Origin of the sequence: Bradyrhizobium sp. 2TAF36, from assembly GCF_052114925.1 — a bacterium.
GTDB classification, from domain to species: Bacteria; Pseudomonadota; Alphaproteobacteria; order Rhizobiales; family Xanthobacteraceae; genus Bradyrhizobium; species Bradyrhizobium barranii.
This window is the reverse complement of the sequence record NZ_JBFRFR010000020.1, coordinates 1-57,671: the sequence shown is the minus strand read 5'-3', so window position 1 is coordinate 57,671 and position 57,671 is coordinate 1. Positions and strand designations below refer to the sequence as shown.

49 protein-coding genes, 1 tRNA gene and 4 pseudogenes are annotated in these 57,671 nt (G+C 59.2%); 28 read left to right on the top strand and 26 right to left on the bottom strand.

What is annotated here, in order from left to right; genetic code table 11:
- Nucleotides 1-399: 399 nt before the first annotated feature.
- The 4 genes from AB4Z51_RS13525 to AB4Z51_RS13510 all read right to left on the bottom strand — a co-directional run bounded on the left by AB4Z51_RS13525 (nt 400) and on the right by AB4Z51_RS13510 (nt 4,374).
- Nucleotides 400-651: an exodeoxyribonuclease VII small subunit gene (locus AB4Z51_RS13525; protein WP_008132970.1), complete on the bottom strand. Its 252-nt coding sequence runs from the start codon at nt 649-651 to the stop codon at nt 400-402.
- A 68-nt stretch (nt 652-719) separates the two neighbouring features.
- Entirely contained in the window at nt 720-1,649 is a 930-nt protein-coding gene (locus tag AB4Z51_RS13520; RefSeq protein ID WP_085401274.1) for a histone deacetylase family protein, read from the bottom strand.
- A gap of 135 nt (nt 1,650-1,784) precedes the next feature.
- A complete protein-coding gene (locus tag AB4Z51_RS13515) occupies nt 1,785-3,440 on the bottom strand; it encodes a bifunctional metallophosphatase/5'-nucleotidase (protein ID WP_085401273.1) in 1,656 nt (551 codons plus the stop codon).
- Between the two features lie 178 nt (nt 3,441-3,618).
- Nucleotides 3,619-4,374, bottom strand: coding sequence for an enoyl-CoA hydratase-related protein (locus tag AB4Z51_RS13510; RefSeq protein ID WP_028148179.1), 756 nt, complete (start codon nt 4,372-4,374; stop codon nt 3,619-3,621).
- A gap of 302 nt (nt 4,375-4,676) precedes the next feature.
- Here AB4Z51_RS13510 and AB4Z51_RS13505 point away from each other — a divergent pair, with 302 nt between their 5' ends.
- Nucleotides 4,677-5,912 carry an MFS transporter gene (locus AB4Z51_RS13505; RefSeq protein WP_085401272.1) on the top strand — a complete coding sequence of 412 codons (1,236 nt, stop codon included), beginning with the start codon at nt 4,677-4,679 and terminating at the stop codon, nt 5,910-5,912.
- A gap of 6 nt (nt 5,913-5,918) precedes the next feature.
- Here the strand turns inward: AB4Z51_RS13505 and AB4Z51_RS13500 are convergent, their stop codons facing one another.
- A complete protein-coding gene (locus tag AB4Z51_RS13500; protein ID WP_085401271.1) occupies nt 5,919-7,697 on the bottom strand; it encodes an acyl-CoA dehydrogenase in 1,779 nt (592 codons plus the stop codon).
- A 269-nt stretch (nt 7,698-7,966) separates the two neighbouring features.
- Here AB4Z51_RS13500 and AB4Z51_RS13495 point away from each other — a divergent pair.
- Nucleotides 7,967-8,041, top strand: a tRNA-Gln gene (locus tag AB4Z51_RS13495).
- 7 nt (nt 8,042-8,048) lie between these two features.
- Here AB4Z51_RS13495 and AB4Z51_RS13490 read toward each other — a convergent pair.
- Nucleotides 8,049-9,326, bottom strand: a complete 1,278-nt coding sequence (locus AB4Z51_RS13490) for a hypothetical protein (protein ID WP_441497562.1) — start codon at nt 9,324-9,326, stop codon at nt 8,049-8,051.
- A gap of 761 nt (nt 9,327-10,087) precedes the next feature.
- Here AB4Z51_RS13490 and AB4Z51_RS13485 point away from each other — a divergent pair.
- Together AB4Z51_RS13485 and AB4Z51_RS13480 are read left to right on the top strand one after the other, a co-directional pair.
- Nucleotides 10,088-10,555, top strand: a complete 468-nt coding sequence (locus tag AB4Z51_RS13485; RefSeq protein ID WP_441497561.1) for a hypothetical protein — start codon at nt 10,088-10,090, stop codon at nt 10,553-10,555.
- Nucleotides 10,552-12,555 (top strand): hypothetical protein, encoded by a 2,004-nt coding sequence (locus AB4Z51_RS13480; RefSeq protein WP_441497560.1) that lies wholly within the window; start codon nt 10,552-10,554, stop codon nt 12,553-12,555. The genes AB4Z51_RS13485 and AB4Z51_RS13480 overlap by 4 nt, the downstream gene beginning before the upstream one ends.
- Nucleotides 12,556-12,569: 14 nt before the next feature.
- Here AB4Z51_RS13480 and AB4Z51_RS13475 read toward each other — a convergent pair whose 3' ends face one another.
- Nucleotides 12,570-12,953, bottom strand: coding sequence for a DUF6804 family protein (locus tag AB4Z51_RS13475; protein WP_441497559.1), 384 nt, complete (start codon nt 12,951-12,953; stop codon nt 12,570-12,572).
- A 263-nt stretch (nt 12,954-13,216) separates the two neighbouring features.
- Nucleotides 13,217-14,107 (bottom strand): AbiTii domain-containing protein, encoded by an 891-nt coding sequence (locus AB4Z51_RS13470; RefSeq protein ID WP_441497558.1) that lies wholly within the window; start codon nt 14,105-14,107, stop codon nt 13,217-13,219.
- A 284-nt stretch (nt 14,108-14,391) separates the two neighbouring features.
- Between AB4Z51_RS13470 and AB4Z51_RS13465 the strand changes: the two genes are divergently transcribed.
- A complete protein-coding gene (locus AB4Z51_RS13465) occupies nt 14,392-14,931 on the top strand; it encodes a terminase small subunit (protein ID WP_441497557.1) in 540 nt (179 codons plus the stop codon).
- A gap of 357 nt (nt 14,932-15,288) precedes the next feature.
- Here AB4Z51_RS13465 and AB4Z51_RS13460 read toward each other — a convergent pair whose 3' ends face one another.
- The 4 genes from AB4Z51_RS13460 to AB4Z51_RS13445 form a co-directional block, all read right to left on the bottom strand.
- Nucleotides 15,289-17,010, bottom strand: coding sequence for a TIR domain-containing protein (locus AB4Z51_RS13460; protein ID WP_441497556.1), 1,722 nt, complete (start codon nt 17,008-17,010; stop codon nt 15,289-15,291).
- Nucleotides 17,011-17,357: 347 nt separating this feature from the next.
- On the bottom strand, nt 17,358-17,939 hold the full coding sequence (locus tag AB4Z51_RS13455) for a hypothetical protein (protein WP_441497555.1): 582 nt from the start codon (nt 17,937-17,939) through the stop codon (nt 17,358-17,360).
- Nucleotides 17,940-17,978: 39 nt separating this feature from the next.
- Entirely contained in the window at nt 17,979-18,494 is a 516-nt protein-coding gene (locus AB4Z51_RS13450) for a hypothetical protein (RefSeq protein ID WP_441497554.1), read from the bottom strand.
- A gap of 83 nt (nt 18,495-18,577) precedes the next feature.
- Entirely contained in the window at nt 18,578-19,366 is a 789-nt protein-coding gene (locus AB4Z51_RS13445; protein ID WP_441497553.1) for a hypothetical protein, read from the bottom strand.
- 135 nt (nt 19,367-19,501) lie between these two features.
- On the opposite strand from AB4Z51_RS13445, the gene AB4Z51_RS13440 reads away from it, so the two are divergent.
- From AB4Z51_RS13440 to AB4Z51_RS13425, 4 genes are all read left to right on the top strand, one after another.
- Nucleotides 19,502-20,200 (top strand): recombinase family protein, encoded by a 699-nt coding sequence (locus AB4Z51_RS13440; protein WP_441497552.1) that lies wholly within the window; start codon nt 19,502-19,504, stop codon nt 20,198-20,200.
- 302 nt (nt 20,201-20,502) lie between these two features.
- Nucleotides 20,503-20,835 (top strand): TraR/DksA C4-type zinc finger protein, encoded by a 333-nt coding sequence (locus AB4Z51_RS13435; RefSeq protein WP_441497551.1) that lies wholly within the window; start codon nt 20,503-20,505, stop codon nt 20,833-20,835.
- Nucleotides 20,836-20,945: 110 nt separating this feature from the next.
- On the top strand, nt 20,946-21,734 hold the full coding sequence (locus AB4Z51_RS13430; RefSeq protein WP_441497550.1) for a hypothetical protein: 789 nt from the start codon (nt 20,946-20,948) through the stop codon (nt 21,732-21,734).
- Nucleotides 21,735-21,776: 42 nt separating this feature from the next.
- Entirely contained in the window at nt 21,777-23,075 is a 1,299-nt protein-coding gene (locus tag AB4Z51_RS13425) for an AlbA family DNA-binding domain-containing protein (RefSeq protein WP_441497549.1), read from the top strand.
- Between the two features lie 104 nt (nt 23,076-23,179).
- Here the strand turns inward: AB4Z51_RS13425 and AB4Z51_RS13420 are convergent, their stop codons facing one another.
- The 6 genes from AB4Z51_RS13420 to AB4Z51_RS13395 all read right to left on the bottom strand — a co-directional run bounded on the left by AB4Z51_RS13420 (nt 23,180) and on the right by AB4Z51_RS13395 (nt 25,672).
- A complete protein-coding gene (locus AB4Z51_RS13420) occupies nt 23,180-23,644 on the bottom strand; it encodes a hypothetical protein (RefSeq protein WP_441497548.1) in 465 nt (154 codons plus the stop codon).
- A 19-nt stretch (nt 23,645-23,663) separates the two neighbouring features.
- Nucleotides 23,664-23,828 (bottom strand): hypothetical protein, encoded by a 165-nt coding sequence (locus tag AB4Z51_RS13415; protein WP_441497547.1) that lies wholly within the window; start codon nt 23,826-23,828, stop codon nt 23,664-23,666.
- Between the two features lie 160 nt (nt 23,829-23,988).
- A complete protein-coding gene (locus tag AB4Z51_RS13410) occupies nt 23,989-24,270 on the bottom strand; it encodes a hypothetical protein (RefSeq protein ID WP_441497546.1) in 282 nt (93 codons plus the stop codon).
- Nucleotides 24,271-24,642: 372 nt separating this feature from the next.
- The gene (locus tag AB4Z51_RS13405) at nt 24,643-24,981 is read right to left on the bottom strand and encodes a hypothetical protein (RefSeq protein WP_441497545.1); all 339 of its coding nucleotides are present in this window, start codon (nt 24,979-24,981) and stop codon (nt 24,643-24,645) included.
- Between the two features lie 54 nt (nt 24,982-25,035).
- On the bottom strand, nt 25,036-25,347 hold the full coding sequence (locus AB4Z51_RS13400; protein WP_441497544.1) for a hypothetical protein: 312 nt from the start codon (nt 25,345-25,347) through the stop codon (nt 25,036-25,038).
- Nucleotides 25,348-25,396: 49 nt separating this feature from the next.
- Nucleotides 25,397-25,672, bottom strand: coding sequence for a hypothetical protein (locus tag AB4Z51_RS13395; protein ID WP_441497543.1), 276 nt, complete (start codon nt 25,670-25,672; stop codon nt 25,397-25,399).
- A gap of 879 nt (nt 25,673-26,551) precedes the next feature.
- On the opposite strand from AB4Z51_RS13395, the gene AB4Z51_RS13390 reads away from it, so the two are divergent.
- From AB4Z51_RS13390 to AB4Z51_RS13370, 5 genes and pseudogenes are all read left to right on the top strand, one after another.
- Nucleotides 26,552-29,521 (top strand): TrlF family AAA-like ATPase, encoded by a 2,970-nt coding sequence (locus tag AB4Z51_RS13390; protein WP_441497542.1) that lies wholly within the window; start codon nt 26,552-26,554, stop codon nt 29,519-29,521.
- A gap of 417 nt (nt 29,522-29,938) precedes the next feature.
- Nucleotides 29,939-30,097, top strand: a complete 159-nt coding sequence (locus tag AB4Z51_RS13385; RefSeq protein ID WP_441497541.1) for a hypothetical protein — start codon at nt 29,939-29,941, stop codon at nt 30,095-30,097.
- A gap of 11 nt (nt 30,098-30,108) precedes the next feature.
- A complete protein-coding gene (locus AB4Z51_RS13380; protein ID WP_441497540.1) occupies nt 30,109-31,131 on the top strand; it encodes a DNA modification methylase in 1,023 nt (340 codons plus the stop codon).
- A complete protein-coding gene (locus AB4Z51_RS13375) occupies nt 31,128-31,634 on the top strand; it encodes a phage terminase small subunit P27 family (RefSeq protein WP_441497539.1) in 507 nt (168 codons plus the stop codon). The genes AB4Z51_RS13380 and AB4Z51_RS13375 overlap by 4 nt, the downstream gene beginning before the upstream one ends.
- Nucleotides 31,635-32,270: 636 nt before the next feature.
- A pseudogene (locus AB4Z51_RS13370) lies at nt 32,271-32,462 on the top strand (IS5/IS1182 family transposase); the annotation flags it as partial.
- A 492-nt stretch (nt 32,463-32,954) separates the two neighbouring features.
- On the opposite strand, the gene AB4Z51_RS13365 reads toward AB4Z51_RS13370, so the two are convergent.
- The 4 genes from AB4Z51_RS13365 to AB4Z51_RS13350 all read right to left on the bottom strand — a co-directional run bounded on the left by AB4Z51_RS13365 (nt 32,955) and on the right by AB4Z51_RS13350 (nt 38,562).
- The gene (locus AB4Z51_RS13365; protein WP_441497538.1) at nt 32,955-33,389 is read right to left on the bottom strand and encodes a cupin domain-containing protein; all 435 of its coding nucleotides are present in this window, start codon (nt 33,387-33,389) and stop codon (nt 32,955-32,957) included.
- A gap of 85 nt (nt 33,390-33,474) precedes the next feature.
- Nucleotides 33,475-34,491, bottom strand: coding sequence for an LLM class flavin-dependent oxidoreductase (locus AB4Z51_RS13360; protein WP_441497537.1), 1,017 nt, complete (start codon nt 34,489-34,491; stop codon nt 33,475-33,477).
- A 96-nt stretch (nt 34,492-34,587) separates the two neighbouring features.
- Nucleotides 34,588-36,201, bottom strand: a complete 1,614-nt coding sequence (locus tag AB4Z51_RS13355; protein ID WP_441497536.1) for an AMP-binding protein — start codon at nt 36,199-36,201, stop codon at nt 34,588-34,590.
- Nucleotides 36,202-37,137: 936 nt separating this feature from the next.
- Entirely contained in the window at nt 37,138-38,562 is a 1,425-nt protein-coding gene (locus AB4Z51_RS13350) for an aminotransferase-like domain-containing protein (protein WP_441497535.1), read from the bottom strand.
- A gap of 324 nt (nt 38,563-38,886) precedes the next feature.
- On the opposite strand from AB4Z51_RS13350, the gene AB4Z51_RS13345 reads away from it, so the two are divergent.
- From AB4Z51_RS13345 to AB4Z51_RS13335, 3 genes are all read left to right on the top strand, one after another.
- Nucleotides 38,887-39,684 carry an alpha/beta fold hydrolase gene (locus tag AB4Z51_RS13345; protein ID WP_441497534.1) on the top strand — a complete coding sequence of 266 codons (798 nt, stop codon included), beginning with the start codon at nt 38,887-38,889 and terminating at the stop codon, nt 39,682-39,684.
- 108 nt (nt 39,685-39,792) lie between these two features.
- The gene (locus AB4Z51_RS13340; RefSeq protein ID WP_441497533.1) at nt 39,793-40,779 is read left to right on the top strand and encodes an MBL fold metallo-hydrolase; all 987 of its coding nucleotides are present in this window, start codon (nt 39,793-39,795) and stop codon (nt 40,777-40,779) included.
- Nucleotides 40,780-40,858: 79 nt separating this feature from the next.
- Entirely contained in the window at nt 40,859-41,296 is a 438-nt protein-coding gene (locus tag AB4Z51_RS13335; protein WP_439035929.1) for a DsrE family protein, read from the top strand.
- A 95-nt stretch (nt 41,297-41,391) separates the two neighbouring features.
- On the opposite strand, the pseudogene AB4Z51_RS13330 reads toward AB4Z51_RS13335, so the two are convergent.
- Nucleotides 41,392-42,403, bottom strand: a pseudogene (locus tag AB4Z51_RS13330) (IS630 family transposase).
- A gap of 169 nt (nt 42,404-42,572) precedes the next feature.
- Here AB4Z51_RS13330 and AB4Z51_RS13325 point away from each other — a divergent pair.
- A pseudogene (locus tag AB4Z51_RS13325) lies at nt 42,573-42,860 on the top strand (alpha/beta hydrolase); the annotation flags it as partial.
- Nucleotides 42,861-43,312: 452 nt separating this feature from the next.
- Here AB4Z51_RS13325 and AB4Z51_RS13320 read toward each other — a convergent pair.
- The 3 genes from AB4Z51_RS13320 to AB4Z51_RS13310 all read right to left on the bottom strand — a co-directional run bounded on the left by AB4Z51_RS13320 (nt 43,313) and on the right by AB4Z51_RS13310 (nt 47,173).
- Entirely contained in the window at nt 43,313-44,824 is a 1,512-nt protein-coding gene (locus AB4Z51_RS13320) for a GMC family oxidoreductase (RefSeq protein ID WP_441497532.1), read from the bottom strand.
- A 42-nt stretch (nt 44,825-44,866) separates the two neighbouring features.
- Entirely contained in the window at nt 44,867-45,805 is a 939-nt protein-coding gene (locus tag AB4Z51_RS13315) for an alpha/beta hydrolase fold domain-containing protein (protein ID WP_441497531.1), read from the bottom strand.
- Nucleotides 45,806-46,252: 447 nt separating this feature from the next.
- Complete coding sequence (locus AB4Z51_RS13310) at nt 46,253-47,173, bottom strand: LysR substrate-binding domain-containing protein (protein ID WP_439035932.1); 921 nt, start codon at nt 47,171-47,173, stop codon at nt 46,253-46,255.
- A gap of 143 nt (nt 47,174-47,316) precedes the next feature.
- Here AB4Z51_RS13310 and AB4Z51_RS13305 point away from each other — a divergent pair, with 143 nt between their 5' ends.
- From AB4Z51_RS13305 to AB4Z51_RS13260, 10 genes and pseudogenes are all read left to right on the top strand, one after another.
- The gene (locus AB4Z51_RS13305) at nt 47,317-47,934 is read left to right on the top strand and encodes an isochorismatase family protein (RefSeq protein ID WP_439035933.1); all 618 of its coding nucleotides are present in this window, start codon (nt 47,317-47,319) and stop codon (nt 47,932-47,934) included.
- A 142-nt stretch (nt 47,935-48,076) separates the two neighbouring features.
- Nucleotides 48,077-48,592, top strand: coding sequence for a hypothetical protein (locus tag AB4Z51_RS13300; RefSeq protein ID WP_441497530.1), 516 nt, complete (start codon nt 48,077-48,079; stop codon nt 48,590-48,592).
- A gap of 91 nt (nt 48,593-48,683) precedes the next feature.
- On the top strand, nt 48,684-49,088 hold the full coding sequence (locus tag AB4Z51_RS13295; protein ID WP_441497529.1) for a DUF302 domain-containing protein: 405 nt from the start codon (nt 48,684-48,686) through the stop codon (nt 49,086-49,088).
- A gap of 310 nt (nt 49,089-49,398) precedes the next feature.
- Nucleotides 49,399-50,355, top strand: a complete 957-nt coding sequence (locus AB4Z51_RS13290) for a helix-turn-helix transcriptional regulator (RefSeq protein ID WP_441497528.1) — start codon at nt 49,399-49,401, stop codon at nt 50,353-50,355.
- Nucleotides 50,356-50,462: 107 nt separating this feature from the next.
- On the top strand, nt 50,463-51,818 hold the full coding sequence (locus AB4Z51_RS13285) for an FAD-binding oxidoreductase (protein ID WP_441497527.1): 1,356 nt from the start codon (nt 50,463-50,465) through the stop codon (nt 51,816-51,818).
- 147 nt (nt 51,819-51,965) lie between these two features.
- A complete protein-coding gene (locus AB4Z51_RS13280; protein ID WP_441497526.1) occupies nt 51,966-53,204 on the top strand; it encodes a cytochrome P450 in 1,239 nt (412 codons plus the stop codon).
- 104 nt (nt 53,205-53,308) lie between these two features.
- The gene (locus AB4Z51_RS13275; protein WP_441497525.1) at nt 53,309-53,827 is read left to right on the top strand and encodes an LLM class flavin-dependent oxidoreductase; all 519 of its coding nucleotides are present in this window, start codon (nt 53,309-53,311) and stop codon (nt 53,825-53,827) included.
- Between the two features lie 169 nt (nt 53,828-53,996).
- Nucleotides 53,997-56,552: an ATP-binding protein gene (locus AB4Z51_RS13270; RefSeq protein WP_441497524.1), complete on the top strand. Its 2,556-nt coding sequence runs from the start codon at nt 53,997-53,999 to the stop codon at nt 56,550-56,552.
- A gap of 230 nt (nt 56,553-56,782) precedes the next feature.
- A pseudogene (locus AB4Z51_RS13265) lies at nt 56,783-56,916 on the top strand (IS3 family transposase); the annotation flags it as partial.
- Nucleotides 56,917-57,469: 553 nt separating this feature from the next.
- A partial coding sequence (locus AB4Z51_RS13260; RefSeq protein ID WP_441497523.1) for a hypothetical protein occupies nt 57,470-57,671 on the top strand: 202 nt, incomplete at its 3' end.

Below are 57,671 nucleotides of genomic sequence, written 5' to 3'. Positions count from 1 at the left end.
CCGTCCCAGCCAATTTCATTAGCAGTTTGAAGCGCTTGTCGTCGGTAATTTGTGCCCACGCAAGGCTTGCAAAAAGCCACACTCCGCGCAGCTTTACACCAAAGCTTGGGCCAAAGCCAACCCGCAGGGTCGTTTAGGGGTATGCACCTGCAACCCGCGGGCCAGCTTGGTTAATCTTGGCGCCGGCGGATGGGTTCCAGTCTTGCCCGGTTCCTCGCCTGCATTTTGGGCGAGAGGAAGGCCGTTTTGGCCAGATTCGCGAGCCCGAGAGGCCCTGGCCGGGGGAACTCTTCGATGTCAGTGCCTGGCCGCCGAGGGCTGTAAGCCCAAACAGCGGCGTGCGATCATGAAAAACTGCAGATGGCCGATGCTTGAGGCGGGCGGCTTGAAACGGGGACCTTACTGCACGTCGAGCGGTGCGGTGCCGGTGGCCTGGCCGCTGGCATCGGTGGTGATCTTGTCGACGCGTGCCTCGGCTTGGCGCAGCAATTCCTCGCAGCGGCGCTTCAGCGCCTCGCCGCGCTCGTAGATCGTCACGGATTCCTCGAGCGGCACCTTGCCGTCCTCGAGCCGCTTCACGATGGTTTCGAGCTCCTCGATGGCGCGTTCGAAGGTGAGCCTGGAGACGTCGACTTGGGTATTTTCGGCCATATCCGTTTCCGATTGCCCGCTTCACGTGAGAAAAAGCGCAGTTTTGCGGGCGTAATGTGGCGGGTGCGTCAAGCGCCCATCAGGGCGCCGACATGCGCCGTAACAGATTCTTTCAATCCTTGCAGGTCATAGCCGCCCTCGAGCACCGAAACAATGCGGCCCCCTGCGGACTTGTCGGCAAGGTCCATCAGCTTGCGCGTGACCCACGTGTAGTCCTCCGCGCGCAAATTCAGCGAGGCCAGCGGATCGCGGTAATGCGCATCGAAGCCCGCGGAGATGACGAGAAGCTCGGGGCTGAATTTTTCGAGGCGCGGCAGGATCAGTTGCTCGAACGCGGCGCGGAATTCTGGTCCGCCGTCTTCGGAAGCGAGCGGCGCATTGACGATGGTGTCGTGGTCGCCGCGCTCGCCCTTCGCGCCGGTACCCGGAAACAGCGGCATCTGATGCGTCGAGCAGTACATCACGGTCTGATCGGACCAGAAGATGTCCTGCGTGCCGTTGCCGTGATGCACGTCGAAATCGACGATGGCGGCGCGCTGGATGCCGTATTTGCGCTGCGCATGACGCGCCGCGATCGCGGCATTGTCGAAGAAGCAGAAGCCCATCGGCTTGCCGATCTCGGCGTGATGTCCGGGCGGGCGCACCGCGACGAAGGCGTTGCGATGCTCGCCATTCATCACCGCTTCGGTCGCAGCCACCGCGCCGCCGACGCCGCGCATCACCGCTTCCCACGTGCCTGGTGACATCGAGGTGTCGCCGTCGATATAGACCTGACCGCTGGTCGGCGCGATGTGGCGCAGCTCGGTGACGTAGTGCTCGTTGTGGCAGAGCGTCACGAGATCGAGATCGCCTTCCGGTGCCAGGTCGCGCGCCAGGAACTGGAAGCGCTCCTGCGACAGCGCTTCCTCCACCGCCCGCAGGCGGTCGGGCCTTTCAGGATGTCCCGGGGGCGTGACGTGGTCGAGGCAGGCCTTGTGGGAGAGGAGAAGCGTGCTCATCAGGTCGGCCTCACAGGGAACGGGCTCTTGACGTCGCTTGGCGCATCCCGAGCCAAAACGCAAATGCAAAAAGCAATCTAAGCGCTTGGGCGGGAATGGCAAAGGGTGGTTCCGGACAAGTCCGTTTGATCCGGATCAATTCACGCGCAGGATGCGGGTGGGCGGCAGCGGACCGATCGGTCCGTGTGCCCTGAAGAAGGCGAACAGCGCGTCCGCGTCGTAGCCGCCATATTGCTGTGCTGTGCCTTGTTTGGCGGCCGTAAAACCGTCGCCGCCGACGGCGAGGTAATCGTTGACGGTGACGCGGTAGCCGCTTCCAGGCTCGATCGGCTTGCCGTTGAGCGTCATCTTCTCAAGGCTGATTCGCTCGCCGAACGGTTTCGTCGCATCCCAAGTGTAGCTGAACCCGTTCGAGACCTGGAGAATCCGCGGGCGCTTCGGATCGAGCCATTGCTGCTCCAGCATGTCCTTGAGCTGGCTGCCCGTGAGCGTCATCGTAACGAGGCGATTGCGGAACGGCTGGCTCGCGAACAGTTCGCCGAACGACACAGCGCCGTTCTCCTTCGGAACAATGTCGGTGCGGATGCCGCCGGGATTGGTGAGCGCGATGACAGCGCTGCCATCCTTGGCGTCCTTCGTCGCGGCGAGCTGCGCGTCCGCGATGACGTCGCCGAGCGCGCTCTCGCCGGCCTCGTTCGGCACGCGCGACAGCGTCTGCGTCACCGATCCGGCCGGGCGATTCGCAATCGGTGCCGACAGCTTGTCATAGGCTTCGATCAACGCGGTCTGTTCGGGATCCTTCGCCAGCGAGGCATTGGCGACGATGACGTTCTCGGCTTTGGCGCTGACGATGTCGCGGGTTACAGGATCGAGCTTGAGGTCTATCGCGGTGACCAGCGTGCCGTATTTGTCGCCGCTGGTGACGAGCCGCCCGTCGATGTCGCAGACATAGGCGCGGTGGGTGTGGCCGCTGACGACGACGTCGACGGCGCGGTCGAATTTCTTGACGATGTCGACGATCGGCCCCGTAATGGCGGGGCATTCATTGTAGTCGCCTGAGGGCTCACCGCCCTGGTGGATCAGCACCACGATTGCCTCGACGCCGCGCGCCTTCAGCTGCGGCACCAGCGCGTTCACCGTCTCGGCCTCGTCGCGGAATTCGAGCCCGGCAATGCCTGAGGGCGAGACGATGCCCGCGGTCTCCTTCAAGGTCAGTCCGATGAAGGCGACGGGGATGCCCTCGAACTCCCTGATCTCGTAGGGCGGCAGTACGCTCTTGCCGGTCGCGGTCTCGATGGTGGAAGCCGCGAGATAATGGAACTTGGCGCCCGTGAAGGGATGCGGCCCCTGGCAGCCGTCGACCGGATGACAGCCGCCGTTCTGCATCCGCAAGAGCTCGGTCTTGCCCTCGTCGAACTCGTGATTGCCGACCGAGGTGATCGCAAGCCCCATCATCGAGAGCGCCTCGACCGAGGGCTCGTCGTGAAACATTGCCGACAGGAACGGGCTCGCGCCGATCAGGTCGCCGGCGGCAACGAAGATCGTGTTTGTATGCCCCTCGCGCAGCTGCTTGACCAGCGTCGCCATGTACTCCGCGCCGCCGGCCACGACCATGACCTTCTTGCTTTTGTCTTCGGGATCATTGATCCGGATGCCGCCCGGCGGCGGACGCAGATTGCCGTGGAAATCGTTGATGGCGAGAATGCGCAGCTCGACCGGCGCCGCGGTTTGGGCCGAGGCGGGGAGGGCGATGGCGAGGGCGGCAAGGAGGAATAGGAAGGCGTATCGCATGGAACAAGTTTAGTCGTTCCCCGCGAAGATTTCACGAACGTTCTCGCTGTCATTCCGGGGCGCGCGTAGCGCGAGCCCGAAATCCATTCATCCACCAACTCTGCCGCACGATGGATTCCGGGCTCGCGACTTCGTCGCGCCCCGGAATGACGACCATTGGCTGGGCGCCGGCCGCCCCCTACCTCTTCTTCCGGTTTGCAAACGCCTTGAACGCGGCAATCGCCTCGTCCGACTTCAACCGCTCGCCGAACAGATGGGCCTCCTGGTCGATGCGGCGGGTGAGCTCCTCGGGCGCGGCGCGCAGCAGCTTGCGCGAGGCCGCGACCGCCTCGGCCGGCAGCCGGCAGATATCGCGCGCCACCTTGCGCGCCTCGACCTCGGTATGTCCCGGCGAGACCACGGTGTTGACGAAGCCTGCCGCGTGCGCCTCCGCGGCGGTGAAAGTCCGCCCCATCACCAGCATCGCGAAGGCGCGCTGGTAGCCCATCGTGTTCGGCATCAGGAGGCTGGCCGCGCCGACCGGAACGAGCCCGAGATGGATATAGGGCGCGGAGAAGGTCGCGGCGTTCGAGGCGAGCACATAGTCGCAATGAAACAGCATCACGGTGCCCATGCCGATCGAGGCGCCATCGACGGCCGCGATGATCGGCTTGACGTTGAGGGCGAGCGAATAGAGAAATTTTGCGCCGTCCGACAGCGTCTCGGAATTCGGTTCGGCCTGCATGAAGTCGTCGATGTCGTCGCCGGCGGTGAATACGCCGGAGCCGCCGGTGATGATCATGCAGCGGATGTCGGGATTGTTCTGCGCGGTGTCGATCGCGCGGCTCATCTCGCGATACATGTCCTGCGTGATCGCGTTCTTCTTGCTCGGGCGGCGCAGGGTGATGACGCGTGTTCCGCGCTCTTCGGTGACGACGATGTTGCCATTCGGCATGAGAGCCCCCTGCGGTCGCCGCGACGCTTGCCTTGGCGAGTCTCGCAAGCCTCAGCCTACATCATCTTGCAGGCGTGCCAATCCGCCCGCTCGACCTTTTCGAGAACGTCCCCGTGAGTTCGCCGCATGGCGCGCTGTCGTTTTTCTGATCGGGAACCGCACCGCACCGGATCATGCCGGTTGTATTGCTTCGCACATGCAGTTGCGCATTCCAACAAATGGCTACAATGTTTCATTTGAAAAACCGGGGGTTGTAGGGCACGATTGCCCAATGCCGGTTCCTTTGGCCGATTGTTCGTTTGATGATTGCCGCAACGGGCGTTGACGAATCCTCGCTGCGTTATCGCGGCTGGCGCGTCGTGCTGGCCTGTTTCCTGATGGCCTTCTTCATGTTCGGCTTCGGCCTCTATGGCCAGGGCGTCTATCTCGCCGAGCTCCAGCGCGCCCATGGCTGGCCGGGCACGCTGGTCTCCGCGGCGAGCACCTTCTCGTTTCTCCTCACCTCCGTGCTCGTCATCTTCACCGACGATCTGCTCGCCCGCATCGGGCTGCGCGCGCTGATCCTGAGCGGCCTGTCGGCGCTCGGCGCTTCGACCGTGCTGCTGGCGCTGATGCAGACGCCCTGGCAGCTTTATCTCGCCTATGCGCTGATGTCGGTCGGCTGGACCGGCATGGGCACCGTGGTGATCGCCACCGTGCTGAACGCCTGGTTCGAACGGCGCCGCGGGCTCGCGCTCAGCCTCGCCTTCAACGGCGCGACCTGCGGCGGCATCGTCCTCGTTCCGCTGTTGTTGTCGCTGACCGGCAGCATCGGCTTCCAGTCCGCCATGCTTGCCGCCACGATGGCGATGGTGGTGCTGGTGCTGCCGGTGGTCGTCATCTTCATCGGCTGGCCGACGCAGATATCGCCGGCATCGGGCGGCCGCTCGTCCGCTGGCATGGCCGCGCCGGCCCATTCCCGCAAGACGCTGCTCGCCAACGCGGCGTTCTGGACCATGGTGCTGCCGATCGCGATCGCGCTGCTGGCACAGATGGGATTCATCATCCACCAGGTGACGTTCCTCGAGCCGCTGATCGGGCGTTATGCCGCAGGCCTTGCGGTCACCATCATGGCGGCGATGGCGGTGGTCGGCCGCCTGTCGCTCGGCCTGTTCGTCGACCGGCTCGATCCGCGGCTCGCCTGTGCGGCGTCGATGACGAGCCAGGCGGTGGCGCTGTTCGTGCTTCTCCAAAGCACGAACCCGACCGTGCTGCTCGTCTGCTGCGCCGTCTACGGCTTCTCGATCGGCAACATGATCACGTTCCCACCCTTGATCATCCAGCGCGAGATCGGTGCTGCCGCCTTTGCCGCCGCAATGGGATTGGGCACGTCGATCAGCGGCGTCGTCAGCGCCTTCGGCCCCGGCATCATCGGCCTCGTGCGGAGTTTCACCGGCAACTACACGAGCGCGTTTGCGATCTGTGTGATGCTCGATCTCGTGGCGGCTGGAATCGTGCTGTGGCGGCCGGGCCGACGCGCGAAGCTTGCGGCGTCGTAGCCACCCTTACCCCAACAACACCGCATCCGCCGCCGCGACCGACTCCGCGCTCTCCGTCACCGTGCGCTCCAGCGCGCCGGCCTGCACCGTGATGTTCTCGGCGAAGAAGCGCGCGAGCGAGACGTAGCGCGCGGCGTCGGTGTTGCCGTCGGACTTGGCGGCGAGCGCCTCGGAGGCCAGCATGCAACCGCCGAGCGTCGAGCCGAACTGCTGGAGGTACGGCGTCGCGCCGGCGAGCGCCTCGTTCGGCGCGGAGGTCACGCGCTCCAGCAGCCACTTGCTGGTGCGCGTCAGCGCCTCCAGCGCCTCGCGCAGCTTGATACCTGTGGTGCCGAAAGCGGGATCGTTGGAGGCTTCGACCTGCTTCACGGTTGCCGAGAGCTCGTCGAGCAGCGCCCACACCGCAGCGCCGCCATTGGCCGCGAGCTTGCGGGTGACGAGATCGATCGCCTGGATGCCGTTGGTGCCCTCGTAGATCGCGGTGATGCGCGCATCGCGGTAGTGCTGCGCGGCGCCGGTCTCCTCAATGAAGCCCATGCCGCCGTGCACCTGCACGCCGAGATAGGCGACCTCGTTGCCGATATCGGTGGAATAGCCCTTGGCCATCGGCGTCAGCAGCGCCGCGCGTGCGGCGGCGTCCGCGCGGACCTTCGGATCCCTGGCGCGCGTGGAGACGTCGATCGCGACCGCGGTCGCATAGCAGATGGTGCGTGCGGCCGCGGTCTGCGCCCGCATCCGCATCAGCATGCGCTTGACGTCGGGATGCACGAAGATCGCGTCCGAACCGTCACCCGTCTTGCCGATGGCGCGGCCCTGCTTGCGCTCCTGCGCATAGGCCAGCGCCTGCTGGTAGGCGCGATCGGCGACGCCGACGCCCTCCAGCCCGACGCCGAGGCGGGCCTGGTTCATCATCGTGAACATGCAGCGCATGCCCTGGTTCTCTTCGCCGACGAGGAAGCCGATCGCGCCGCCATGATCGCCCATGGTCATGGTACAGGTCGGGGAAGCATGCATGCCGAGCTTGTGCTCGACGCCCGACGCATAGATGTCATTGCGCGCGCCGAGCGAGCCGTCGGCATTGACCATGAACTTCGGCACAAGGAACAGCGAGATCCCCTTGGTGCCGGCGGGCGCATCGGGCAGGCGCGCCAGCACGAAATGCACGATATTGTCGGTCATGTCGTGCTCGCCATAGGTGATGAATATCTTCGTCCCCTTAATGCGATAGGTGCCGTCGGCCTGCCGCTCGGCGCGGGTACGCAGCGCGCCGACGTCGGAGCCGGCCTGCGACTCGGTCAGCTGCATCGTGCCGGTCCATTCGCCGGAGACGAGCTTTTCCAGATAGATCTTTTTCAGCTCGTCGCTGCCATGCGCATCCAGCGCCTCCATTGCTGACGCCGTGAGCAGCGGGCAGAGGCCGAAGGCGACGTTGGAGGCGCTCCAGATCTCGGTACAGGCGGCGTTGATCGCGATCGGCAGGCCCTGGCCGCCGAAATCCTCGGGGCCGGAGACCGCGTTCCAGCCGCCCTCGGTCCAGCGCTTGTAGGCGTCCGGCCAGCCCGGCGCAGTCGTGACCTTGCCATCGCTGAGCTTGATGCCGTGCTCGTCGCCGACCTGGTTGAGCGGCGCCAGCACGTCGGTTGCGAACTTGCCGGCTTCCTCCAGCACGGCGCTCACGATGTCGCCGTCGAAATCGCCGTAATGGCCGGCCTCCACGGCAGCCTTGAGGCCGGCGCCATGGTTGAGCGACAGCAGCATGTCTGAGATCGGCGCGCGGTAGGTCATGGCTCACTCCCGTGGACAGGTATTGGCGCCGTATTCCCATGAAACGGGGGAGGTCTCAACTGCCCGAACGCCGGGACTGCGCCGGCCCGGAACGGCGCCGCCGCCGGGCTAATAATAAAGGGTGGCACGGCCAGCGCCGGCCCCGGTCCTGGACCTCAGGTATTTTGCCCTTCCAGGCGGTTGAAATGCCGCGCCGCTCCCTATAGACCGGCTGCGACCAGCGGGAATCTGCGGTAGCCGGTTCTTCCGCCCATTCCCTGGTCGCCTGTTGGGGCGTAGCCAAGCGGTAAGGCAGCGGATTTTGATTCCGCCATTCGGAGGTTCGATCCCTCCCGCCCCAGCCAATTGATATTACGTGGAAATCTTCCTTTGTTCGGGGGGGCCATTCCGAACGCTTTCCGGTGCCTCATTCCGAACGGAATCCCCCGGTTCGTTCTGCTCTGCCAACCGGTGAGCGTGGCGCTTGCGCGTCGCTGACAGCATACGCTTGGCGGTGCGCTTCGCGTAGCCCTCATAGGACTGTTGCGTCTTGTGCGTTGACAGCGCGCGGCCCTGGCCGTCCGTCAACTCCGCTTCCTCCAGTTCGGTCATCCCTCCGTGCCGGCAAGCGTCCATTGTGAAGTGCGCCGGAAGGCCCAGCTTCTTGCGCATGCGCTGGACCTTGTGCTGCATCGTCGGGAAGGCAAACGGCTTGGCAACGCCTTTCGAGACTTCGCGGAGAATCATCGGCACCCCGCGTAGCGGCAACGCTGCCAATACTTCCTCGGCGTCGGCGTAGAACTTCAACACGGTGCCGTCAGGTAGCGTTTCCTCCAGAGGGTGAGGGGCGACTGTACCCGTCTTGTGATGAGCCACCCGGATGATCGTCGGTGCGCTCGGCGCGCGGTAGTCGCTCCATTTGATGTAACCGGCGATGACGTTTTCGGGGCGCTGTAGCCACTCAAAGCAGATGACGGCGACGGCAGCTATTTCGGGCTCGCCTGCGGCGATGCAACCGTGCGCGAAGTCGTAGACCTCATCACGCGTAACAGCCGGCTTTGCCTTCTTCACGCGGCTTTCGAGCGTAACGCCCAACCAGGGGTTCGGCACGTCCTTTGCGAATTCGTCGGGGAACAGCCGATGCACAACACGCCACGCCTTGCGGCATAATTTCACGACCTTCTCGGCCGTGCGGTCGCGACGCCCGTTCGGGCCGATAACTACTTTCTGATAGAGCTTGTCCGCGCCTCGTGGTGTGATGGTCCTGATCGGCCTAGACCCAACTCTGTCACCGCTTTTGGTGAGAGTGTCGCAAAGCAGGGTCATTGCCCATTCGTAGTCTCGTCGCGAGCGGACGGCGACTTTCTTGGTGTAGGCCAAGCTCTGCTTGTATTCGCGGAATAGCCAATCGACGGTCCCGATCTTCGGCGCTGCCGGTGTCTCGATCGGCTGGCCCTTGCGCTGCTGATCCCATTCATCGAACAGTCTGTTGAGGGTGTTTGCCTTCTCACACGCGATCGCGAAATCAAATCCTAGGGGCTCGCTCGGAACGGGGCATTTCATGGCGCGGTATTTGGTCGGGACCTCGTAATAAAACGATGCCGCGCCGGATTTCAGCCTCTTGATCCGAACGTGGCGGGGAAGCTGCAAAGTCACAAATCCTCTGCGATGTCGCCTGGCACGCCCGGGGCTATCGCCGCATCCAGATCGTCCCTCAGCCATAGTTTCCGTCGCCCCTCCAATACGCGTGGCTGGGGGTACTCTCTCCCAACCCTCTGTAAGAATGCCTCTATCGTGGACTCGCCGCAATAGCCGGCTGAAAGGGCTGCATTCATGCGGCGCGGCCATGATCCTGCTGGGATAGCGACTGGTCGAGCGCGGCTCAAAGTTTCTCTCCGGTCCGTCAAGAAGTGGGTCGCCACCAGTCATGACCGGAGATGGTTGTTTTCTTGAACACCGTTGATCATCGAACAGCAATTAGAAAAAACAACTATCTCAGAGGATGATTGGCGCGATGTCAATTTTCGGAGCCACACCCGATGAGCAATTCGCGTCATGCCGTTCGATATTTTTCACGCCGGGAGGCGTCCAACTACCTGTTGGCGCACCATGGCATAAGTCGATCACCCGCAACTCTCGCAACACTCGCCTGGAAGGGTGACGGACCGGTCTTTCGTAAGGATGGGCCACGCCGTGCAATTTACACGGATATCGACCTGGACGCATTTGCCGCGTCGGTCTTGTCCAAGCCGATGCGCTCCACCACCGAAGCCGCTGCCTGATCCGCCAACGCTCGGGGAAAAATAGAAGCCCCGGCGATTTCTCACCGGGGCGGCACCGCGTTTAGATCGTGATTGGCGTTGCGATCCATACAACACGGTGCCCTCATTTGCAACATGTAAGGGCACAAGATGAACGCGCACTGTCGTACGTTCGAAGATTTCAGCGTCACCGATATCGATCCGTTCGATACAATCGATCCGCGCATCGCTGGCAAGGCGAGGGGCCTTCACCGAGTACATCGGTGGGTTTTCTTTCCTTATGGATGCGGCGAGGCAAACGGCGCGATGACGCTCTTCGATGGGCGCTTCTATCCGATGGCCCGCAAGAACCCGGACTGCTCGGTCGAAATCCTGCCGATGCTTGATTTCAAACACCCGCCAATGATCGAGTTCAAGAAACCGCGCTTTCTGTACGGTAGCTTCGACCATCCCAGCGACGACGAGAAAATACAACAGCGCTTGCTTGCCATGGTTGGACGCCTCGGCCTGGGGGAGGAAGTCTACCGCCGCTATGACGCGACTATCGCAAGATGGCGGAGCGCCGCCGGAACTTCCGACGATACCTCGCCAACCTCGCTGGCCGGTGATCGAAGATGAACGCTCCTACTGAGGTATTCCCGCTCTATGGGCTGGAGACACTCGGCGACGCCCGTCAGGTCATCGTGGTCGGGGATGAGAAGTGCCGCGACGCGCTGGAGACTGTGACCAGCCGAACCGTCGTYTCCTGGGCGGGCGGGACGCAAGGCGTGAAGCATACCAATTGGACACCGCTGCGCGGGCGCAACGTCGTGATCTGGCCGGATGCCGATGGGCCGGGCCTCGGGACGGCGGATGAGATTGCGGCCATCCTGGTCGATCTCGGCTGCACGGTGCGCGTCATGGATGTCATGCGTGACGATCCGCCCAAGGGCTGGGACGCCGCTGATGCGATCCGCGACGGCTGGGACAAAGGCCGGTTAGATGGGTTCATGCGCGATACCGTTCGGTCGTGGACGCTGCCCAAGCAGGCTGCGCCAGAGGACCCCGCCGCTCCTGCCGGTCCCATCGCGACAGCCGCCGATATTCGTGGTGATAGGCTGAAGGGCCAGCCCATCTACATCGTCAAAGGGGACATTCACGAAGCCGTTGACCGCGCAATGGCGGTTCTTTCGAACCCCTCGCTGGGCATCTACGCCCGCGGAGATGATCTTGTGCGGGCAGTCACGTACAGCATGCCAGCAAGAACCCTCTCCGTCGCAAAGCAGGGCGAGAACGTCGACCGTCCCGATGGGGCTGTCATCATCGCAACGCTCTCCGATGTCGCGTTGGTGGAAACGCTCACTCGTCACGCCAGATTTGTGAAATGGGACGGCCGCGCCGATAAGTTTGTGCCATGTGACTGCCCCACAGAAGTCGCTCGCATGATCCTGGCCAACAAAGGGCACGGCTGGATGGTACCACGTTTGCGAGCCGTTATCAGCGCGCCGACGCTACGGCCTGACGGAACGGTTCTCAGCACGCCGGGGTACGATGAGGCTACCGGGCTCCTGCTGGTCGGAGATCGCATCTGGCGGCAAGTGCCAGACAGTCCGTCTAAACGGGATGCGTTGAATGCCCTGGACCTGTTGGTAGAGCCGATTGACGCATTTCCCTTCGTCGATAATTCCGATCGCTCTGCGGCCCTCGCGCTGGTCATCACCAGCGTCATGCGGCCCAGCCTCAGGACGGTTCCCATGTTCGCCATCACCGCGCCTGCGGCCGGAACCGGAAAGAGCCTTCTGGTTGATATCGCCGCAATCCTAGCGACGGGCCGCAAGGCGGCAGTCGTCACGCCAACGCAGGACGAGGCTGAACTCGAAAAGCGGATCGGCGCTGCCGCGCTTGCCGGCGATCAGATCATCAGTATCGACAACGTTACCCACATCCTGCGCAGCGACCAGCTTTGCCAGCTTCTGACGCAGGAGGAAGTCCAGGTGCGGGTCCTCGGCGCGTCCAAGAATGTCCGCATCCCTTCGACCGCTCTCATCTGCGCGACGGGCAACAATCTGTCGATCCACGGCGATTTGAACCGCCGCGCCATTCGCATCCGGCTCGATGCCAAATGCGAACGACCTGACGAGCGTCGCTTTGATCATGATGCGACCGGCTTTGCGTTACGGAAGCGCGCCGAGCTCGTTGCTGCCGCGTTGACGATAGTCCGCGCCTACCTATCTGCCGGTGCCCTAAGTCAAGCCTCGCCGATGGGATCGTTTGAGGATTGGTCTGACACAGTGCGCTCGGCGCTGATCTGGCTAGGCATGGGCGATTGCCGGGGCGATGTCGATGCAATGCGAGCAGATGATCCAGAGAAGGCCGAACTGGCCGAGATCATCGACGCGCTTCCCACCGGCAGGTTCACGGTTCGGGAAATTGCGCACAGCGTCTCTGAGAGCCCAGAGATGCGAGAGGTTTTCGCGGGCTTCATCGGACGAAACGGCGTGTTTGTCACCAAGAGTTTCGGCCGCTATCTGGCGCGGTTTCGCGGTACCATCATCGGCGGGCGCTCGATCGAGCTAGCGGCCAAAGACATTCACGGCGCTGTGTGGCAGGTCCAAGGCCAAGCCGGTCAAGAATGGTGATGTCGCCGCGCCTATCACTTCCCCTCTGTCCTGCCGCTAACATCACCTTGCGGGCCAACACGGTCCGRCTCGATAGATTGTTGCGGCCCGACGCGCACCGCCATCAGATGCGTGACGATTAGAATCGCCGCGCCGATGTCCAGATAGAACCACGAGCCGCGGTCTAAGTGAACCGGCACAAGCGGATTAAACAGGATCGCGATCCCCACAAAGGTCAACGGCCATATGCGAGTGGGCGCATCGTCCTCCCAGGTATGGAAGAAAACGACCACCGCAAAGCCGCAGACCACAATTCGAAGGAACTTGTAATAGCCAAAGGGCAAGTCAAACGTGGCTATGATTAAGAGTGCGGCCGTGATCGGCCAAACCCACCGAGGAATTCGATTGACGTCCCTCATTCCAAGTCCCCGCCCCACATTTTTGTTCGGCCGAATTTTTGCGCCGGACAATTCGCGTTAGTGGTGCACTCCGTCCACCAAAATTAGAATTCCTTCTATCCGAGGTTTGTGAGGTTTCGGAGGTTTCTTCCAACCCTAATGCGGAAACTGTCAGTAGAGCCGGTTATATACCAGTGCATACATGACACTTCCTTGGATTGGGCTGCGAGTTACCTCAGAAACCTCGAAAACCTCACAAAATCGAGTGCCGGTAACTCCACAAATTACCCCGGTACACCTGTTCCCAACACATTGTTGAGAAGCGTCAGGGCACCGCTTGCAATGAGATTGCCCGCAGCACCACTTAGGGCGGCGCGGACGTCATTAAGAATTGACTTGACCACCGAGGGGTCGGGCTTCGAACGCGTCAATTCCTGTTCGACCTTTTCAAGTCGTTCATTGAAGCTGGCAGGATCTGCAGTGAGCTCGGCAAGAGCAGCTGCATTGGCGCTGAGTTGGGACACAACGGATCTTGCTGCGTCGATCGAGATCGCGCCTACCGTGATTGATCCGACTGAATTATGGCTACCGATTGAGCCGACAAGCGAGTTGATCGTTCCGATCGTAATAGGCGATGAGGAACTCTCAGCTATCTTCTTCTCCTTTTCTGAGAAGCTCATTCCATCACCTTTTATCCCGGTCTTTTCGAGGTTGATCGCCCAGTCCAGAACCAGATTTCTAACCGCCGATAGCACGCCGGAAAGCTGCGCTCGGTCTATAAATAAGGCGTAAGAAGCTTGGCCACCGCCGGCAGCTTTCGAGATTATTTCTGCGAGCTTCCCGGTGAACTGAATGTGAAAAGTCTGATTACCAGCGGGCTCCAGCATCGACTCGATTTGAGAAATGGGCTGACCATTCCCCTTTTCAGAGAAGGAACTTGTGTCGCCTAGAAGCATCTGCCAGCCGGTATAGCCGTTGTTATATCGTACAGTGCCTTTCATCATCCGATAGTCAGGGACAGATCCTTCATAGCCGCTCAGTTCGTTCGATACCCAATCCTCAACGGTGTCGAGTTTTAGCTTTGCTGCAGCAAGTCGAACCTTGCGTAGCAGGGTCGACACAGGGATCGTGGGGTCCAGCGCCTCCCTTTGAATTTCTTCGATCAGCGAACTCACTTTAGCTTCCTGTAGACAGAACGAACGCTCCCGATCGCGTCGCCCAATGCTTCGGTACCGGTCGAGAAAACAGCGACAATAAACATATAAATCACGACACTTCGCGGCTGATTCGCGAGCGTTGTTCCCGACTATCCACGTATTTTTGCACGTTTGTCCATTCCTCGTCCTCTGCCAGCCAAATCGTCGGCCACAGTGATCTCGGCAAGCGTGACCAGAACCGGCTTGTAGGGAAATGCAGTAATTGTTTTCGCGGCAACCATTCGCGTGCCACGTCTTGGCGCATGGCTCTGACCGCGAAACAGCAACTCTTCGTCGAGGAATTTCTACTGGATTTGAACGCCACCCAGGCGGCGATCCGTGCCGGCTATTCGAAAGAGACCGCCGACAAGCAGGGGCCCCGCCTCCTGGCCCATCCCGAGGTCAAATTCGCGATCGACGCCGCCAAGCTCCAGCGCTCAGAACGCACGGAAATCGACGCCGATTGGATGTTGCGCCGCCTCGTTGACGAAGCTGAGGCCGATCTCGCCGACCTGTACGACGAACGCGGCGATCTCAAGCCGATAGAACTTTGGCCGGAAATCTGGCGGCAAGGCCTCGTTGCCGGTGTCGAGATTGACGCGCTCTACGAAGGGTCGGGCGAAGATCGCATCCAAGTCGGTTTGGTGAAGAAGATCAAGTTGAGCGATCGACTGCGCCGGCTGGAACTGATCGGCAAGCACGTCCGCGTCAATGCGTTCCAGGATCAGGTTGCGATGAGCGGCGTCGAGGGGCTCGCGGATCGAATCGCCCGCGCGAAACTGCGTCACGGAAGCGATGGCTAGAGAACTTGCCCGCGAAGTGCCGGTCCACGGCCGCCTGAATTTCCTCTCGGAAACACTCAGTGTAGTCTTCGTTGGCGGTCGCTTCGGTCTTGTACTTACCGTCTGCGTAGTCGCCCTCCGTATCAGGCTCCGACAGCTACGGATTGCGAGCGGTCATCACTTCAGTCACGAACGGGATGTACCTACACTTCTTGTCAGCCATCCGGCACCGTGGAGCCATGAGAACGCAGCACGCCACCATATCAGCGCGCCTGCGCCCACAGACATAGCGCGATTCGGGACTTCGTAATGCTTGTTATCGCAGTTCAATTGCAGGCGTGTCGGCTCAAGCGCCGAAGCTGGATGGCGCAAGCACCGTCACGAGGAGCCAAACTTAATCTTGCTAAGTCGCGCGGCCTTTTCACGCAGTTCCGCAGCCTTCTCGCGTGCAGTCTTGGCCTTGTCTGGATGGCCAGCCGCACCGAGTTTCTCAGCAGCATGGTCGAGCTTGTCAGCGTTGTCCGTGAATTTCTTGGTTAAATGCTCAAACTGATAACGCCACAAGACACGCTGATGCGGCAGTGGGCGCAGGTGGGGAATGATATCTCGGAGTGCCCCAAAAAGACCTACGCGCTCTCTCGGTGGGGGAAGCATTGAGAGCCCTTCTTTGACACGTTCCATCGTAGTTTCAGCCGCACCCTTGGCTTCCGTCCTGCGCCTCGCGACCGCCTGCACCAATCGATGGATCGTGACGGCAGGTGTGCCGTCCTGAAACGGATCATGCCTTATGAGCGATAGTTCAGCGAGGGCCGCGATGGCTTCTTCCTTGTCAGGCAGCGTTTGAAGGAAATAGATCGGAATGCGCACCGGCGCACAATAACTGAGGAATCCCACCATCAGTTCAGCGGCGCTGCAACGCGCTTCAACTTCGCTAATCGCGAGGTCGAAGGTGGCCGCTATGCTTTGCGGATACGTTGCGTCGCGCGGTACGGTAGAGATGAGATTTGTTGCTTTGGCCGCATATTCCGCAAAATCCATCTGAGTGCGCTTGCAATACGCCGCCGCGTGGTCAAGAGCGAGCGGCAGATACCCCAAAGCCCCTGCGAGCGCCCGCGCGCCAGTGGCGTCTTCGCGCCCCGCGCGGCTTTGGAGGAAGGCTGCCGCTTCATCAGGAACCAGAGTGGCCAATCCAACTTCATCCGCCAAACCGGTCCAATCGAAAAAGCGCGACGTAATCAGTACCCGCGCACCAGCGGAGGGTAGAAGCTCCACAATTTCACTTGGGCTTGCCACATTGTCATAAACCAGCAGCCACGGCGCTCGCTGTAACGCGAGACAGGCTAACGCTTCTTTGGCCACCTTCTCAGGATCGGATTGGTCCGCCCTCGACTGACCAAGAGCAACGCCAAGGCCCGCAAGAGCATCAATTAGACTAGCGCGCGTCTCGGCGGGACACCAGCAAACGCCTGCATATAAATTGCGGTAGCGGTAAGCATACTCGATAGCCAGTGACGTTTTACCAACGCCGCCCATGCCCTGCACGGCAACACGACCAACTGCTTGCGTCACGACAGCCGGCTTCTCATGGGTCAAGATTGCATCAAGTCGATCCAACTGGTCATCACGCCCTGTGAAACATGGAATTCGTGGGGGGACCGCTAGGAATGACCGGGTTGGAGAAGGCGCTGCTAGAGTTTGTCGTTCGGCGGCGGCGATGATGCGCTGCTTACGTTCTTCGCGGTCCTGCACACCTACAAGGTCTTGGTAGATGACATCGGCAAAGAGCCCCTCTGGCTGAACATCATCGCAGCGGAGGATGATCATGTGGCGCTCCTCAGACGAACTGAGTCGCTGCGCCTCGAAGCTGGTGAACTCCTTTCGGCAGAAGGCAGATTGTTCATAGTCTCGCGTAAGAAGAACTATGAGGTCTCGCGCGTTCTTCACGCCATCGTGCATCCGATCAATAACGCTGTCGCCCAACCGGAAGTCATAGTCCTGAACGAGAACCTTATAGCCCCGCTCCGCCAAGACATCGGCAACCTCCCGCGCAACGTCGCCCACTGACCCTCGTCGGCTCAGGAAGAAGTCATAGCTAAACACCCTGATCACCCCTTAGCGCTTTGGTTGCATTCTTTGCTCACCTAGCTCACAAATGCAACTTGCGCACTTAATCTTGGGCCAAGCCGGCCAGAAGTGGCCTTGGTATTGAGGCGCAAGGAGCACCTGTCGCGAGTTACCTAAACGGCGGACAATGAACGCAAGATGAGGTGTGAGGGTCGACCGACGGATTGAGGCCTCTCATGCTGTGCGCAACAGGTTCATAGACCTTATGGAGAGGCTGGGGCAGCAGAGAGCACTGTGAAGCTCCTCGTGAGCGAGAAGCGCATCAGCATGACCCTGGGGACACTATTCCACGGGACAGCGCGCCAATCTGCGGGGTGCTGAGGCTATTTCATGAATTCTTCCAATCCTTGGGGCTGGCTTGGAGTAGGTTGCCTTATCGGAAGTTCGCAATCGGGGTAGAGAACGTGAAACAGTATGCGAAGCGCTGTATGAGCGGCTTCCCATTCATATTGCGTCATCGGGACATCATGCCATCCCACCGTTCCAAGCAAAGGCTCAATCTCTGGAAGTGATGGATGTGGTTGGTTGTCTTGCGTGTACTTGCGCGCATTTTCTAGGCGCAGTTTTGCATTGTCGAGATAGTAGCCGACACTCCATGCGCTATTTGCTTTGTCGTCGCTGAAAGTTATCGCGTTCGTAGAAACAACCCTTTGGAGGAAGTCGGTCGCTTTTTCGTGCACCGATCCAAAGTCCCGAATTTGATCGGCCAGAAAGACCGCGCGCCATAGCGAGAAAGCCGCGCCAACGAGGTCGTTGAACAGTGCAAGTTTGAAAGGACTTGAGCTTCCTGGCCCAAACGCCGTTCCGTAATCGTAGAGCGCCAAAAGGGTGCGTTGTATCTCAGCGCGCTGCTCGATCGCCCACGCGATATGTTGAACATCCAGTTTCGACTTGTCCGAGCCCATAGTCTCATCTCCGCGCCGAGTTCAAGAGACTCTCTAACCCTAAATAAAGCCCAACTTACCCTTGCCTACGGCAGTCGCAACCTTGACCGGGTTCTCCAGTACAGACCTGATGTACTCGTGAATCTCCTCGCAAATATGCTCTAGGTCCTGCTTGTCGAATTCGAGCGGGATGCCTCGCACTGCTCGCGAACTATCGGCTATCCTGACCGTTATGGCGTCCCCGATCATCTCGAACTCCAGAACGATGCGAGGCCAGAATTTCCCATCATCCTTTGTATGTGGGATTCCGACGGCGACACCCATCTGGATGGGAGCCAAAGTCAGCGTGCCTTTATGGTAGGTGCTGAACTTCGCATCTCTGCAATCGCCTGCGTCGGTTCGATACTCACCCGTAGGCGGAACGCCCCATACCTGTGATCCTTCACCTAGATAGGTCGGCAGATGCTGAACAACTGCATCGCCAAGCGCGTGGATGGTTTGGAAGTTCTTGACCGTCATGTCACTGTACCGTGACATCGCGTCCTGCAAGACCTTCATTCGTTCGCTAAGCGCCATTTGGCCCTCCAATGCAAGTGCTCGGTAACGCAGCTCGTTTAGCCGAAGCAGAGTGATTCGGTCTCCAGTCCCTGCGGGCTTGGCTATGGAACTTTCGACCGTACTTCGGCCGCTAGATTGTGGGCGAACGCGAACACATTCGAGGCTAGACCTTCAAAGGTACCGCCACTGAGCACGGCCAAGAGTTCTACGCACGCTCCGGGACTGCCTTCGTCGGGCTGAGGACGCCCATGCAGCGCGCCTTCAATAATGTCCTGAGAGCGTTTCTGTTGCGTCGTCGGTGGCTGAGTTTTGGCCCACTCATCTGAGTGACGAAAGCCATTCGCGCTAGCTTCGATGATCGCACCAACAGAATGACCGTTGAAGAACGGCCCCACCGTGGTCCATTGCTTTTTCCCCTCGATATCGTCCCTAAGGCGAAGGAGGACGTTGCTGAGCATGAGCATCAACGAACCGGCATAGATACCTGCGCCGAAGACCGCTGCCGCCTGCCGATCCAACACATCGTGCAGGGCTTCGCCAAACGCACTAGACGGCATCCGACGCCCGCGCATGATCTCTTCATGCGCCTTCTCCCCCACGGCGTTTAGATCGTCATCCAGCGCATCGCGTTGTGACAGCATAATGCCCACGGCCGCAAACAAGTAGCGAACGTGCAGTTCGCTGTAGCGCCACATCTGCACGAGCCGGAACAACCCGTTGTAGGCAATGTCTCCGTGTTGAGGTTCACCGTCCTTCGTCATCACGAGGTCACCAGTGCCGTCCTGCGACCAATCACCTACATTCTTCAGGATAGCCAGGTTGTAGGCATCAACAACATCGTCATAGGGAGTGACGCGCGCTTCAGGAGGCTGCGCAGTCGAGTCGGTCATTCCAAGCATCCTAGGCTTCGTGAACCAGAGCCATGCATAACGGAATCCCTGAGATTCCCAAACGCGTGTTGTGCGTTGTACACATTTCCATCTAACGTCCGTTACATCGAATTGTGAACGGGGGCATATTCTTCGGTGGCGGAGGGAAAATTCATCTCCTACCTGCGCGTCTCGACTGATAAGCAGGGTCGAAGCGGGCTTGGCATCGAAGCGCAACGCCAAGCCGTGACGCAGTATCTCAACGGCGTCCGGTGGACGGTCGCAGCAGRGTACGTGGAGACGGAGAGCGGCCGAAGGTCGGACAGGCCAAAGCTCGCCGCTGCCCTCTCACACGCGAAGGCGATCGGGGCAAAGCTCGTGTTCGCCAAGCTGGACCGCCTCACGCGCAACGTGGACCTCCTGCGGGCACTCGTGGCCAGCGGTGTTGACTTGGTATTCTGCGACCTACCCAGCGTCCCTCCTGGTCCTATGGGACGCTTCTTGCTGACCCAGATGGCCGCCGTGGCGGAGCTTGAGGCTGGCCTTATCGGCGAGCGCACCAAGAAAGCCCTCGCTGCCGCTAAGGCGCGCGGTGTGAAGCTGGGCAATCCGAACGGCGCTCGTGCCCTCAAGGGTAAGCAGACTGGCAACTCCGAAGCGGTGGCCAAAATCACTGAGAAGGCCGCACAGCGCGCGATGGACCTCCGAGGTATCATCGAGGGCATCAAGCGGTCAGGCATCACGAGCGTCCGGGGCATTGCCGAGGAGCTAAACCATCAAGGCATCAGCGCTCCCCGCGGCGGTGAGTGGCACCCAACTGCGGTGTCCCGGCTATTGGCGCGCTTGAACAACTGAGAAAGGGCTGATCATGCTAATGAGGTTAAGCGTGGATGACGAAAAGCGGCTTCGGGCTCTGGCCGGGGATCGCCTTGAGGGCCCGGAGGGTTTCGGATTTTGCACAGCTTTCTCCTGTGAACAGTTGGCGTCCCTCCCGTTCAGCCAGCTAATCCGCTCGCTGTAAAATATTGTGTTCATTTATCAATTCATTGTCCGGCAGTATTTTCCGAACCGACCTTTGGCCAGTCTCGCCGATCTGGCATGTCCACAAAATTGGAGTGTAATCTAGTGAGGCTGCAATAAGGGGCCGGGGGCGCCAAATGACTGGGGAAGTTGTCGTTCGGTGTGTGCGCTGTGGAAGGACACGAACCGTTTCTATCCCGGACAGTCGAGACCCGAGTTCACTACGTTTTCGTTGCTCGGACGATGACTGCAGAGGGCGCGGAGAGGTGAGGCACCGCGCGATTTCCGAAAACCAGTGTCGCGGATGTAGCGAAGAAATCCCGGCAGATCGCTTGGCAGCGATGCCGGGCACGCATCTTTGTGTTGATTGCGCCAGCGGGCAGCCGCCTCCCAAAAAAAGAATTAAAGAGCCCTGGGGGACGCGAGACGCATGGCGTCGAGATCGCGCAAGTTGGAAAAAGGCGCACTGATCTCATGCTGACGTATGTATCGTGGTTGCGTCTGAACTCCGGCTCTGCGCTGCAAGGGTTGCTCCGAGGTGCGTGGCTAGTCGAGGAACGCCGCGCGTGAGGAGCCCAACATGACTATCCACGTCGATGCGATCTTCGAATTTCTTGTCGAGCATTTGGCTAGTATTGCTTATGATGATCAGGCGCGACGTCGAAATCATGGTGCTGACTTATACGTTCCAAACCTGCTAGACCGTTATTGGGCTCAGCAGGGAATAAGCTCTGACCAACAAACCGATGCGCACGTTGGTGCGTTTTATGACGCCGTCGCTGAATTGTGCCGCCTTGGCGTACTCCGCTTGGGCTACAGAAACCCGTCAAGGACGGGAGTTGCGTCCGGCGGCGACATAGATCGCAAATTTTCCCTGACTATCCAAGGCATTCGGTGGCTAGAAAGAGCTGGTGATCGGCAGGTTATCGAGATCGGTCGAATGGCAGAACTGCTAGACCAGTTCACGAGGTTCGGCGATGCCTTCCGACAGCGTGCGACCGAAGCCGTAGGAACGTACCGCACCCGTAACTATCTAGCTTCATGCACCATGAGCGGTGCGGCCGCTGAAGCCGTCTTGTTGTCAATTGGTGTCGCTAAGCTGGGAGGACCCGAAACCTTGAAACGGTACCGACGTCCGCAAGGACGTTCCGAGTTACTGAAAGCCATAACTCCGGATGTCCAATTCTCTTCTGCTCTCTCTATCATGAGCTATTGGAGAGACGAAGCCGCCCACGGTCGAGCATCTGAGATAGGTGAATTGAACGCCTGGGCTGCGCTTACGCAGCTACTGCAATTGGCCCAGTACAGCGAGAAGAATTGGTCGCGGCTCACTCAACAGGTCGCGGCCGTCTGCCGGCCGCAGTCTTAGGAAGTCCGGCAAGAATTTCACCATAAACATACTTGCAGAGCCATGTTCCCCACCCACCTAACTGAAGTCGTCGCGTCGGAAGTGCATGCCGTCATTCAGGACGAGGCGGCCGAGACCTTAGACTTCGAACTCAAGCGCACTCTCCCCGCCAAAAAGGGCGTAGACCCATGGATGACCAATGGGAAAGTAGGAGACGATGCGAAGGATGAGCTGGCAGCAGAGATCATCGCATTCGCCAACACGGTGGGTGGGACGCTTATTGTCGGCATCGACGAGGACACCGCGACCAAGCGGGCGAAGCCGCCGCTGTTTCCCATTCCACGCTGCAAAGAAGCCGCCGCTCGATTGCATCAAGCGATCAGCGACCGGATAGAGCCGAAGCTACCCGTTTTCGAGTGCGAAGGGGTCGTGACCGAGGCGGACGGCACGAGCGGCGTCATCATTATGCGGACGCTCGAATCATACCTGGCTCCGCACCGACACTCGCAGAACAATCATTGCTATGTTCGACGCAACGACCGCGCAGAACCAATGAGCATGCTTGAAATCCAGGAGATGACGCGGCAGAAGGCCCGCGCTGCGGCGGATGCTGAGAAGTCTTTCAAGGATAGCAGCGACCGCTTCTATTCATGGATCCCCCGTGACCACCAACGTACGCACCCATATCGAGGCGTACAAGGTATCCACACTGAACACGGAACAACAAAAGTTTGGCTCGGCATCTGGACGCTGCGCGTCACGGCGCGGCCACTGTCGCCCTTCCTCCTTATGAACCTTCCGAAACAACCGTGGCTGAAGCAAATTGACACGCGCGCATTCAGCGGCACAGGACAAATCCATCAACTCCGATGGGGCGATCTCCGCACAACCCGCGTTTGGGCGCCTCGGCTCAGAGCTGTTGAACGGGAGTTTCAGGGCACCAACAGCCTCGGACTAGACCGGATAAGCAGCGAGGGGCTCATCGAGCGCTTTGTCTGGCAAGAGCAACCTGAACACGGCCGACCACGTCACAGCGTACTCGAAATAACAGAGTTGCACTGGAACGTCGTCTGTGTCGTTCACGCCACTACTGTGATTAGAGCCGTCAACTCCCGGCCTACTCAGCCCTATAGCCTCGAGGTCGAACTCATGACCTCGGATCCGATGGTGATCCACGGCTACCCGAGTTCACCGACCGCCGTAATTCCTGGTGGAAGTACGACGTTCCCACGCTATGAGATAGGCGAATCGCAGACTCTTAATGAGTTGATGATGACGATAGACAAGGACGTGTGGAATCTGGGCGGCCATCATCCGTCATGGGAACTGGGCGTGGCTTGGCCTCAGATAAAGTTGCCTTAGCGATCATCAGAGGCAACCTGACGTTGCTGGCGCAATAGTTTTTGGACTGAGTGAGTATGTGTGGCGGGAGTCCCTCAAGAGCGACGGATGGTCCGCCCGTTCAGCTATTTCTGCTTGATGTAGATATTGCCCTTGTACCGGTTGAACTCGTAAGTCCGGCGAGTCTTTTGGCTAGGTGCGGTACCAATGTAGCAACTGGCCACGATGGTGGCTAAGTAAGCGGTGCCAGACTGAGCCGTGTCACGCGACGTCCGGATGTTCTCGGGTTCGCAGTATATCTCCTTGTCGCCACCCATGTTGAACGCGAAGCCGTACTGGTCGATCGACATGATCTCCTTGCAGGTGTGGTCCTCCGACCAGCTCGGTAGCGTGTAGTTAGTTTCGCCTTTGAATGTGGTTGGATTGCACCACTCACCGATGAAATCGATCGGCATTCGTCTGTCGGCTGCTTGTGCCTGGGTGCAGGCAGCGACGACCGCGGCGGCGCAGGTGAGCCGCAACACGTTATGCATAGTCATCAGTCTTCCTTCAATTGCTTCGATAGCCAGCTGAGCCTGTCGCCGTTTCATTTCTCAAGCTTCTGCTGGGTCACGGGCGTGGGAGCTGTACGTAGAGCACATTGGCGATCTCGACCGGCTCGGCATCGCCGCTCTTCACCAGCTCGCCGGCCGCCACGATGTTGTCGATCGTCACCTTCACGTGGTTGGGGTGATTTCGCTTGAGACGCTGGAGGAGGGCGGTTTTGCCTCGCATTATGTCGTCGTATGCAGCAGTCATTTCCATTCCACTTCAGCAACAGAAAGCAAACGGGGGCGCTGACGCGCCAAGAAGCTCGGCGGTTGGATTGATCCAGAAGAGGTCTCGCCAAGGTTATGGTTGCGATCGGAGGGCGAGGCTGACGGGCCTTCCTGCGCTAGTGGGCGGTCGCAGTCTCGGCCCTTTCGTTCGAACCGAGAGTCCCAGCAATCCAGTCGCGAACGGCATCGTGTTTGTCAGGCGGGACGTATTTGACCAAGAACTCGTTCGTCTTCACCAGGTTCTCTTTCGTGTCCAAGTCGTCGTCAAGCTCTGGCGATTGCCACAAAACGCCAAGGCTGACCAGACCGTAATAGGCCTCGGTGTTAGTCAACGGGTCTGTTGTTTTGAGAGCTTCGAGCATCTTGCTGGTCACTAGTTTCGCGCGTTCCTCATCCATCACGTTTCCTCCTCGGAGCAAAGATTCGGTACAATCCGTCCTGAGAATGTGCAACTGTTTCGATGCCTAGACCCACCAGCGTTATGCGCGGCGCAACATGGATCAATTTGACCGCATCAACCGCCAATTCGACCGGATGATCTGCAAGCTCGACTTGATGATCGGAATGACGGCTGCCAGCATCGTGATGTTAGCTGCAATCTTGGTGATGATCTGATCGAACAATGCTGACCCTCCGCCCCTTCTTATTGATGTATGCCCGCGCGTGATCGTCGGTCTTGCCGACCATCGCAGCAAAGCAAACCCCGAGAGTAGGCGGAGCAGCCTATCCCGGGTTTCACTTGAACAACTGCCCTGTGGAAAGCAGTTATCTCAGTGGCGTGTAGCGAACTCCTTGGAGCTGGTACCGAATTCCTCGGGGTCAGCTTTAGCCATGAAATCCATCATCGACTTCATCGACATCGCATCTTTAAATAGGTAGTAGACCGTGTCGATTGACCGGAAGGGTATACGAGCAAACTTGACATCCATCTGTTCAAGATAGGCCTGAAGGCCTTGCGTGAACAAATCTTTCGAGAGAGGTAGCGCAAGCCGATGAGAGTACCGTTTCGCATGCGCAGAGAAGTTGGCGATATTCGACTTCTCTAGATCAGAGAGACGCGCATACTGCGAGTCGTCCACGATGATGGATGCCTTCTTGAGTTTCGTCATAGTTACTCCTGCGGGATGGAATTTTAGCGGGATGGTGAGCGGTCTGGCGCGCCCTCACCCCTGCGCGCCGGTCCTCGCCCTCCAAATTTGTTTTCTGTGGCTCGCAGCACTTTTGGCGATTTTGAAAGTTTCCGCGATTTGGCTCACGCTGCGGCCTGCGGCGAACATTGCTTCCATAGCGCTAATTCCAGCATCGTTGAGTCGCCCGTCGGCGCGCTTCCAGTCCGCTGGCCCGGTCGCTGGCGCGTCCTTGGTCTGCTCGATGACAAGAGCATCGAGGCGGCGTGTGAAGAGCTCGAAGGCGTTGCGCAGCTCGTGGGCCTCGTTCTGGAGGTGGAGTAGACCGGGGACGTTTGTCGGCTTCATGGGGGCGATCCGGGTTAGGAACAGTGGTTCTTTGTTCAACAACCTGAACCTAGGATCCAGATATCGCGACGTCAAGGTTTTTCGGCAGCGGAACAATTTCGTTGAATAGCCTGGCCCGATGGAACCGCGACTGGTGCCGGGAGGAGTTCGCCCGCACCGCGGCCAACATGGTAACCCGCGATCCGGAGACCGGCATCCGGTTCAGGGTGGTGTCGCAGGGAGCGATCAGCTCGCCTGGATGGTGCAGCCTGTGAGCTTCCGACTGCGCAAAAGTGCCCACGCCGCCGGCGAGCGTAATAGCCAATACGATCGTTTTGGTTGTCATGATTTTATCCGGCTTAAGGGGCAATCTCATTCCGAACGTCAAAAAGTCCTCAGCGTTGTCAATGGGTGAACAGAGCACGAAAATTCGGAATGCGCGTTGATTTTATTGGGGAATTGGGCTGATTTTGATTCCGCCATTCGGAGGTTCGATCCCTCCCGCCCCAGCCACCCATTCGTGCGTTCAGCCAGGGTCCCCAAGAAACGCAAGAATGGACAGGAAATCCCAGCTTTTCGCGCATTCGATTGCGTCTCCGGACTCTCGAGTCGCCAAACTTGAGCCGGAAATCGCCGAAAGTCTCCGGCCTTGTCCGCGAATATTCCCGTTTTGCGGTGACTATCGGCGGAGACTGGTTTGATCAGGACTGCCGCCCGACCGTACCAGGAGTTCGAATCCCACTCGCTCCGCCATCCCTGCCGAAGCCCTCGGTTCTCTACGCAGGGATGTTGGTAATTTAGCCAAGTACTAGCAGCGTTTTCTGACTTGAGCTCCGGACTTCCAATCGACGGAGTCCGCCCATTCTTCTCCGAATGGGTCATTTCTCTCCAGAGCTCTGGACCCCGCGGACTCGGTACGGTTCTTGAAATTCGAGTGTTTCCAGACGCTTTTCAACTCGGATGGATTGGGGCTCTTGCAACTCCTCTCGGACAGGCAAGAGCATCCGACTTCGAGAATCGCCATATCGCACAATTCATGACGCGCTAATCTGGTAGCTGAAAAGGGTACGCAACAACGCGCCTGCGATCTCGCCGTGCTCTATTGACCCGTAGACGAAATATTTGATGCGCAATTGTCGAACTTCTATCTTTCTACTTGTCGAACAGCACAACCCGGAGCATGGGTCCTACCAATAGACATCTTAAAGGTCAAAATGGGGGACCCATGGAAGTTGCCGATCTTATACCCAATCGCGGCTCCGAGTGGCACAGGTGGGAGCCACATATTCACGCGCCGGGTACTGTTTTGGAGGATCGCTTCCCGAAGGACGGCTGGGATGCCTATTTCGATGCATTGGAGGCGGCCTCGCCACCGCTTCGAGCAATTGGAGTTACTGACTACTGCATCCCCCGGTCATATGAGAGGGTAAAGGCCAAAAAAGAACAGGGCCGTATAAAGAACTGCGATTTGCTCTTTCCCAATATCGAGCTGCGCCTCAACACTGGCACTGTTCGCGGCAATTTCGTCAACATCCACCTCTTAGTAAGTCCCGAAGATCCGAAGCATTTGGATGAACTGCATCGTTTCCTCGGTCGCCTCACATTCTCTGCCCTCGACGACCGGTTCGCTTGCTCTGAAGCCGACCTCGTTCGTCTGGGCCGTCGGGCAGACCCTTCGAAAACGAGCGATGAAGCAGCACTGAAGCATGGCTGCACGCAGTTCAAGGTCTCTCGCGAAAATCTCCTTGAGGTCTATCGTGGCATGGCCTGCGCCAAGGAGAATATCCTAATTGCCGTGGCGGGCGGCGCGGACGGCACCTCAGGCGTCAAAGACGGTGCTGACGTGACAATGCGTCAGGAAATGGAGAAAGCGGCCCACATCATCTTTGCCGGGAGCCTCAAGCAGAGAGATTTTTGGCTCGGACGCGGCGCTTGCAGTGAGCAGGAGCTCCAGGAACGCTACAACGGTGCCAAGCCGTGCCTTTGGGGCTGCGATGCACATGAGCTAGCGCGCATCGGAAAGCCCGACGAAAACCGCCTCTGCTGGATCAAGGGCAAACCGACCTTTGACAGCCTCCGGCAGGCCTGTATCGACCCCGAAAGGGCAAATGTCGGGGCGATGCCTCCCTCCCCGGCGTTTGACTCCCAAATCATTGAGGGCGTTCGCATAGAGGAGGCTTCTTGGGCGAAGACACCGCTGCTCTTGCTGAACCCGGGGCTGATTGCCGTGATTGGGGCTCGCGGATCCGGAAAGACTGCCCTCGCTGACATGATTGCAGCGGCCTGCGATTCGTACACCGATTCTTCTGATCGCGCTTCGTTTCTGGCACGCGCTCGCGAACACCTCGGCGTGTCGCGGATCTCCTTGAAGTGGAAGAGTCGCAACGATCTGGTAACGCGCTCTTTGGCATCACCAGTAAACGCGTCTTTCGACGCCTATCCGCGTGCGCGGTACCTGTCCCAGCAATTTGTCGAGGAGCTGTGCTCGATTGAGGGAATGCCCACTCTCATCAAAGAAATTGAGCGCGTTATCTTCGAAGCTCATCCAGCAAATGAACGGGATGGAATGGCGGATTTCGACGAACTTCTTTCCCTCAGAGCAGGCCCCTATCGGGATTCCCGCGACCGCGAAGAGGCTGCGCTGGTTCAAATATCCGACCAGATCGGCATTGAGATGGAAAAATCCCGACAGGTGGCAGCACTTACGGCCCAGGTTACCGAGAAGGAACGCGTCATTGCGCAGTATATGGCCGATCGCCAGAGCCTTCTGCCCAAAGGAGAGAGCAAGGCAGCAACGCGCCTCCAGGAGCTGCTGGTGGCGGCCGAGACTGTCCGTAACAACATCCGATACTTTGCCAACCAACGTGCAAGTCTCACCGAGCTGAACAACGAGGTTGCTGATTTACGTCAGAACAAGGCACCGGGCGCCYTGCGCGCATTGCAGGAGCGCCACCAGCRCTCCGGCATCGATAACGCCGAGTGGAATAACTTTCTTTTGAAATATTCCGGGGATGTAGATGGCGTTGTCACCAAGAAGGCCAGTGAGGCGGATAGAAACGCAGCAGGATGGAGAGGCTCAACGCCCACATCTCCAGTTCAAGCGGATGGCGCATACGTTCTCGATTCCGCCAATCTCCTACAAATACCTCTCGCGTCTCTCGAAGCGGATATTCAACGACTTGGAACGATAGTCGCCGCTGATACTGAGACATCCAAGCGACTGGGCGCGATCATCAAGCGCATCCAGGACGAAAACGTTGTCCTCGGACGACTCAGGGAGCAACTTACGGACTGCCAGGGTGCCCACGACCGGGCTGCCGGAATGGTTGTCTCACGCGAGCAGAGCTACGTTCGTGTCTTTGAGGCGATAATCGGTGAAGAAGCCATACTCAAGGATCTATACGCGCCTCTCATGAGACGCCTAGCATCGGCGGGCGGCACACTGGCCAAACTATCCTTTACCGTTTCGCGCGTCGTAGATGTCGAACAGTGGGCAAAGACGGGTGAGCAGGACCTCTTCGATCTGCGCACCGGTCCGTTTCGGGGCATCGGTTCTCTGGCCAAGGAAGCCAACGCCGTGCTAGCAGCCGCTTGGAAGACCGGCGATGCCCAGGCTGCTGCAGCCGCAATGACGGACTTCAGAAACAAACACAGCCAAGCCCTGCTGGAAAAGGCGCCCTACGTCACGAGCGACACGCCCAACTACCGTCCCTGGACCAAGCGGTTTGCCCAGTGGCTTTACAGCACCAAGCATATCTCCATCGAATACGGCATCAAATACGACGGCATCGACATTCAGAAGCTTTCACCTGGCACGCGTGGGATTGTCCTGGTCCTGCTGTACCTTGCACTTGACGATGCAGATGATCGCCCCCTGATCATTGATCAGCCTGAAGAGAACCTCGATCCCCAGTCGATATACGACGAGCTGGTACCATTGTTCCAGTCCGCCAAACGACAGCGGCAAGTGATCATGGTCACCCACAACGCGAACCTCGTCATCAACACGGACGCTGACCAAATCATCATCGCGAGTGTTGGCCCCCATTCGCTGGAAGGCCTCCCACCCATCAGCTATCAATCCGGAGGCTTGGACGAGGCTAAGATCCGACGAAAAGTCTGCGATATTCTGGAAGGTGGAGACCGTGCATTCCGGGACCGTGCGAGACGGCTTCGCATAACGCTTGAGCGCTGAACCCATCGATTCGATCCTTCGAACCGCGCACTCCAGCCGAAAGACACTCCTCATGCCGACCATCCAATCCATGCCCCTACCTGAACCGAAAAACTGGCAGGATTTCGAAACGATCGTTCGAGATGCTCAAATGTTGCGATGGAAAAGCTCCCCTCTCCAGAAAAACGGTCGTCCAGGCCAGAAGCAGCAGGGCGTCGACATCTATGGCCCTGACGAGATTGGACGGCCTGTCGGAATACAGTGCAAGAGGTACCAGATACTCAAAATCAAGGACGTTACTAGTGAGATTGAGAACGCAGAGGATTTCAAAGGACGCCTGACAACCTTGTTATCGCGACTACCGCTGATCACGATGCAAGGCTCCAAGAGCAGGTGCGCGCGATATCAGAAAAGCGTGTCGCTGAAGGGAAATTTGCCGTGGCTTTGTTGTTTTGGGACGACATCGTCGCCAGCCTGCTTCTCAATCCTGCTGTTTTCCAAGCACACTACCCCCAGATTGCGCTTCCAAACTCCGCGACAGTTGATAAGGATCGCCTGCTCGCCGCTCTGGAACTGCGGCCCGAAAGCTCGGACTGACCGAAGCACCGGTGGTCGTTCTTCATGGTCTGACAGAAGTTAAACGGCGACAACTTGTGCTCGCCGACAATCGGATTGCTCTGAACGCCGGCTGGGACGCTGAAATGCTTAGCCTTGAGTTGGCCGATCTTTCGGGGATGGGCGCCGATCTTTCGACCCTCGGCTTCACCAGCAAGGAATTGGCGAGGGCGCTTTCGCGAGTGGAAGGTGGCCTGACGGACGAGGACGAGCTCCCCGAGGTTACCGAAATCGCGGTGTCGCAGCCAGGCGATATCTGGCAGTTGGGTGCCCATCGGATTGCATGTGGCGACAGCAGGGATGCCAACCTCGTGGAGTCGCTCTTCGCGGGGACTGCGCCGCAGTTGATGGTCACGGACCCGCCCTATGGTGTCGAATACGACCAATGGCGGCACCGACGAGGGGTCAACACCTCAGCGCGCAAGGGCAAGATCCGCAACGATGAGATCGCGGATTGGACCCCGACCTGGAGCTTGTTCCCCGGTGAGATCGCCTACGTCTGGCACGGTGCACTCCGTTCGACGATCGTCGCCGAAAGCCTCGCCAAGAGCGGCTTTACGGTCCGGGCGCAGATCATCTGGGCCAAGGAGCGTCTGGTGATGAGCCAGGGAGACTATCATTGGCAACACGAGCCCTGCTGGTACGCGGTGCGGAAGAAGGGCTATTGGACCGGCGACCGAAAGCAGACCACGTTGTGGACGATCGGTAGCGGTGGGCAAGACGCGGAAACTCGGCACGCTACCCAAAAGCCGGTCGAGTGTATGCGAAGGCCGATGCTTAACAATTCTGGCCCTGGACAGGCCATCTACGAACCATTTTTGGGTAGCGGGACTACGCTGATTGCAGCGCAATCGTGCGGGCGAGTTTGTTTCGCACGCGAGATCGATCCGCTATTCGTCGACGTAGCGATCCGTCGCTGGCAAGTCTTCACGGGCGAGAAGGCGAAGCGTGTGAGCGACGATGTTCTGTTTGACGCCCTCGCAGCAGAAGAGCCGTCAGTTGGAGAAACGTCATGATGCGCGGCCGCCGCCCGAAGTCGACTAGGATCAAGGCGTTGACCGGCAATCCCGGCAAACGACCTCTCAATCCCCATGAGCCAAGGCCCGAGCCCGCAATGCCGGAGTGTCCTCCTCAGCTAAGCCCCGTCGCCAAGCAAGAATGGATCCGCCTCACCGCGGAACTCTCCAAGCTGAATTTAGTCACACACCTGGACCGTGGTGCGCTTGCCACCTACTGCGGCGCCTACGCGCTTTGGGCGGAGGCGATGGAGCAGATCCAGAAATACGGGACGATGGTGAAGTCGCCGACGGGCTATCCCATCCAGTCGCCGTATCTGTCGATTGCCAACAGGCAGGCAGAGCTCATGATGCGCATTGCGTCAGAGTTCGGCTTTACGCCGGCTAGCCGCAGCCGGATATCAGCGCCTCCGCCTGATCAGCTGCCGCTGCTAGAGCTGGCGGCAGAAGAGTATGAGGAAGACGCTGTCGATGGCGGGGGTAGTCAAAACTCTAGGGATTGATGCCCCGGACCGGTCTCCCTCCTTCGTACGCAAAATTTTGGAATTAAATACAAAAGCCACCGGGGACGAGGCAGGTGCAGCGAGGGGGTGGGCAATTCCTCGACACCTCCCAGCTGGCGGACCGGCCCCACTTCCATTCACGGATTTTTTTCCGCTGCCCCAGTTTTTGATGACCGCCATCGGTCGAGTGCGAGCGTTCGCCGTGAGCCGAAGAAAAGACCGCCGCTTTTCAGATAGTTGGCGGAGCACGATCTCTCATCGCGGTTGCTCTAGCAGGCAGTTTGAGCATTTATTTTCTGCTGCGTCCGAGCTGGTTTGCAGGTGCGCGAAAATTGTCACGAATTTAGGTAGGGGGGAGGTCAGGGTCYGCCACCCCAGCGAGGGGCGGCATGTGTGGGCGGTTTGATGACGCGCCCGGCCCTTTCCCCTTCGATAATCGCGCGCCCGTCGCGCCCGGTTTGAGGTTCGCCCGGCCATCTAACCGCGAATAACCTTGTCTCAGTTTCGCAACACCCGCCGGGTTTCTCGGCATGGAACTACGTTCTTTGACCCCACACTACTCGGCTCAGTCTTTAGTGAGCCGGGGCGGCGGATCGAACGTTAAAACCCGGTCGGCCGCAGTGCGGAAATGCCTCCATGCGTGTGCGCCGCGAAACCGTCGAGCATCCGTTCGCCACACGGAAGATGCGGATGGGCGCAACACACTTTCTAATGAAGCGGCTGCTCAATGTCGCGACCGAAATGGCGCTGAACGTACTCGCCTACAACCATACGCGCGTAATGAACATCGTCGGCATCAAGCCGCTCCTAGTGGCAATCCGGGCGTGAAGAGCTCGTGCTGTTATGTGCATCGTGCGACCGTTCAGGTCGCTTAGCGTGGCCCGAGCTCGCGTCCGGATTGACTCCGGACTCGATAAGCAAAAATATGCTCAGACCGTCGTGTCTGACGCGGATCGTCCCCGGTTGCGTGGGGAGGAAAAACGTTTTTACACAGTCTGGACCAAAGCGGACACGCCCTTCCTTGGGTCGTCCCGTGACCCAAAGCGGGCCCGCGTCAAAATCAAAGCGGTCAGGCGTGCCGTCCACAGCGTCGCGACTAGACAATGGCTGGAAAACGCATGCGGATTATTCCGCGCTCGCTCTTTAAGCTTGGCTTGGTCCGCTAAGCAAAGGTCGCCGTGCTGCTACTTGATCACACTCGAAGACACCTAGTCTCGCATGATCTGATTGACACGGTGGCGCGCGGAGCCCATCAGCCGCGCCAATAGTTCGATGAAGAACTGCCGCACCATCTGTCTCGGACGGAAGAGGGAAACACCGTTACGGCAATGGCCCGACGATAGCTTGGTCGTGACGTTGGGCGATCGCCGGCAGTTGATCCATGTGCTCCTCACGCGGTTGCGGTATGCTGTGCAAATCGAGGAAGAACTCCTCGTGGCGGCGTGGCGTGGACACAAGGATATGCCGGGCTTCACCGATGCCGACATTTGTGAAGCCGTGAATGACGCCCCTTGGAATTATCACGCGGGCGCCGGGGCCGACAATTTCGGTCTTATCGCCGATGAGATACTTTAGTTGCCCCTCGATTACCATAAAGAGCTTGTCTTCGGTCGACGAGATATGAGCAGGCGCGCCGAAACCAGGCTTGATAGTCATGTCGAGGACAGTGAACGGGCTGGGGAAGGGGTTGATGATCTTGGCGGTTATTCCTGCGAATTCCGTCGTTTCAAATTCCGTGGTGACACCAGGTTTCATTTTAGCTCCAAACGTCAGCAAAAGGTAGCAATTGCCTGCCGAGAATTGTGTGGGAGATGTCGACGAATTCGGGACTCCCACATGCTCAGCCAGTGGTTGATCTCGCGGGCTCACGGGTGATGTTCCTGCAGATGCGGGCAACGATCTCGTAAGAGCGGCGGGCAGCAGCGGGGTCGCGGATCAGCGTGACGACCATCAGTTCGTCGGCCAGCGTCTTTCGCACCATTGCCTCGATACCGGATCGCACCGTCTCCGGCGAGCCCACGATAGCATAGGGCAGGTCTTGCTCAGGCGTTGCCGCTGCAGTGGATGTCGTGACCTTGTCCGTCGCCAATGGCACGCTTGTCTTGCGAAACCACTGCATCAGGATCGGCCGGATCGATGCCAGCAGATCCTGGGCTTGAGTATCGGTCTCCGCAGCAATGATGAAGGCGGAAACCATCGTATAGTCGCGCTGAAGGGTTCTGGAAGCTCGGAAATTCCTGCGATAGGTGTGCAAGGCGACCTGCAGGTCATCGGGCGCAATATGGCTCGCGTAGGAGAACGGCAGGCCAAGCGTTCCGGCCAGCGCCGCCGACGATGTTGACGATCCCAGGAGCCACACTGGAACATCGAGGCCTCGCGCAGGGACGTACGCAGCGTCGTCCGCCTGCCGCTCACCGAGCAGCGCCAGAAGCTCGTCGAGGTCGCATTTGAATCGATCGCGCGCATCGGGCGGCTTGCGTAGCATCCGGAATATCTCCGAATCCGCACCGGGGCCGCCCGTCGCGCGCCCGATCCCGAGATCAATCCGACGGGGATGCAGCCCCGCCAGCGTCCCGAACTGCTCCGCAACGACCAGCGGCGAATGGTTGGGCAGCATCACCCCGCCGGAGCCAACGCGGATCAATCTCGTCACGCTGGCGATGTGTGCGAGCACGACGGCCGGTGCTGCATTGGTTAGGCGTGGGACATTGTGATGTTCGGTAAACCAGAATCGCCGATAATCCAACGACTCGGCCAGCTGTGCCAGCTCGACGGTTCGGCGCAGCGAATCGCTTACCGTCTCGCCGTCACGCATTGGCGAGAAATCGAGGACCGATATCGGGAGCGGCGTGCCCATGGAAAGCTCCTTCTTACGTGTCTCTTACGTGTGTAAAGCGGCGTCGTAACCATGCTGCGCATTCGCGCAGCAGAAATCGCATTCATCCCAAGTGCGTCACGGGACCTTCTCTGCAAAGTGAAGTTTGCGAAGAACGTACTTCTGAATCTTGCTGGATGCGGTCTGCGGAAATTGGTCGACGAACCGCCAGATACGGGGGACCTTGTAAGAGGCCAGGCGTTCTCGACAGAACTCCGACAATTCCTGCTCGGCGACCTCATACCCCGGCTTGGTCTGGACAAATCCGACGGGCACTTCACCCCATTCGCGGTCCGGAATCCCGACGATCGCGGCTCCCATTACGGCGGGGTGGGTATACAGAACGTCCTCAATTTCGCGGGGATAGATATTCTCGCCGCCGCGGATGATCATCTCCTTGCGCCGACCTTGTACGCGGCAATAACCGTGCTCGTCCAGACTCCCCAGATCGCCGGTGTGAAGCCAGCCTTCGAAATCGATTGCCGATCGCGTCGCTTCGGGATTGTCGAAATAATCTTTCATGATGGAATATCCGCGAGCGCAGATTTCGCCGATCTCTCCGACCGGCAGAATCGCGCCGGTTTCAGTACTGACGATCTTGATCTCGGTTTGCGGCATGGGCCGGCCGACCGTTGAAACCCAGTCAGGGTGAGGATCGTCGGGCAGCGTATGCGTCAAATACGGAGAGGCCTCGGTCTGGCCAAACCCGATCGCAACCTTTACGCCCTTCGCTCGAGCCCGACGCACCAGTTCTGGAGGAATGGGCGCGCCGCCGAGCGTGACTAGCCGCCAGGATGACAGGGTTCTCTGTGCAATGGATGGAGAGTCGAGTATCCGAATGAGCATGGTCGGAACGCAGAGCATGATGGTGCCGCGCTCTTGCTCGAACAAGCTCAGCATAAGTTCGGGATCGTACCCCGGCGGCAGAACTTGGGCACCGCCCGTCTGCAGAGCACCGAGCGTGCAAAGCCCGCAACCGGCGGTGTGAAACATCGGCATCGGATTGATCCAGATGTCTTGCGGCCCCGCTCCGATCGTCCGCGCATAGATGCGCCCGTTATTCGCCAGATTACGATGGGTCAGGCGCGCTCCCTTGGGTGTACCGGTCGTTCCGGACGTGTACTGTATTTGAGCGACATCGGCGGCCTTGACTGACGGCAATGCTGTTCGCGCCTCGCCGCTCTTCAGGAACTCCGGCCATGAGGACAGGGCGATGACCTCGCGGAGATCTGGAAGTGTGTCACGGGCAGCATTGACTGCCTGCGCAAGGTTCCGGTTCCTGTAGACATCCTGAACGATAATGCCGCGCGCCCGCGATTGTCTTAGGACGAATGCGAGCTCTTCGCCGAGATACGCAGGGTTAACGGTGACGAGCGTCAGACCCGCCAGAGATGCGCCGAGTTCAATCATTACCCACTCCGGGCGATTGGCCGCCCAGATCGCAACGTGTTCGCCTGAAACAAAACGGAGCAATAGTGCCCGCGCGACCTTCTCCGATTCCGTAAGCAACTCCTCGAACGTCCATCGACGACGCGTCTGCTCCTCCGAGGTTCCGTCGATCAGGGCCGTGCGGGTTCGCCATGTTGATGTGGCTGCGCGCAGCGCATCACCGATGGAGATGTCCAGAACAGGCTCGGCCGGATCGGCTGGCCAGTACGACGAGCCCGGTGGAATGTTACTCACCTCTGGCATGTCGCCTCCCCACCACGGGCGATCAGCACGTAATTATAACCTGCATGGTTCTTCATCGCGCCACTGTAGGGAGACGGCGGTTACAGCTTGATTGCAGATCGGCGGGAAGTGGTTACGTTTGCAATGCTGTGAAACGGCGCCGAACAGGCGCGCATCGTGCGTGGCCCGCCTTCGTACGATCGCGGCGACGCATTAGCCGCCTATTATTAGGTATCGGATTCTGCGCTTCTGAATGCATGTGCGGCGAAACAAACGATAAAGTCGCCTTATGTCACAGTGGTCTATGAAGAGAGTTAGAGAGAGTTTCCTATGACAGGTAGAACGATCGGTAAACAGGCAGTAATAATCGGCGCAGGCATGAGCGGTTTAGCTGCAGCCGGTGCGCTGTCAACCGCGATTGTGTCCGATTTTTGGTTTTGGCGCACACCGTTGCATCGGCGAAGCACTTGCGCGCGACGAACTTGAGGAAATCTCAGCTTGATCACCGCTCGAAATCTGCAAATCCAACTAAATGCGGCGCCAAGATCAGGGCCATTACGGAATCGGTCGCTGCGGGTGTCTCTCCGAAGCGGTGACACGGAGGACTGCACTCTAATTGTTGTATAGCGCCTTAGCCCCGATCCGTGTTTCCATCGCCTTGCGCAGCTCGGCAGCCACCTCGAAATTATGGGCGATCCGTCCGCGCTTGCGAAGCCACGTGACGGCCGGCCTCGTCGATCAGCTAGATTGCTTCGACCTGCGAGATGACTTTCGTGGCCCGTTCGGTATTGGGGCGCCCAACCGATCCGGCATCGAATGACGGCACTGCCTCGTGAGCGCAAGCGGCCTCGTCCTTTCGGCGAAAGCGATTTAAGCGGACACCACCAACTATCGACGTCCGTTAAGTACCAAGCAGCAACGCGACTCTCGCTGAGCAACAAAAGGCACTATACGATTCTACCGCATCAGATCAGCACTAAGGCGGCCCAATGTCCGCACCGCATTCACAGTCGATTTGACATCAAAATGGCCATAGTTCAGGCGGACAAAATTCTTGTATTTTCTTTTAACTGAAAAAAGAGGTCCGGGGGCGATGCTGATCCCTTCCGCCAAGGCCAGTTGGTGCAACCGCAATGCGTCGATCGACTTTGGCATTTCGACCCAAAGCATATAACCGCCTTGGGGCTGCGTGAGCCGGCAGCCCGCAGGAAAATGCGTCGTCACGGCCTGCGTCATGGCTGCAAGTGCTTCCGTTAGACGTTGCCTAAATCYGCGCAAGTGCCGCTCATAGCCACCGTATTTCAGGTATTCTGCCAGGGCAGCCTGCGGCAACGACGATGTTGAAATGGTACTGATGAACTTCAAACGCTCGACTTCCGACTTAAACCTGCCGGGTATGACCCAGCCGATGCGGGAGCCCGGCGCGAGACATTTGGCAAAGGACCCGCAGTGTAAGACGAGCCCTGACCGATCAAAGGACTTGGCCGGTCGAGGTTTTGTTTTGCCGAAGTAGAGTTCCGCATAGACATCATCTTCGATGAGGGGAGTGTTGGTTTTTGCCAGCATAGCAACCAATTCCCGTTTCTTCTCATCCGGCATCGACGCTCCAAGTGGGTTCTGGAAATTCGACATGACGAGGCAGGCTGCCACATCAAGGGTATCCAGCGCATTTTGCAACGAGACAAGATCAATGCCGTCGCGGGGGCTCGTCGCGATCTCAACCACCTTCATCCCCATTCGCTCAATCGAGAGCAGAGACGAGTAGAAGGTTGGCGACTCAATGGCAATGATGTCGCCCGGTTTTGCAACGGCATTCAGGCTGAGATTGATGGCCTCCATAGCGCCACAGGTTATGACGATATCCTCGGGTGCGATGTCTACTCCCGCTTCCGCGTAGCGCAACGCAATGAGCCGACGCAATTCAACGTTGCCCGGCGGCAAATCTCTTACGCTGCTCCACACGGGCAATCGGCGTGCCGCATCGGCCGCCGCCTTATTCAGCTTCTCGGTGGGAAAGTGTTCGGGACTTGGGAAGGCCGATCCTAAAGGCACGATTTCGGGCCGCTTGATTGCCTCAAGCACGTCGAACACCAAGTTGGCAACGGTGACCTCTGTACTCGCCGTTGGAGGCGATGACATCACAGGCTCTGCGGCCGGCCGTGACAGACGTGAGCGCACGTAGTAGCCGGACCTCGGCCGTGCCTCGATGAGACCGTAGTCTTCGAGCCGTACATAAGCGTGCATTATGGTCCCCAAACTGGCTCCGCATTTTTCACGCGTCTCTCGCAGCGAAGGCATACGATCGCCGGGCCGCAGCACGCCACGCTCAATCAGGCTGCTCAGCGTTCGCACAATATATTCGTGTCGATACGTCTCAGACATATCCGCCTTTCTGAAAGCCCCAGAACGGTATCTGTTCCACTAGAAACTTGCATAACTGACTCAGTCTGTCACCCATCTGCATCTGTGTAAGGGCCAAAGTTGCTGATTATGTGGTTGCGCTGGATCCGTGGATACACGTGAGATCAGGCTCTGATCTCGACCGGAACATAGTGGACTCAAAGGTTGAGATCGATGAGCTTAAGCGCCGAAGCTGGTGAAGCATTCGCCACATTCGAATGGGCGAACCCACGCGGAATAATCAAAAGGACAGTCGGTACAGATCTCCGCCGTTGAAGACGGAAATCGTAAACAGAGTGAATCGACATGCCGTATGTCGAAACCGAAGACGGTACCCAGATTTTCTATAAGGACTGGGGTCAAGGAAAGCCTATCGTCTTTCATCATGGCTGGCCATTGAGCGCCGATGACTGGGATACGCAAATGCTGTTTTTTGTCCAGCGGGGATACCGAGTCATCGGCATCGATCGCCGTGGCCATGGGCGTTCAGGCCAGGTTTCGGGCGGCCACGATATGGATCACTACGCTGCAGACGCGGCCGCAGTTGTAGACCATCTGGCTCTGCGCGATGCCGTCCACATTGGGCATTCCACCGGAGGAGGAGAGGTGACGCGCTACGTTCCGCGCCATGGCAAGGGTAGGGTCGCCAAGGCGGTATTGATGTCGGCCGTGCCACCGATCATGGTGAAAACGCCGAACAACTCGGATGGTCTGCCCATCGAAGTATTCGATGGGCTGCGCGCGGGCCTCACGGATAATCGCGCCCAGTTCTATCGCGACGTCGCGTCCGGTCCGTTTTACGGGTTCAATCGGCCCGGCGCGAAACCGCTGGAGGGCGTCATCGCGAATTGGTGGCGCCAAGGCATGATGGGCGGGGCTAAGGCGCATTACGAGGGCATCAAGGCCTATTCCGAAACCGACTTCACCGAGGACCTGAAGGTCATCGCAGTGCCAACGCTCGTGATGCACGGAGACGACGTTCAGATCGTGCCATACAAGGACGCTGCCCTGTTCTCGGCGAAGCTCCTTAACCGCGCGACGCTGAACATCTATCCCGGGTTCCCCCATGGAATGCTCACCACCCATGCTGATGTGATCAATTAGGATCTTCTGGCGTTCATCGAGGCATAAAACTAGGCGCGCCAAGGAGCAGCAGCGCAGCAAGGACGACCGCCACCCTGGAAACCATCCAATCTATCAGAGGAGTCTCCGATGTCCGTGCGCACCCCGCAGACACTGTCACGACGCAGCTTTTGCATATGCTGCGCCGTCGCCGCCGGTCTCGGTACGAATCGTGACTGGTTGAAGCCCGCCGAAGCGTTCGCCGAAGCACGCAACATCGTCGATACGATCCGTGACTCTGCCGCGACGATGCCCATCGAGATTCACAAGCTGCGCGGCAATGTCGCGGTCATCGAGGGCTCTGGCGGCAACATCGCCGTTCTGACAGGCGGAGACGGCAAGCTGTTCGTCGACGCCGGCATTACCGCTACCCGCCCGCGCATCCTGGAGGCTGTCAACAGCCTTAGCCGCGATCCCATCAAGCACCTTATCAACACTCACTGGCACTTCGACCACACGGACGGCAATCAGTGGCTAAGTGAGGAAGGCGCTGCCATTCTGGCTCACGAGAACACGCACAAGCATCTGCTTTCCACCCAGAGAGTCGCGGACTGGGACTACACGTTCCCTTCGCCRCCCTTGGCCGCGGTGCCGACCGAGGTGTTCTCTTCGGACAAGCGCATCACCATCAACCGCTCGACCCTCAATTTGAAGCACTATGGCCCCGCGCATACGGACAGCGACATCTCGGTCAGCTTCGCCGAGGCTGAAATCCTCCATTGCGGGGACACCTATTGGAACGGCATCTATCCGTTCATCGACTATTCGACCGGCGGCAACATCGACGGGATGATCAAGGCGGCTCAGCAGAACATCGCCGCCGCCGGAAGCAAAACCATCGTCATCCCCGGCCACAACCTGCCCAACCGTGCCAGTGCCGTGAGCAACAAGGACGAGCTGATCGCCTATCGCGACATGCTCGTCGCCATCCGGGATCAAGTCGCAATGTTCAAGCGCTCGGGCCGCTCGCTCGATGAGACCATCGCGGCCAAGCCAACCGAACAATTCGACGCGAAATGGGGCCAGTTCCTCATCACGCCCGCCTTGTTCACCAGGCTGGTCTATGAGGGCGTCTGATACCCTCAGCGCGAGCGCCCACGCTATCGCCTTCGCTTCCGTGGAAGCGCAACAATTCAAACCTGACAGGAGCCTTGACATGTCCGTGCCCGAAAAGCCGCTTCACATCGACATCCCGGTCAAGCTGTCGGATGTGAAGATCGTATTCAGCATCGGCGCCCTACAGTTCGAGGGAGACCTTCCGGCTTCGATCTTTCACATGCAGCTCATTAAGAACGACATCGCGGGTTGGAGCGCGACCTCGGAGATTGTCGCAGTCTTCCATACGAATGCTGGGCATGTGACTCTGCACGACACGGCGTATAACGCGGATCGCAACATTGCGACGGGCAATCCCTACAAGGATCTCATTTCCGGTCTGCAGAAGCGCGGCGTGAAGGTTGAGCTTTGCGGCGCGACCGCAAAGGCCCACGGTTGGGGAAACGAGGACTTGCTTGCGGACATCAAGGTCAATACGGATGCTATGGCGAGAACGTCACAGCTCGTCCAGCAAGGATTCGTGAAGATCACTGAGTAAGAAGCAAAGATCGATGTGAGCACAACTCCGCGACCCCGCAAACCAATGCCTTCAGAACTAGTCACGTGAATCTAAAAGTCGCCACATAAAGTCTGCTAGGCATTGTGGCAGAAGCGTTTGACGGAAGCCAAAATCTGGTCTGCGGACTTGGTCCATTTGAAGTGTGAATACCTCGCTGGATCTGCTTTCTGGTGAGTTCAGCGAACCCGCGCTCGACCTGATTGATCCATGACGCGGAAGTCGGCGTGAAATGGACGTGATAATGCGGCCGGCGGGCGAGCCACGCTTTGATCTTAGGCGTCTTGTGGGTGGCGTAGTTATCCATGACGATATGGACATCGAGCCCTTCAGGGATTTGAGCGTCGATCTCTTTGAGGAACTTCAAGAACTCAACTGCGCGGTGGCGCTTGTAGCATTTGCCTATGACGAACCCCGAGGCGACATCGAGCGCGGCAAACAGCGAGGTCGCACCATGCCGCACATAGCTGTGCGTGCGACGTTCCGGTACGCCAGGCATCATTGGCAAGACCGGTTGCTCGCGATCAAGTGCCTGGATCTGACTTTTCTCATCGATGCTGAGGACAAGGGCTCGGTTCGGCGGGGACAGGTAAAGGCCGACGATATCGCGTACCTTGTCGACGAACAGCGGATCGCTCGGCAGCTTGAATGTCTGGCTACGGTGCGGCTGCAAGCCGAACGCCGTCCACATTCTGCGGATCGTGGTGTGAGAAAAGCCAGTTTCCGCAGCCATCGAGCGGATCGACCAGTGCGTCGCGTCGCGCGGCGTCGTACGCAATGTCCGCTCGATTACCTCAGCAACCTGATCGTCGTCGATGGTTCGAGGGCGGCCAGGGCGGGCTTCGTCAAGCAGGCCATCACAGCGATCCTTCAAGAATCGACGGCGCCACTTGCCAACGGTGTGTTCATGGATGCCAAGTTCGGCAGCCACCGACTTGCTTGGCAAGCCATCCACCGCAGGATCGCGCGGCAGCGCTCAGATAGCGATCGGGCAACGCGATGACGACGAACTTGCCTCTCCAAGTACGCCCGCTCCCGCGGACTAAGCACCGACGGCGCGATCGGCCGGCCTCGCTCACCATTCGCCACGAGCTCTCTCCTCTGTAGAGAATCGAGCTATCAACTAATGTGACGAACTTGCGTTACAGATGACTAGATGCGACGCGCGGCCATTTGCGTCGCTGGCATTGCTGAACGCAGGCCAGGCGATGGCATCAAGACTGTCCCCTCCCAACCAATGATCAATGGAACAGGCATCATGATGATGCACAGACGCACGTTTTACACCGCTAAGGAGCAGTAGCTTCGCTGATCTCCACTCGCGGCATGGCCGCAGATGCCTCCGCCGAAGGGCCGCGCCGTCGCGCTCGTGCGGGGCTCTTCGCCGGCGGGGCGTGGGCTTCAATGCTACCTCCGTGCAAAATCCGCTGGCCAAGCTGCCTGAAGCAGTCGCTTTGGCAGAGCGCGTGCCGGCACGGCAAGACGGCCGACGGTCCTGGTAGGTCATTCCTTTTCTGGCATGATCGTCACCGAAGCGGGGGTGCATACGGCCCGCATCGTCTTTGACGCGTGGATCGAACCATGGCATGCGATGAAGACGCGCCGCGCCGTTGCAGCGTGATGGTGATGTTGTTATTCGGTTCGTGGAAGCCATCTAGATTCTGAATGTCGTCCCCGGGGCATGCCTCGCCGCTCGACGATGAGTATATTCGAGGCGAGCTTGCCATGGGGCACCGCGTGAGAAGCTCACGCCTGGCCTCTGCCGCCAACCTACCAACGAAAACGTATTAGCATCGCAGGTAGCATCGTTCGCTGAGGGCGCTGGTGCATCTCTTACCTAGGCCGAGGAAAAGTGGCAGGAGAGCTCGCCGATCCGCGCGCCGAAACGGCCGATGTGCTGGTCCTCGAGTACTCGCGGCCCGAGCGGCGGCGCTGCCGGCGCGGAGGGGCGCGCCAGAGGAGACGACGATGCTCGACGGCTGCGAGATGACATAGGGGTCAGAAGTGCCGGCTGAGGGCTTCCGCGATCATGATGGTCGTGATGTTCGTCGGCGCCGAGACGGTGTCCGGCATGATCGACGCGTCGATGACGTGCAGGCCATCCGTTCCACGTACCGCGCCCTTCGCATCGACGACGGCGCGAGGGTCCGCGCGACCGCCCATAGGAACGGACGAGGTCGGGTGAGAATATCCGTCGACAGACGCGATCACCGCCGCCTCCAGCGCGTCGTCATCCTGTACCTCGTTGCCGGGCGTCATCTCGCGTTCGACCACCTCGCTGAACGGCGCCGTTCTTCCGATTTTGCGCGAGAGGCGCACGGCCTCCATCATCCGGCGCAGGTCACTTCGATCTTGGAAGAAGTTGAAGCGGATGAGCGGCATAGCGCGCGGGTCGCGGCTCGCCAGGCGGATTGATCCGCTCGATTCAGGAAGCGTGACCGAGCAGGCAAGGACGATCGCCCCTCCGGTCGGGCTTTGCGCTGGATCGAATATGTGCGTACCGGAAATATGCAGATCAAGTTCGGCGGGCCCAGCCTCGCTGGATCTGGTCCAGATGATGGCGCCCGCGGCCGGCGCCATCGACTTCGCTTCCGGCTTCAGGGCGTAGATGTTGTAGTAGAACGGATGCTCTTTCAGCCGCGCGCCGACCGGGGCATTGACGAGGACGGGAATGCCGAGTTCCTGCAGATGTGAGCGCGGACCGATCCCCGAGCGCATGAGAATCGCAGGGCTACCGTACGCGCCGGCCGACAGGATCACCTGTCCGGCCGCTATCGTATCTTCGTTCGCGAGACGAACGCCGGTCGCCCTGCGRCCGCCGAAGACGACGCTGTCGACCTCGACGCCACCCATGATCGTCAGGTTCGGTCGGCGGCGCACCTCGTCGATGAGGTAGGCCATACCCGTGTTGATGCGCTTGCCGTCGACCACGTTCAACAGATAAGGCGACACACCGTGTTGCTCCGCTCCGTTGAAGTCGCTTACGCGTGCCAAGCCGCACGCTTCAGCGGCGAGCACAAAGGCTCGCATCGACGGAGTATTCTCTTCCATCGTCCGCTGTCGGATCGGAAAGGAGCCTGAACGCCCGTGCCAGGCATCGTCGCCTGTGGGAGTGTTCTCCATCGCCTTGTAGATCGGCAGAACGTCGTCGAAGGACCAGCCCTCGATCCCGTGCGCACTCCAGCGCGCGAAATCGGACGGTCTGGCGCGCATCGCGACCGCAGCATTGATGGCTGAACTGCCCCCGAGCACCTTGCCGCGAAGCGCCGTCACATCGTGACCGAGTCCGACGTGATCCTGGGTGTGGTAACCCCAGTCGTGCGTCTGGTCGCCCCCGACGCGGTTCGCGTTCGCTATCACGTCCGGATATTCCGTAGGCGCGTATGTCTTACCCGCCTCCAGCAGGAGAACACGCCTCGCGCTGTCCTCGCTCAGGCGGCTCGCGAGCACGGCGCCTGCGGATCCGCCACCTACGATGACGACGTCGGGCGATTTAGGCTCCTTGACCATAACACGTTCCTTTTTCCTGATGGATGACCCCGCGAGGGAATGTCATCGGCCGTCGAAAGCGTCGCGAAGGAATCGGGTTGCGCGATCGAGCGCGACGCGGCTACTTTCGAGATGTGCGACGTCGAGCTGGAAGACGTGATGCATCCCTTCGAATATCTCGAGCTCGACCGAAACTCCGGCCTGCGTCGCACGGTCGGCATATTGCCGGGCGTCGTCGAGCAGGCGCTCATCAGTACCCACCTGAATGAGAAGTGGCGGTGGGCACCGCAGATCGCCGTAAAGCGGCGAGGCGAGGGTATCGCGGGAATCCGCGACGCCGAGGTACTTGTGCGCGCAATCCTTCAGGTATTCGTAGCCGATCAACGGATCAGCGACGGCCGGATTCTTCATCGATGCGCCCGTGAAAGCCAGATCCGACCCCACGCCTGCGATCGGCGCCGGGCCATGGGGCTTCTTGGTCAACTCTGCCAGCGTCACGAGCGTCAGACCGCCGCCCGCCGAGCCGCCGGCAATCGCTATTCGGTTCAGGCCTTGTGCGACCAGCCATCGCCAGGCCTCTATAGCTGCTTCCGGAGGCGCCGGCACCGTGGCCTCCGGAGCCAGCGGGTAGTCGATGACGAGCGTCGGAATCCGTGCGCGGCTGACGATCTGGCTGACGAAACCCTGGTATGCTCTCGCGGAGCCCTTCACGTATCCGCCGCCATGCAGGAAGAGGATGGCCTCGCCGGCCTCGGCCTGTTGTGGATGAACCCACCACCCCCGCACGCTGCCTTCGTAGACCGCCTCGAGATCAACATCATGGGTCAGGGGGCTGGCAGAAATGAAGGCGTCGTAGATCGCCCTCGGCTCGGCGCTCGCCGTCCCCCAGAAGTCCGCGAAGCGCTCGCGTAAGGCGCGCTCACGGTCACGCTCGTCCGTCGAAATTCGAACGAACTCCGTCTTGCTCTGCTGATAATTCCTCAATCCGGGAGCTGACATCATTAATTTCCTCTCCAGAAGCTTATCTGGCCCACGCGTAGCAAGGGGGCATTTGGGAGAAGTGGCAGGTCGGGATGCGGCCGGGCTTGCCGTCGGCGCAGGAGGCGGACATCCCGTGCGCGTCACAAGCGTTCCGCGGTTGTCGGCTCGGATTCCTGCGCGAGGGTCTCAGGTCGGCGCCGTCATCACGAAGTCGTCCTCTATCTACAACGGATCTATCCGCCGATCATCGCTTCCAAGACTTGATCTGCGGTAAGCCGTTTCCGATCGATGCGGGCCGCCGAGACGATCTTGCCCAACGTTTCGGAGAGACACGTCCAGCTCAATTCCGGCAATATGTTCATCGCTCATGCTCCAGACGAATTTCGTCTTCGACACGCATCTAGGAGCAAAGCCCGACAGCTGAACAGATGCCAAATTTGGAACCTAGCGTACGACAGGCTGGACGACCTACATCAGGACGGCTTTCGGAAATTCCGTGACCAGATGATCAAGGAAGGCCCGAACCGACGGCAGCAGTCCCTGCCTGTACGGAATGAGCGCCGTAATCGTGGAGTCGCCGGCGATCCAGTTCGGCAATACCCGCCGCAGGGCTCCGGATTTGACCGCAGTGCGGCAGATGTAACCGGGCAACGCCACGATCCCGAGACCTCTGATTGCTGCTTCCTGGAGCCCGATCTCGTCGTCGCTCAAGAGCCTCGGCGTCAGCGGCATCACGACTTCATTCCTCGCCTGGTTCGCCTGGCGGGCAGGGCGCAATCGCCAGACCGGGTCCACGCCGGGTCTCATCATGAAGAGCGAAGGATGATCGCGGAGATCCTGAGGCTTCTCCGGTTCTCCGTTCGCGGCGAGATAGTCGGATCCTGCGAACAAGAACCAGGGGGCCGGTGCGAGCGTCCGCTTGACAAGGTTGGAATCGGGGAGCGGGCCGGAATGGGCCCTGATGGCGATATCGAAGTTCTCACCAACAATATCGACCGGCCGGTCGATGGCATGCACCACGATGTTCACCTTCGGATACTGTATCAGGAAGTCGCTGATAATGCCGGTCATGGCGAACTGCATGGTCGCCACGCCACCCGTACACCGTATCGTGCCGCTTGGTTCGCTCAGCCGATGCCGGACGGTATTCTCGGCCAGTTCTGCCTCTCGCAGCACCGCGACCGCGTGCCGGTAGAAGTCCTCACCTGCATCGGTCATCCCAAACTTGCGCGACGTCCGGTTGAGCAGCCGTACGCCAAGACTGCCCTCGAGCTGCTGGACGCGGTGACTGAGCGTCGATTTGGGGGTCCGCAGAGTTCGACTCGCGGCCGTGAAGCCGCCCCGGTCGACCACCTGCACGAACAGAAAGAAATCGTTCAGATCCAGCATAGGTCCGTCGTCCAACCATTGGGACGCTGGGTTCGGATTTTGATGACTTTTGGGTCGAGCGTCCAGTGGGTAGCTCTAAGTCGTCACTCCAGAGCCGGCTTCGCCCGGTTTGGGAACCGAATAGAACTAACCAGGAGGACCTAATGCCCAGCCGAACCTATGAACCGCTCACCGCTGAGAACGCCGCTCTTGTACTGGTCGATCAGCAAATTGGTCTGATGACCGGGGTCCGGGACATCTCGATCGGGGAGCTCAAGCACAACGTGGTGGCTCTTGCCAAAGCCGCGAGGGCGCTCAAGCTGCCTATCGTCGTCACGACGACCGCGAGCGACAGCATGTGGGGACCGATCTTCCCCGAACTAGTCGAAGCGTTGGCCGGTGTCGAGGTCATCGATCGTCCATGGGTGAACGCCTATGACTGCCACCTCGTCGTCAACGCTATCGCGGCCACCGGGCGGAACAAGCTGATCTTCGCCGGCATCTCTCTTGAAGTGTGCGCGGCCTTCGCGGCGATGACGGCCGTGGCTCGTGGATCGGACGCGTACGTAGCCGTCGATGCTTGCGGAACGTTCAGCGAGACCAAGCGCCAGGCCGGATTGCTGCGCATGATGCAGGCCGGCGTCGTCGTGTCCGATTACGCCACGTTGATGGTCGAGATCCTCAAAGACAACAGCCGGCCGGAGGCCGGCCTCGTGTATGGCGCGCTCGACATGCCTTGGGCAACGCTCGTCGCCCAGTTTGCAGGCGGCATGCGCAAGTGAGCGAAGCCGAGGCGGTTCGACGCGGCTGCAGGTGGCACCTTGAACCGCGTCGAGGCGCTCTGTATGCGGCTCGATCAATGCCGTCGCCTATTCTACCCGCACATTCGAACACATTCAGTCTGAGTTCTTTGGAGTAACCATCATGGAGGCGGCAATTGCGCGATGGCGGGTGCTGGATAAGTCGTCCGGTCCTTTTTCCGAGATCTTCGGCAATATGCCGGCCAGCTATTTCGGAATTGTACTGGGCCTTGCAGGTCTGGGCAATGCTTGGCGGGGAGCCGAGCGGACCTGGCAACTTCCCAAGTTCATCGAGGACTGGATCTACTTGATTGCCGGCGTTGTCTGGGCGGTGCTCGTTGTCATCTACGTGCTCAAGGCGTTGCTCATGCCCGACAAATTGCCGGCGGTGGCCGCGCATTTCCAAGGCTGCTTCATCGGACTCGCAGGTGCAGCGACCATGCTGGTCGCCGGAGGACTGGCTCCAGATGCGGAGACGAGCGCTTGTGTTCTTTTCGGGATCGGCTTCGCTTCCATCCTGTGTTTCGCCCTGCGGCCCACGGCTGCTTATCGCGCTGCTGATATCGGGAAGACGTTTGATGTGCTGCAACGGAGGAGCTGCGGCCACCAAGAGCGCGCCGTGGAAAGCGAGATCGACTAACCCGAAACCCTCGAGGAAACGAGAATTGCCAACCACAAGGACTGTCGTCTTTGTGTTGATCACAACGACGTGGTTATCAGGAGAGCATGCAATGGCCGCTGATGGATTGATCACGCTGCGCAGCAGCTTTGGCCCAGAGGAAACGATGAGCCGGTTTGAGGCGGAGGTCCGTGCCAGGGCCATGACGATATTTAGCCATATCGACCACACCGCTGGCGCCGCCGCGGTCGGGCTGCCGCTGCGGTCGACGGATCTTCTGATCTTCGGTGCGGCTAAGGTCGGAACTCCGCTGATGCGATCGGCGCAAACAATCGGCATCGACTTGCCGTTGAAGGTGCTGGTCTGGCAGGATGAGGCCGGCAACACCATTCTTTCCTATAATGATCCTGCCTTTGTCGCAGATCGGCATAGTATCGGTGAAACCGCCAAGCCTGTCATCGAAGCGATGACGCGCGTGCTGAAGAAGATGGCAGCAATGTCGACAACGGCTCCGTAAGATCAGCGGGACAGTGGCGAGGCGCGCCCCGGTCTTGGAATCCCCGCGCCAATATCGGATCGCCGCGATTTGACTTGCCGCGATGTCTCTCATCGTCTGAGCGACGCAAAGTGCTAGGATCGAACATAGCCTCACTATCCTCTCGCCTTTCTGTGAATGATTTGTGCAGGCGTGCACCCGCACGGACACACGTACGACTCATCACGCCCGTTAGCAGTAAGGCAAAAACGCACAACGAGTTGAGTTCATCGGGTCTTAGCCTCCGCTATCATCCGATTGCGTCGTGGTCTCGGCGACGCGGATATCGGAGATGAATGTGTCGCAAGTCGATTTCGAGGAAGTTTTAAGTCGCGCCGGCATGCAGGCCCGAGGAGGAAATCTGACCCAGGCCCCATGGTCAACCGATGTTGGCAACGTAGCGTGGGCAGGACGAGGTATGGGCATCTTCGTAGTCGATTGGGCGAATTCGAGAACCGTCGAACTGGAGGCGTTGGCAAGGAAGGACGTGATCGTATGTACTGCTGTACTCAATCAGGACGGAGCCTGGACGGACTTCGCCGTCGGCAATAGTCGTTTTGATGCGAAGGGTGCAGATATGACGATGGTCTTCGTGCCGCAACACGAGCGCTTCCAATTTGCAACGAGTGTTTCGCGAGGTCTCAAGGCCGTTACTGTCGTCGTCAACCTGATGGCCATGATGAAAGCTCGTGGCCTTCCTGCTGCGACATTGCCGGACTCGCTTCTGCGCATGATCCGAGGGCAACAGATCGCGATGGAGACGCTCGACTCCGGTCATTTTGGCGCGATCGCAAGGGACGTTGCTGCCCGACGTGCCATGTTTCCGTCTCTCGCGACGCTCTATTATGAGGCCAAGACGTTTGAGCTGGTTTCCGCTCTGTTGAGCGAGGTCTCCCGACGCGATGCTTTGCGCGCGGGTGCCTTCGATCCGGGCATTCTTGATCGGTTGGGCTTGGTGAAGCAGATCATCGACCGGGAGCCACATCGCATTTTGGATGTTGATGATCTCGCGCGCGTTGCCGCCATGAATAGAACCAAGCTCCGATCCGCCTTCAAGCAGGTCTACGGCACGACACTATCCGGACATCGCACAACACTCATGCTGCAACGGGCCGACTGTGCTCTCAAAGAAGCAGGAGTAAGCGTTAAACAGGCGGCCCGCCATGCGGGCTACAGTACGACTTCCAGTTTCATCGTCGCCTATAAGCGGCAATACGGAGTTTGCCCAGGAATCGTCCTGCCAGATTGAATACTGGGTCGCGAAAGGCTGCGGCGCCAACGATCCATCCTGCGATCTTCGACACCGTCTTCCGGTATTTCTCGACCGTCGTACAATCACAGCCGGGAGTTCGAAGTATGATGCAGAGTGTTAGTCGATCTGAACAATCGGTGCACGATCTACAAACCCAAATGCAAGGCCGGGTCATCGCGCGAGGAGACGAGGGCTACGACAGCGCTAGACGGGTATGGAACGGCGCGGTGGATCACTATCCGGTTGCGATTGTCCTCTGCGAAAGCGTGGAAGACGTGCAAGCGGCCGTGCGAACAGCGCGTGCCCATAACATGCCAGTATCGGTTCGTAGTGGTGGATACGACGTTACCGGTCGTTCGGTCCGGTCGGAAGCAGTCGTCATCGACCTGTCTCAGCTGAACCACGTCCATATCGAGGGGCAAATCGCGACTATTGCCGGGGGCGCCACGGCCGCCAAAGTTATCGCTGCCGCGACCGCGAGCAACCTCATTGCCGTCACGGGCTGGAACGGTTTGCCGGGAATGACCGGATTGACGACCGTCGGCGGTTATGGCCCTCTGATTGCAAGCCACGGACTGGCGTTGGACAACCTGAGTGGCGCCGAACTTGTCATTGCCGACGGGCGACGTCTCACCGTCGATCACGATGAAAACCCGGACCTGCTTTGGGCCCTTAAGGGCGGTGGAGGCAATTTCGGCGTAGTCACGTCGATGAAAGTCCGCTTGCACCGCGGTCGCCGGGTTCTGGGCGGCATGATTTTGTTTCCATGGGGTGAAGCCGAGACAGTGCTGGGCCGGTATGCCAAGGCAATAGCATCTGCCGACATCAAACTGTCAGTCGTTATCGGGTTCATTTCTCTACCGGACGGCAGCCCGGCGCTATTCTTGGCGCCAGCGTGGACCGGGGAGATATCCGACGGTGAAATCGCAATGGAGGTTCTGAAGCGCTGCGGTAAGCCCATGCACGTGCAGATCGCTTCAATGAGCTATCAGGATTTAGTTCAGAGCTTTGATGCGCGTGTGGAGAACGACCGGTGCTATGCAGTCGAGAGCCGCTGGATTCCGAAACTCAATCCAGAGACGGTCTCTGCGTTGATTGCAGGTGGCACCAGTCGAACGTCGCCATTCTCGACCATCGTCCTTCAGCATTTCCGTGGCCTTCCCACGCAAATCCCGCCGGACAGCACCGCCTTTGGACTGCGACGTGAACATGTCATGGTTGAGATCATAGCGTGTTGGGACCCTGCTACTGGTGACGGCTCCGTCCACAAACGCTGGGCACGCGATCTTAGTCAGACGTTAGCTCCGATGTCGTTGCCGGGCGGCTATCCCAACCTTCTGGGCCCGCAGGCTCAGGACCAAATCGCTCACGCTTACGGCAACAACCTCACGAGACTTCAGGCGGTGAAGCGTCGTTTCGATCCGGATAACGTCTTCTCAGCGACGCCTCTAACCGTCTGATCGAGGCGGCGACGTTGTGGTGGCGGCCGAAGACGGGCTCACAGAGCCCTTATTTCCGAGCGGCGAAGGCGACGAAATCGCGACCGTGAGCGCGCTGTCGGGCTCGAACTGTGCTTTCGCGATCGAACACTCGAACTAAGGAGACTGATGGTGGAGAATTTTGCGGCGACGGGGTCGGGGAGCCTGCATGGCGCAGCGCTCCCGGTCCTCACCCTCAAGCAACTGGATGTGGATCCGCATGGTGTCTTCCGCCAGTACCGAAAGGATCACGCTGTCGTGCTGCACGAGACTGGCGGATATTTCGTCTTGCGTTTTGCCGACGTCGACCGGTTGGGAAAGGATCCGCGAGCCGGCGCGAGCGGAACGAGCTTTCCGGAGGCTTTGGGCGTCAGCAGCGGAGCGATATTCGATCTCTTCACGTATAGCATGATAACAGCCGACGGTGATGTCCATCGGCGTCGCCGCGCGCCATTTTCGAGACTATTTGCCCCCCGCACAATCAATGAGATGCGTAAGAGCATTCGCCGTACGGCAGATGATCTCATTGGCGAGCGTTACGGGCGGGGCGAGATGGACTTCTTCGGCGAGTTCGCCTCCGAAATGCCCGCCCGCATGATTGCCGACCTTTTGGGACTTCCGAGGCAGGACATTCCGAAATTCACCCTGCTGGTCTATGAGGTGACGAAAATCTTCAGCTTCGGATTGAAACCGGACGAGCTCGGTGAGATCGAGAATGCCATACGGCAGTTGCGTGACTATGTAGACAAGGTTCTCGGGGAACGTCGCCGCAGGCCACGCGACGATTTCCTGTCGGCGTTCCTGGCTGCAGCTACCGAAGCCGGGGAGCTGTCGCCAGAGGAGATGCTTTACCAGGTTATGCCGCTGATCATCGGCAGTGCCGATACGACGCGGGTGGCGATCACGATGCAACTCGCCCTACTGCTTCAGCATCGCGAGCAGTGGGCAGCGGTCTGTGATGATCCTTCATTGGTTCCGGCTGCCGTCACTGAAGCAATGCGCTTTGAGCCTAGCGCTGCCGGGACCGCGAGGCTTGCGCGCGAGAATATCGACGTTGGCGGGAGTGTAATACCGGCCGGTCAACTTGTAGTGCTTTCGATCATGTCGGCGATGCGGGACGAAACTGCCTACCGCAGTCCTGACACGTTCGACATTCGTCGTACCGATCAACCGCGATTGCATCCGATCTTTGGCTTCGGCGCACACCGTTGTATCGGCGAGGCACTCGCGCGCGCCGAACTTGAGGAAAGCCTGAGCGTGATCACCGCTCGAATTCCGCAACTCCACCTGGATGCGGCGCCGAAGATCAAGGGCCATTACGGGGTTCGTCGCATCGATGCTGCCATGCGAGTCTTCTGGAAGCCGTGACATCGCCCGGCGCAGGGTGCTATTCGGCAGTGCCACCAGAGGTGTCGTGCGAAACGGAAGAAGCGAAGAAATGAAGAGGCGTGCTTAGATGCGGGGATTGATCAATGGCGAAATTGAGGTTCGGCGCTTTCCTTGCGCCTCATCATCCCGTGGGCGAGCATCCAACGTTGCAGCGCGATTTTGGCTCAGACGAATTTTGGAGAGGAGAACACCATTTCTTTTGGGATGGGAGACGATCGGATCGCCTGAGCTGTTCCTTGCGGCGGCAGGAGAACGAATACAGCGCATTAGGCATCGGTGCTGGCGAGGTATCTGCCATATCACCATCCGTTCGCGTTGCTGATCGCATGGTGCAACTCGATCACCTGACGAACGGTCGAGTCATCTTTGGCTCGGGGCCAGGCGCTCTGACCGCATACGCTCGAGCATTTGGCATCGACCCTACGCTCCTTCGTGGACGACAAGACGAGGCCCTTGGCGTCATTATTCGCCTCCTGAATGGCGAGCATTTCAAAAGATCCCACGAAGCCCAGTTGTTTGACGTGTGCGGTCGGCATCTGATGCTCGCTCTCCCGTCTTTAGGTCTGGGTGAATATCTTCGCGTCAACGATGCCGACGCTTGAGTTCGAGCCGGTCATTCATGTCGATTGCGCATAAGCGGTACTGGCGAGGGGGAGGGGCTCCCCAAATTGAAGGATTTCCGGCCGAGTCGGCGGCTCGGGGGAAATGCTCGCAGAGTGATGATCCTCAGCGCTCTGAGGACAACGCTAGAGGATTGGGGTCGGTCGAGAAGTGACCATTTTATCGCGTTTTTTCTTGCTGGTGGCTGTCGCGCTACTGCCCGCGATCGCAATTCAGGTATACAATGAACTCGATCTCCGTCGTGCGCGCCAGGTCGAAGTGCAGAACCAGGCGCTCAGCCTGGCCAAGCTCGCCGCGGCAGAACAGCAGCAGATCGTACAGGGAATTCGTCAGGTTTTGATCGCGATGTCGGAACTCCCCTCGATAAAAACGAGGGACAGCCAAGCGTGCGACGCTTACCTGGCCGGTATGCAGCGGCGATTTCCAGCCTTCATTACCTTTCTTGTCGCCGACGTGAAAGGCTGGTCTTTCTGTGACACGAACAGTGTCCATAGACCAATTTCCATCGTTGGGCGGGCCTACTTTGCCAGCATGTTGAAGACCGGCAAATTCTCGGTCGGAGAATACTCGGCAGGTCTGTCGACCGGCCGTAAAGTTATTCAGTTTGCGTTGCCCTTCTATGGCGACGATGGTCGGTTGGGCGGGGTCATCGTCGCGGGTCTCAGCCTCGATTGGCTCGCTGACTACATCGCTCAGAAGGGCACCCCCCGCGGAGCCGCACTCGCCATCACGGACCGCAACGGTACCTATCTCGCCCGCTACCCCGCTAACGGCCGGTTCGTCGGCACGAAGATGCCCGGTTACAAATACTTGAACATGGACGACCGGGGTGCGGTCGATATCCTCGACGTCGATGGCACGGAGCGGATCGAAGGCTACTCGGCCCTGCAGGCCGATTCCGGGGCACTCGTTGTCAGCTTTGGCCTCAACAAGGCGCAGGCCTTCACCGAGATCCAGGATCGCACGCTACGCGACATCCTCCTGATAGCTCTAAGCACCTCGCTGGTGTTGGTCCTCACAACTTTGGGCGCCCGCCGGTTCATCCATCGTCCGCTTGGTGAATTGGCCTCTGCCGCAAACCAATGGCGGCTCGGCGAATATTCGCGGCGCGTGGACATCCGGGACAAATCCGAAATCGCCCGGGTCGCCAACGCGTTCAACACCATGGCCGACGCACTGGAGCACCGCGAGCAGGAATTGTCTGAGGCGAAGGAAAAGGCGGAGGATTCCGCGGCCCGGCTCACGATGATCTTTGAGAGTACGACCGACAGCGTGATCACGGTCGATCGGGACTGCCGCATCAGCTTCTTCAACCAGCGGGCCTGGGCGCAGATCGCCGAAGGGGGCGAACTCATCGGCATGGAGCTGCAAGAGGCTTTTCTGGACGCTGCCGGAACGGAAATTATTAGCCGAATTCGAGAAGCCATGTCAGACCAGCGCCCGGCCTCGTTCGAAGAGTTCTGCCCTCGCCGCGGTGTCTGGTACGCGCTCAATGCATTCCCCTCCAGCGAAGGCCTCGCAATCTTCTTCCGAGACATCACCGAGCACAAGCAGGCCGTAGAGGCGCGCCGCCTGACCGAAGAGCAGCTTCAGCAGAGCCAGAAAATGGAGTCCGTGGGCCAGCTCACGGGCGGCGTCGCGCACGACTTCAACAACCTGTTGACGGTGGTCTCCGGAAATCTCGAGCTCATCGAAAATTCGGCGGATATTGGCAGGGTCCGGCAGTTCGCCGCGGCTGCACGGCGTGCCGCTGATCAGGGAGCAGCGCTGACGGCGCGTCTTCTCGCCTTTTCCCGGCGGCAGAAACTGAACCCAAAACTGGTCAGCCCAAACGAGCTGATTTTGAAATTCCAGGGGCTCATCCGCCAGGCGGTCGGTGGTGGATGCGAGCTCAGGCTGCGGACCGATGAGCAACTATGGCTGTGTCACATCGACCCGCCGCTGCTGGAGGCCGCTCTCCTCAACCTGGCCCTGAACGGGCGCGATGCCATGCCGGATGGCGGCGTACTCGAGATCGAGACGCGGAACGTCGTTCTGGACGAGGGAGGTGTGGCCGGGTGTGTGCCCGGACGCTATGTAAGGTTGTCCGTCGCGGACAACGGCTCCGGGATGGCTCCGGAAGTACGAGATCGGGTTTTTGAGCCCTTCTTCACGACCAAGGAAGTCGGCAAGGGTACCGGCCTCGGCCYCAGCATGGTCTATGGCTTCGTCCGGCAATCCGATGGGCATGTAACCATAGAAAGTACGCCCGGCGCGGGAACCACGGTCGCTTTGTATCTGCCTAGAGCCGAGCAAACAGCGGAGGCAGAGATGGAAACCATCCAAACGCAGGCCGTACCGGGAGGCCATGAGCAAATTCTTGTGGTCGAGGACGATGAGGATCTCCTGGAAGTTACATCCGCAATGCTAACCACGTTTGGCTATCGGGTGCTTTGCGCGCGGAATGGTGCGGAGGCCATCCAGATGTTGGAGAATGGCCAACAAGTTGAACTCTTGTTGAGCGATGTCGTGATGCCGAACGGAATGAATGGCGTTGAGCTTGCCCGGCAAGCCAGACAGCGGAACATTAAGGTCCTGCTCACTTCGGGCTACGCGGGGGATGTGTTGGAACGATATCGAGCGGTAGACGAGTTTCCGATCATCGACAAACCTTTCCGCCTGCCAGACCTGGCGCGGCGCCTGCGGTCAATCTTGCAGGAGGCGTAAGATACCCGTGGCCACTTTTGTCTTGTGCGGGAACGCGCCGACACGTTGCAAGGTGCCACAAGCCGGCTTCGCGTTCGGATGTGGCGCCATCGAGCCGCCTCGGAAAGCACGAAGGTCGTAAAGATGAGTTCTGGCATGCGGCCGAACAAGATTGCGGAACGAGGATAAATCCTCGTACTTAGGCACTCCCGAAAACCTTTAATCAGCCGACGGGCGCTCCTGGGGTGATCAACGCAGCCCTGAAGGACCTCGTGGGAAAGAAATGGTGACGCCCGCGGCCAAGCGGAAAGCTGTCGACCATCTCCGAGACGCCTTCGGGATGAGCGAACGGCGGGCGTGTAAAGCCATCGGCTGCTGTCGCATGTACGAGGATGCTCTCCGCCTCACTGAAAGAAATCCGGACGATTTCCGCATTGCGGTTCTGCATCACCACCTCATTCCAGCTTCGCGGGAAGAGCGCACCGACCCGAACTATAAGGAGGCCGCTATAAGCGTAACTGCAGTCGACCCAGCAAGGCATATTCCGGTTCTGAAAGATGCCATAGCTTTGATCGATGCCATGCTTGATCATGGCGCGAGGCTGCTAACAATCGAGCAAATCGCATTGTCCGAATGTCTGCGTATCCACGGAATTTTCGTGGCCACGATGTACCCGGTTTTCGGGCACTATTATCGCGTTGCTCACAAGCGTTACATGCAATCACAGCTTCGATGCTGGGCCGCCGGACAGAGAACGGGCTTTGAGCCGCAGCCGCCAACGATCCAGTATTCCCGCTTTCGCGTTCGGTACTTTCGAATTGCGGCTAGACTCACGGCGATGATCGGCAAAGACGTGGAAGCACAAATGAGGTGGAGGTGAATTCATTGCCCAACCGATGCGTCTTCGGTGCAACTAAAACTCCCATGATGACCGGCTCATGAAGGACGTAAAGCAGAAGCGTTTGCAACGTGCCGTTAGCTCCCTCTCAAAAGAGGACGCTGCGAAAGGCTTGATGATGAGTTACCGGATTGAGCGAGCGGCCCGACGGACCATGTACGTTGCAATAGTCGTTGGGAGTTTGGCAGTCCTGGCATCGATCTATGGAATCGTGTTCCCGGTACGTCTTGCATGGCGGGGGG

What these genes read in the sequence shown, in the direction of transcription:
- AB4Z51_RS13400 (WP_441497544.1), bottom strand. Translation starts at nt 25,347, where the DNA reads ATGAAGCCGACAAACGTCCCCGGTCTACTCCACCTCCAGAACGAGGCC.
- AB4Z51_RS13520 (WP_085401274.1), bottom strand. Translation starts at nt 1,649, where the DNA reads ATGAGCACGCTTCTCCTCTCCCACAAGGCCTGCCTCGACCACGTCACG.
- AB4Z51_RS13355 (WP_441497536.1), bottom strand. Translation starts at nt 36,201, where the DNA reads ATGCCAGAGGTGAGTAACATTCCACCGGGCTCGTCGTACTGGCCAGCC.
- AB4Z51_RS13375 (WP_441497539.1), top strand. Translation starts at nt 31,128, where the DNA reads ATGATGCGCGGCCGCCGCCCGAAGTCGACTAGGATCAAGGCGTTGACC.
- AB4Z51_RS13335 (WP_439035929.1), top strand. Translation starts at nt 40,859, where the DNA reads ATGTCCGTGCCCGAAAAGCCGCTTCACATCGACATCCCGGTCAAGCTG.
- AB4Z51_RS13305 (WP_439035933.1), top strand. Translation starts at nt 47,317, where the DNA reads ATGCCCAGCCGAACCTATGAACCGCTCACCGCTGAGAACGCCGCTCTT.
- AB4Z51_RS13275 (WP_441497525.1), top strand. Translation starts at nt 53,309, where the DNA reads ATGGCGAAATTGAGGTTCGGCGCTTTCCTTGCGCCTCATCATCCCGTG.
- AB4Z51_RS13410 (WP_441497546.1), bottom strand. Translation starts at nt 24,270, where the DNA reads ATGGATGAGGAACGCGCGAAACTAGTGACCAGCAAGATGCTCGAAGCT.
- AB4Z51_RS13450 (WP_441497554.1), bottom strand. Translation starts at nt 18,494, where the DNA reads ATGGCGCTTAGCGAACGAATGAAGGTCTTGCAGGACGCGATGTCACGG.
- AB4Z51_RS13360 (WP_441497537.1), bottom strand. Translation starts at nt 34,491, where the DNA reads ATGGGCACGCCGCTCCCGATATCGGTCCTCGATTTCTCGCCAATGCGT.
- AB4Z51_RS13505 (WP_085401272.1), top strand. Translation starts at nt 4,677, where the DNA reads ATGATTGCCGCAACGGGCGTTGACGAATCCTCGCTGCGTTATCGCGGC.
- AB4Z51_RS13295 (WP_441497529.1), top strand. Translation starts at nt 48,684, where the DNA reads ATGGCCGCTGATGGATTGATCACGCTGCGCAGCAGCTTTGGCCCAGAG.
- AB4Z51_RS13405 (WP_441497545.1), bottom strand. Translation starts at nt 24,981, where the DNA reads ATGACGAAACTCAAGAAGGCATCCATCATCGTGGACGACTCGCAGTAT.
- AB4Z51_RS13445 (WP_441497553.1), bottom strand. Translation starts at nt 19,366, where the DNA reads ATGACCGACTCGACTGCGCAGCCTCCTGAAGCGCGCGTCACTCCCTAT.
- AB4Z51_RS13485 (WP_441497561.1), top strand. Translation starts at nt 10,088, where the DNA reads ATGAACGCGCACTGTCGTACGTTCGAAGATTTCAGCGTCACCGATATC.
- AB4Z51_RS13395 (WP_441497543.1), bottom strand. Translation starts at nt 25,672, where the DNA reads ATGACAACCAAAACGATCGTATTGGCTATTACGCTCGCCGGCGGCGTG.
- AB4Z51_RS13365 (WP_441497538.1), bottom strand. Translation starts at nt 33,389, where the DNA reads ATGAAACCTGGTGTCACCACGGAATTTGAAACGACGGAATTCGCAGGA.
- AB4Z51_RS13430 (WP_441497550.1), top strand. Translation starts at nt 20,946, where the DNA reads ATGACTATCCACGTCGATGCGATCTTCGAATTTCTTGTCGAGCATTTG.
- AB4Z51_RS13285 (WP_441497527.1), top strand. Translation starts at nt 50,463, where the DNA reads ATGATGCAGAGTGTTAGTCGATCTGAACAATCGGTGCACGATCTACAA.
- AB4Z51_RS13500 (WP_085401271.1), bottom strand. Translation starts at nt 7,697, where the DNA reads ATGACCTACCGCGCGCCGATCTCAGACATGCTGCTGTCGCTCAACCAT.
- AB4Z51_RS13465 (WP_441497557.1), top strand. Translation starts at nt 14,392, where the DNA reads ATGGCTCTGACCGCGAAACAGCAACTCTTCGTCGAGGAATTTCTACTG.
- AB4Z51_RS13290 (WP_441497528.1), top strand. Translation starts at nt 49,399, where the DNA reads ATGAATGTGTCGCAAGTCGATTTCGAGGAAGTTTTAAGTCGCGCCGGC.
- AB4Z51_RS13455 (WP_441497555.1), bottom strand. Translation starts at nt 17,939, where the DNA reads ATGGGCTCGGACAAGTCGAAACTGGATGTTCAACATATCGCGTGGGCG.
- AB4Z51_RS13510 (WP_028148179.1), bottom strand. Translation starts at nt 4,374, where the DNA reads ATGCCGAATGGCAACATCGTCGTCACCGAAGAGCGCGGAACACGCGTC.
- AB4Z51_RS13300 (WP_441497530.1), top strand. Translation starts at nt 48,077, where the DNA reads ATGGAGGCGGCAATTGCGCGATGGCGGGTGCTGGATAAGTCGTCCGGT.
- AB4Z51_RS13425 (WP_441497549.1), top strand. Translation starts at nt 21,777, where the DNA reads ATGTTCCCCACCCACCTAACTGAAGTCGTCGCGTCGGAAGTGCATGCC.
- AB4Z51_RS13415 (WP_441497547.1), bottom strand. Translation starts at nt 23,828, where the DNA reads ATGCGAGGCAAAACCGCCCTCCTCCAGCGTCTCAAGCGAAATCACCCC.
- AB4Z51_RS13280 (WP_441497526.1), top strand. Translation starts at nt 51,966, where the DNA reads ATGGTGGAGAATTTTGCGGCGACGGGGTCGGGGAGCCTGCATGGCGCA.
- AB4Z51_RS13435 (WP_441497551.1), top strand. Translation starts at nt 20,503, where the DNA reads ATGACTGGGGAAGTTGTCGTTCGGTGTGTGCGCTGTGGAAGGACACGA.
- AB4Z51_RS13515 (WP_085401273.1), bottom strand. Translation starts at nt 3,440, where the DNA reads ATGCGATACGCCTTCCTATTCCTCCTTGCCGCCCTCGCCATCGCCCTC.
- AB4Z51_RS13315 (WP_441497531.1), bottom strand. Translation starts at nt 45,805, where the DNA reads ATGATGTCAGCTCCCGGATTGAGGAATTATCAGCAGAGCAAGACGGAG.
- AB4Z51_RS13420 (WP_441497548.1), bottom strand. Translation starts at nt 23,644, where the DNA reads ATGAAACGGCGACAGGCTCAGCTGGCTATCGAAGCAATTGAAGGAAGA.
- AB4Z51_RS13525 (WP_008132970.1), bottom strand. Translation starts at nt 651, where the DNA reads ATGGCCGAAAATACCCAAGTCGACGTCTCCAGGCTCACCTTCGAACGC.
- AB4Z51_RS13345 (WP_441497534.1), top strand. Translation starts at nt 38,887, where the DNA reads ATGCCGTATGTCGAAACCGAAGACGGTACCCAGATTTTCTATAAGGAC.
- AB4Z51_RS13310 (WP_439035932.1), bottom strand. Translation starts at nt 47,173, where the DNA reads ATGCTGGATCTGAACGATTTCTTTCTGTTCGTGCAGGTGGTCGACCGG.